60 protein-coding genes, 2 pseudogenes and 1 other annotated feature are annotated in these 55,645 nt (G+C 37.9%); of the genes and pseudogenes, 45 read left to right on the top strand and 17 right to left on the bottom strand.

Annotated features, from left to right (window positions below):
* Nucleotides 1–103: 103 nt before the first annotated feature.
* Nucleotides 104–676 (bottom strand): tRNA 5-(aminomethyl)-2-thiouridylate-methyltransferase MnmM, encoded by a 573-nt coding sequence (mnmM, locus tag AB3X49_RS00915; RefSeq protein ID WP_044443962.1) that lies wholly within the window; start codon nucleotides 674–676, stop codon nucleotides 104–106.
* Nucleotides 673–1,632 carry a tRNA modification radical SAM protein MnmL/YtqA gene (gene mnmL / locus AB3X49_RS00910; RefSeq protein ID WP_367960159.1) on the bottom strand — a complete coding sequence of 320 codons (960 nt, stop codon included), beginning with the start codon at nucleotides 1,630–1,632 and terminating at the stop codon, nucleotides 673–675. Before mnmL ends, mnmM begins: the two co-directional genes overlap by 4 nt.
* Before the next feature lie 111 nt (nucleotides 1,633–1,743).
* Between mnmL and AB3X49_RS00905 the strand changes: the two genes are divergently transcribed.
* From AB3X49_RS00905 to leuS, 10 genes are all read left to right on the top strand, one after another.
* Complete coding sequence (locus AB3X49_RS00905; protein WP_002089099.1) at nucleotides 1,744–2,007, top strand: YtzC family protein; 264 nt, start codon at nucleotides 1,744–1,746, stop codon at nucleotides 2,005–2,007.
* Nucleotides 2,008–2,022: 15 nt separating this feature from the next.
* The gene (locus AB3X49_RS00900) at nucleotides 2,023–2,172 is read left to right on the top strand and encodes a hypothetical protein (RefSeq protein ID WP_001129345.1); all 150 of its coding nucleotides are present in this window, start codon (nucleotides 2,023–2,025) and stop codon (nucleotides 2,170–2,172) included.
* A 136-nt stretch (nucleotides 2,173–2,308) separates the two neighbouring features.
* Nucleotides 2,309–3,331: a DUF418 domain-containing protein gene (locus tag AB3X49_RS00895; protein WP_367960158.1), complete on the top strand. Its 1,023-nt coding sequence runs from the start codon at nucleotides 2,309–2,311 to the stop codon at nucleotides 3,329–3,331.
* A 276-nt stretch (nucleotides 3,332–3,607) separates the two neighbouring features.
* A complete protein-coding gene (locus AB3X49_RS00890; RefSeq protein ID WP_002129519.1) occupies nucleotides 3,608–4,369 on the top strand; it encodes an ABC transporter ATP-binding protein in 762 nt (253 codons plus the stop codon).
* 17 nt (nucleotides 4,370–4,386) lie between these two features.
* Nucleotides 4,387–6,246 carry an FtsX-like permease family protein gene (locus AB3X49_RS00885; protein ID WP_367960157.1) on the top strand — a complete coding sequence of 620 codons (1,860 nt, stop codon included), beginning with the start codon at nucleotides 4,387–4,389 and terminating at the stop codon, nucleotides 6,244–6,246.
* A 345-nt stretch (nucleotides 6,247–6,591) separates the two neighbouring features.
* Nucleotides 6,592–7,158 (top strand): tyrosine-type recombinase/integrase, encoded by a 567-nt coding sequence (locus tag AB3X49_RS00880; protein ID WP_002143468.1) that lies wholly within the window; start codon nucleotides 6,592–6,594, stop codon nucleotides 7,156–7,158.
* A gap of 34 nt (nucleotides 7,159–7,192) precedes the next feature.
* Nucleotides 7,193–7,690 carry a cation:proton antiporter regulatory subunit gene (locus AB3X49_RS00875; protein WP_367960156.1) on the top strand — a complete coding sequence of 166 codons (498 nt, stop codon included), beginning with the start codon at nucleotides 7,193–7,195 and terminating at the stop codon, nucleotides 7,688–7,690.
* A gap of 3 nt (nucleotides 7,691–7,693) precedes the next feature.
* Nucleotides 7,694–8,917 carry a cation:proton antiporter gene (locus tag AB3X49_RS00870; RefSeq protein ID WP_367960154.1) on the top strand — a complete coding sequence of 408 codons (1,224 nt, stop codon included), beginning with the start codon at nucleotides 7,694–7,696 and terminating at the stop codon, nucleotides 8,915–8,917.
* 190 nt (nucleotides 8,918–9,107) lie between these two features.
* Nucleotides 9,108–10,301: an MDR family MFS transporter gene (locus AB3X49_RS00865; protein WP_002089089.1), complete on the top strand. Its 1,194-nt coding sequence runs from the start codon at nucleotides 9,108–9,110 to the stop codon at nucleotides 10,299–10,301.
* Nucleotides 10,302–10,499: 198 nt separating this feature from the next.
* Nucleotides 10,500–10,718 (top strand) — a binding site (T-box leader).
* Nucleotides 10,719–10,783: 65 nt separating this feature from the next.
* Complete coding sequence (gene leuS, locus AB3X49_RS00860) at nucleotides 10,784–13,192, top strand: leucine--tRNA ligase (protein WP_367960153.1); 2,409 nt, start codon at nucleotides 10,784–10,786, stop codon at nucleotides 13,190–13,192.
* Between the two features lie 27 nt (nucleotides 13,193–13,219).
* On the opposite strand, the gene AB3X49_RS00855 is transcribed toward leuS, so the two are convergent.
* Nucleotides 13,220–13,645, bottom strand: a complete 426-nt coding sequence (locus tag AB3X49_RS00855) for a GNAT family N-acetyltransferase (RefSeq protein WP_088293058.1) — start codon at nucleotides 13,643–13,645, stop codon at nucleotides 13,220–13,222.
* A gap of 162 nt (nucleotides 13,646–13,807) precedes the next feature.
* Between AB3X49_RS00855 and AB3X49_RS00850 the strand changes: the two genes are divergently transcribed.
* Entirely contained in the window at nucleotides 13,808–14,902 is a 1,095-nt protein-coding gene (locus AB3X49_RS00850; RefSeq protein ID WP_367960152.1) for a VrrB protein, read from the top strand.
* A gap of 44 nt (nucleotides 14,903–14,946) precedes the next feature.
* Here AB3X49_RS00850 and AB3X49_RS00845 read toward each other — a convergent pair whose 3' ends face one another.
* From AB3X49_RS00845 to AB3X49_RS00825, 5 genes are all read right to left on the bottom strand, one after another.
* The gene (locus AB3X49_RS00845) at nucleotides 14,947–15,369 is read right to left on the bottom strand and encodes a pyrophosphohydrolase domain-containing protein (protein ID WP_002034433.1); all 423 of its coding nucleotides are present in this window, start codon (nucleotides 15,367–15,369) and stop codon (nucleotides 14,947–14,949) included.
* Between the two features lie 97 nt (nucleotides 15,370–15,466).
* Nucleotides 15,467–15,652, bottom strand: a complete 186-nt coding sequence (locus AB3X49_RS00840; RefSeq protein WP_000038778.1) for a hypothetical protein — start codon at nucleotides 15,650–15,652, stop codon at nucleotides 15,467–15,469.
* A gap of 93 nt (nucleotides 15,653–15,745) precedes the next feature.
* On the bottom strand, nucleotides 15,746–16,825 hold the full coding sequence (locus tag AB3X49_RS00835) for a Ger(x)C family spore germination protein (protein ID WP_367960151.1): 1,080 nt from the start codon (nucleotides 16,823–16,825) through the stop codon (nucleotides 15,746–15,748).
* Complete coding sequence (locus AB3X49_RS00830) at nucleotides 16,801–17,895, bottom strand: spore germination protein (protein ID WP_367960150.1); 1,095 nt, start codon at nucleotides 17,893–17,895, stop codon at nucleotides 16,801–16,803. Before AB3X49_RS00830 ends, AB3X49_RS00835 begins: the two co-directional genes overlap by 25 nt.
* 16 nt (nucleotides 17,896–17,911) lie before the next feature.
* Nucleotides 17,912–20,155, bottom strand: a complete 2,244-nt coding sequence (locus AB3X49_RS00825) for a spore germination protein (protein WP_367960148.1) — start codon at nucleotides 20,153–20,155, stop codon at nucleotides 17,912–17,914.
* Nucleotides 20,156–20,307: 152 nt separating this feature from the next.
* Between AB3X49_RS00825 and AB3X49_RS00820 the strand changes: the two genes are divergently transcribed.
* Nucleotides 20,308–21,432 (top strand): alpha/beta fold hydrolase, encoded by a 1,125-nt coding sequence (locus tag AB3X49_RS00820; RefSeq protein ID WP_107887346.1) that lies wholly within the window; start codon nucleotides 20,308–20,310, stop codon nucleotides 21,430–21,432.
* A 48-nt stretch (nucleotides 21,433–21,480) separates the two neighbouring features.
* On the opposite strand, the gene AB3X49_RS00815 is transcribed toward AB3X49_RS00820, so the two are convergent.
* Complete coding sequence (locus AB3X49_RS00815) at nucleotides 21,481–21,663, bottom strand: hypothetical protein (protein WP_002015640.1); 183 nt, start codon at nucleotides 21,661–21,663, stop codon at nucleotides 21,481–21,483.
* 199 nt (nucleotides 21,664–21,862) lie between these two features.
* On the opposite strand from AB3X49_RS00815, the gene AB3X49_RS00810 reads away from it, so the two are divergent.
* The 6 genes from AB3X49_RS00810 (at nucleotide 21,863) to AB3X49_RS00785 (ending at nucleotide 27,716) form a co-directional block, all read left to right on the top strand.
* The gene (locus AB3X49_RS00810) at nucleotides 21,863–22,168 is read left to right on the top strand and encodes a rhodanese-like domain-containing protein (RefSeq protein WP_000141214.1); all 306 of its coding nucleotides are present in this window, start codon (nucleotides 21,863–21,865) and stop codon (nucleotides 22,166–22,168) included.
* A gap of 77 nt (nucleotides 22,169–22,245) precedes the next feature.
* Nucleotides 22,246–22,470, top strand: coding sequence for a spore germination protein (locus AB3X49_RS00805; RefSeq protein ID WP_000512595.1), 225 nt, complete (start codon nucleotides 22,246–22,248; stop codon nucleotides 22,468–22,470).
* A gap of 20 nt (nucleotides 22,471–22,490) precedes the next feature.
* Nucleotides 22,491–22,814: a hypothetical protein gene (locus AB3X49_RS00800; RefSeq protein WP_367960147.1), complete on the top strand. Its 324-nt coding sequence runs from the start codon at nucleotides 22,491–22,493 to the stop codon at nucleotides 22,812–22,814.
* 121 nt (nucleotides 22,815–22,935) lie between these two features.
* Nucleotides 22,936–25,497, top strand: a complete 2,562-nt coding sequence (locus tag AB3X49_RS00795; protein ID WP_367960146.1) for a BclA-related collagen-like exosporium protein — start codon at nucleotides 22,936–22,938, stop codon at nucleotides 25,495–25,497.
* 175 nt (nucleotides 25,498–25,672) lie between these two features.
* A complete protein-coding gene (gene moaA, locus AB3X49_RS00790) occupies nucleotides 25,673–26,686 on the top strand; it encodes a GTP 3',8-cyclase MoaA (protein ID WP_088032237.1) in 1,014 nt (337 codons plus the stop codon).
* A 16-nt stretch (nucleotides 26,687–26,702) separates the two neighbouring features.
* Nucleotides 26,703–27,716, top strand: a complete 1,014-nt coding sequence (locus AB3X49_RS00785) for a molybdopterin-synthase adenylyltransferase MoeB (RefSeq protein ID WP_002067678.1) — start codon at nucleotides 26,703–26,705, stop codon at nucleotides 27,714–27,716.
* 42 nt (nucleotides 27,717–27,758) lie between these two features.
* On the opposite strand, the gene moaC is transcribed toward AB3X49_RS00785, so the two are convergent.
* The gene (moaC, locus tag AB3X49_RS00780; protein ID WP_002129484.1) at nucleotides 27,759–28,244 is read right to left on the bottom strand and encodes a cyclic pyranopterin monophosphate synthase MoaC; all 486 of its coding nucleotides are present in this window, start codon (nucleotides 28,242–28,244) and stop codon (nucleotides 27,759–27,761) included.
* Nucleotides 28,245–28,327: 83 nt separating this feature from the next.
* Here moaC and AB3X49_RS00775 point away from each other — a divergent pair, with 83 nt between their 5' ends.
* The 7 genes from AB3X49_RS00775 (at nucleotide 28,328) to AB3X49_RS00745 (ending at nucleotide 33,010) form a co-directional block, all read left to right on the top strand.
* The gene (locus tag AB3X49_RS00775) at nucleotides 28,328–29,617 is read left to right on the top strand and encodes a molybdopterin molybdotransferase MoeA (protein WP_367960144.1); all 1,290 of its coding nucleotides are present in this window, start codon (nucleotides 28,328–28,330) and stop codon (nucleotides 29,615–29,617) included.
* Nucleotides 29,581–30,102: a molybdopterin-guanine dinucleotide biosynthesis protein B gene (mobB, locus tag AB3X49_RS00770; protein ID WP_002143449.1), complete on the top strand. Its 522-nt coding sequence runs from the start codon at nucleotides 29,581–29,583 to the stop codon at nucleotides 30,100–30,102. Before AB3X49_RS00775 ends, mobB begins: the two co-directional genes overlap by 37 nt.
* Nucleotides 30,099–30,563 (top strand): molybdopterin synthase catalytic subunit MoaE, encoded by a 465-nt coding sequence (gene moaE, locus AB3X49_RS00765; RefSeq protein WP_002129479.1) that lies wholly within the window; start codon nucleotides 30,099–30,101, stop codon nucleotides 30,561–30,563. Before mobB ends, moaE begins: the two co-directional genes overlap by 4 nt.
* A 2-nt stretch (nucleotides 30,564–30,565) precedes the next feature.
* Complete coding sequence (gene moaD / locus AB3X49_RS00760) at nucleotides 30,566–30,799, top strand: molybdopterin converting factor subunit 1 (RefSeq protein ID WP_002089064.1); 234 nt, start codon at nucleotides 30,566–30,568, stop codon at nucleotides 30,797–30,799.
* 99 nt (nucleotides 30,800–30,898) lie between these two features.
* Nucleotides 30,899–31,321: a DUF3888 domain-containing protein gene (locus tag AB3X49_RS00755; protein ID WP_367960143.1), complete on the top strand. Its 423-nt coding sequence runs from the start codon at nucleotides 30,899–30,901 to the stop codon at nucleotides 31,319–31,321.
* A gap of 33 nt (nucleotides 31,322–31,354) precedes the next feature.
* The gene (gene glcU / locus AB3X49_RS00750; protein ID WP_367960142.1) at nucleotides 31,355–32,212 is read left to right on the top strand and encodes a glucose uptake protein GlcU; all 858 of its coding nucleotides are present in this window, start codon (nucleotides 31,355–31,357) and stop codon (nucleotides 32,210–32,212) included.
* A 12-nt stretch (nucleotides 32,213–32,224) separates the two neighbouring features.
* Complete coding sequence (locus tag AB3X49_RS00745; RefSeq protein WP_002015659.1) at nucleotides 32,225–33,010, top strand: glucose 1-dehydrogenase; 786 nt, start codon at nucleotides 32,225–32,227, stop codon at nucleotides 33,008–33,010.
* A 74-nt stretch (nucleotides 33,011–33,084) separates the two neighbouring features.
* Here the strand turns inward: AB3X49_RS00745 and AB3X49_RS00740 are convergent, their stop codons facing one another.
* Nucleotides 33,085–33,564 (bottom strand): CarD family transcriptional regulator, encoded by a 480-nt coding sequence (locus AB3X49_RS00740; RefSeq protein WP_002138692.1) that lies wholly within the window; start codon nucleotides 33,562–33,564, stop codon nucleotides 33,085–33,087.
* Between the two features lie 280 nt (nucleotides 33,565–33,844).
* On the opposite strand from AB3X49_RS00740, the gene AB3X49_RS00735 reads away from it, so the two are divergent.
* Nucleotides 33,845–34,081, top strand: coding sequence for a DUF2553 family protein (locus tag AB3X49_RS00735; RefSeq protein WP_002089059.1), 237 nt, complete (start codon nucleotides 33,845–33,847; stop codon nucleotides 34,079–34,081).
* Between the two features lies 1 nt (nucleotide 34,082).
* Complete coding sequence (locus AB3X49_RS00730; protein WP_098542874.1) at nucleotides 34,083–34,265, top strand: sporulation protein Cse60; 183 nt, start codon at nucleotides 34,083–34,085, stop codon at nucleotides 34,263–34,265.
* 33 nt (nucleotides 34,266–34,298) lie between these two features.
* Here the strand turns inward: AB3X49_RS00730 and AB3X49_RS00725 are convergent, their stop codons facing one another.
* The gene (locus AB3X49_RS00725) at nucleotides 34,299–34,526 is read right to left on the bottom strand and encodes a DUF3973 domain-containing protein (protein WP_088032246.1); all 228 of its coding nucleotides are present in this window, start codon (nucleotides 34,524–34,526) and stop codon (nucleotides 34,299–34,301) included.
* Nucleotides 34,527–34,949: 423 nt separating this feature from the next.
* On the opposite strand from AB3X49_RS00725, the gene AB3X49_RS00720 reads away from it, so the two are divergent.
* Both AB3X49_RS00720 and AB3X49_RS00715 read left to right on the top strand, forming a co-directional pair.
* Nucleotides 34,950–35,381: an SRPBCC family protein gene (locus AB3X49_RS00720; protein ID WP_367960139.1), complete on the top strand. Its 432-nt coding sequence runs from the start codon at nucleotides 34,950–34,952 to the stop codon at nucleotides 35,379–35,381.
* Nucleotides 35,382–35,705 (top strand): ArsR/SmtB family transcription factor, encoded by a 324-nt coding sequence (locus AB3X49_RS00715; protein WP_002015665.1) that lies wholly within the window; start codon nucleotides 35,382–35,384, stop codon nucleotides 35,703–35,705.
* A gap of 39 nt (nucleotides 35,706–35,744) precedes the next feature.
* On the opposite strand, the gene AB3X49_RS00710 is transcribed toward AB3X49_RS00715, so the two are convergent.
* The gene (locus AB3X49_RS00710; RefSeq protein WP_002112346.1) at nucleotides 35,745–37,187 is read right to left on the bottom strand and encodes an MDR family MFS transporter; all 1,443 of its coding nucleotides are present in this window, start codon (nucleotides 37,185–37,187) and stop codon (nucleotides 35,745–35,747) included.
* A gap of 213 nt (nucleotides 37,188–37,400) precedes the next feature.
* Nucleotides 37,401–38,672: a BaiN/RdsA family NAD(P)/FAD-dependent oxidoreductase gene (locus tag AB3X49_RS00705; RefSeq protein ID WP_002034390.1), complete on the bottom strand. Its 1,272-nt coding sequence runs from the start codon at nucleotides 38,670–38,672 to the stop codon at nucleotides 37,401–37,403.
* A gap of 402 nt (nucleotides 38,673–39,074) precedes the next feature.
* Between AB3X49_RS00705 and AB3X49_RS00700 the strand changes: the two genes are divergently transcribed.
* Both AB3X49_RS00700 and AB3X49_RS00695 read left to right on the top strand, forming a co-directional pair.
* The gene (locus AB3X49_RS00700; protein ID WP_044444004.1) at nucleotides 39,075–40,727 is read left to right on the top strand and encodes a putative polysaccharide biosynthesis protein; all 1,653 of its coding nucleotides are present in this window, start codon (nucleotides 39,075–39,077) and stop codon (nucleotides 40,725–40,727) included.
* Between the two features lie 41 nt (nucleotides 40,728–40,768).
* Nucleotides 40,769–41,497, top strand: a complete 729-nt coding sequence (locus AB3X49_RS00695) for a pseudouridine synthase (RefSeq protein WP_002034388.1) — start codon at nucleotides 40,769–40,771, stop codon at nucleotides 41,495–41,497.
* Between the two features lie 82 nt (nucleotides 41,498–41,579).
* Here the strand turns inward: AB3X49_RS00695 and AB3X49_RS00690 are convergent, their stop codons facing one another.
* The gene (locus AB3X49_RS00690; protein ID WP_000805512.1) at nucleotides 41,580–41,801 is read right to left on the bottom strand and encodes a DeoR family transcriptional regulator; all 222 of its coding nucleotides are present in this window, start codon (nucleotides 41,799–41,801) and stop codon (nucleotides 41,580–41,582) included.
* 357 nt (nucleotides 41,802–42,158) lie between these two features.
* Between AB3X49_RS00690 and pepV the strand changes: the two genes are divergently transcribed.
* From pepV to AB3X49_RS00670, 4 genes are all read left to right on the top strand, one after another.
* Complete coding sequence (pepV, locus tag AB3X49_RS00685; protein WP_367960138.1) at nucleotides 42,159–43,565, top strand: dipeptidase PepV; 1,407 nt, start codon at nucleotides 42,159–42,161, stop codon at nucleotides 43,563–43,565.
* 103 nt (nucleotides 43,566–43,668) lie between these two features.
* Nucleotides 43,669–44,214 carry an RNA 2',3'-cyclic phosphodiesterase gene (thpR, locus tag AB3X49_RS00680; RefSeq protein WP_002067707.1) on the top strand — a complete coding sequence of 182 codons (546 nt, stop codon included), beginning with the start codon at nucleotides 43,669–43,671 and terminating at the stop codon, nucleotides 44,212–44,214.
* A 137-nt stretch (nucleotides 44,215–44,351) separates the two neighbouring features.
* Nucleotides 44,352–46,493 (top strand): type I pullulanase, encoded by a 2,142-nt coding sequence (pulA, locus tag AB3X49_RS00675; RefSeq protein WP_367960137.1) that lies wholly within the window; start codon nucleotides 44,352–44,354, stop codon nucleotides 46,491–46,493.
* A 245-nt stretch (nucleotides 46,494–46,738) separates the two neighbouring features.
* Nucleotides 46,739–47,536, top strand: coding sequence for a phosphotransferase (locus AB3X49_RS00670; RefSeq protein ID WP_367960136.1), 798 nt, complete (start codon nucleotides 46,739–46,741; stop codon nucleotides 47,534–47,536).
* A gap of 3 nt (nucleotides 47,537–47,539) precedes the next feature.
* On the opposite strand, the gene AB3X49_RS00665 is transcribed toward AB3X49_RS00670, so the two are convergent.
* Nucleotides 47,540–47,818: a YtzH-like family protein gene (locus tag AB3X49_RS00665; RefSeq protein WP_002015625.1), complete on the bottom strand. Its 279-nt coding sequence runs from the start codon at nucleotides 47,816–47,818 to the stop codon at nucleotides 47,540–47,542.
* A 232-nt stretch (nucleotides 47,819–48,050) separates the two neighbouring features.
* Here AB3X49_RS00665 and trmB point away from each other — a divergent pair, with 232 nt between their 5' ends.
* Both trmB and AB3X49_RS00655 read left to right on the top strand, forming a co-directional pair.
* Nucleotides 48,051–48,704 carry a tRNA (guanosine(46)-N7)-methyltransferase TrmB gene (gene trmB, locus AB3X49_RS00660; protein WP_002138679.1) on the top strand — a complete coding sequence of 218 codons (654 nt, stop codon included), beginning with the start codon at nucleotides 48,051–48,053 and terminating at the stop codon, nucleotides 48,702–48,704.
* Between the two features lie 70 nt (nucleotides 48,705–48,774).
* Nucleotides 48,775–49,629 (top strand): YtnP family quorum-quenching lactonase, encoded by an 855-nt coding sequence (locus tag AB3X49_RS00655; RefSeq protein WP_483298762.1) that lies wholly within the window; start codon nucleotides 48,775–48,777, stop codon nucleotides 49,627–49,629.
* Between the two features lie 128 nt (nucleotides 49,630–49,757).
* Here AB3X49_RS00655 and AB3X49_RS00650 read toward each other — a convergent pair whose 3' ends face one another.
* Nucleotides 49,758–50,069, bottom strand: coding sequence for a PepSY domain-containing protein (locus AB3X49_RS00650; protein WP_002015622.1), 312 nt, complete (start codon nucleotides 50,067–50,069; stop codon nucleotides 49,758–49,760).
* A gap of 148 nt (nucleotides 50,070–50,217) precedes the next feature.
* Between AB3X49_RS00650 and AB3X49_RS00645 the strand changes: the two genes are divergently transcribed.
* The 8 genes and pseudogenes from AB3X49_RS00645 to AB3X49_RS00610 form a co-directional block, all read left to right on the top strand.
* On the top strand, nucleotides 50,218–51,291 hold the full coding sequence (locus AB3X49_RS00645; protein WP_367960135.1) for a M42 family metallopeptidase: 1,074 nt from the start codon (nucleotides 50,218–50,220) through the stop codon (nucleotides 51,289–51,291).
* 328 nt (nucleotides 51,292–51,619) lie between these two features.
* Nucleotides 51,620–52,129 (top strand): DUF84 family protein, encoded by a 510-nt coding sequence (locus AB3X49_RS00640; protein WP_002089045.1) that lies wholly within the window; start codon nucleotides 51,620–51,622, stop codon nucleotides 52,127–52,129.
* 83 nt (nucleotides 52,130–52,212) lie between these two features.
* Nucleotides 52,213–52,527: a thioredoxin family protein gene (locus tag AB3X49_RS00635; RefSeq protein WP_002015619.1), complete on the top strand. Its 315-nt coding sequence runs from the start codon at nucleotides 52,213–52,215 to the stop codon at nucleotides 52,525–52,527.
* 79 nt (nucleotides 52,528–52,606) lie between these two features.
* Nucleotides 52,607–53,419, top strand: a complete 813-nt coding sequence (locus tag AB3X49_RS00630) for a DUF1444 domain-containing protein (protein WP_002129459.1) — start codon at nucleotides 52,607–52,609, stop codon at nucleotides 53,417–53,419.
* Entirely contained in the window at nucleotides 53,416–54,030 is a 615-nt protein-coding gene (gene ytpR, locus AB3X49_RS00625; RefSeq protein WP_367960133.1) for a YtpR family tRNA-binding protein, read from the top strand. Before AB3X49_RS00630 ends, ytpR begins: the two co-directional genes overlap by 4 nt.
* Before the next feature lie 143 nt (nucleotides 54,031–54,173).
* Nucleotides 54,174–54,518, top strand: coding sequence for a hypothetical protein (locus tag AB3X49_RS00620; protein WP_002015616.1), 345 nt, complete (start codon nucleotides 54,174–54,176; stop codon nucleotides 54,516–54,518).
* A 40-nt stretch (nucleotides 54,519–54,558) separates the two neighbouring features.
* A pseudogene (locus AB3X49_RS00615) lies at nucleotides 54,559–55,398 on the top strand (N-acetylmuramoyl-L-alanine amidase); the annotation flags it as partial.
* Nucleotides 55,399–55,444: 46 nt separating this feature from the next.
* Nucleotides 55,445–55,591 (top strand): annotated as a pseudogene (locus tag AB3X49_RS00610) (IS5/IS1182 family transposase); the annotation flags it as partial.
* Nucleotides 55,592–55,645 lie beyond the last annotated feature (54 nt).

Raw genomic sequence — 55,645 nt, 5'->3', positions numbered from 1 at the left:
TCCATTATATAGGAGAATAAGAAAAAGACGTGCAATGAGTGCACGTCTTTTTTTGTTATGTTTTGTCGATAAGTCGATATATCGACAAAATCGTTGATATATTTTATCGCTTCTCAATCGCCACAATAAATGGTGGGTTATTTTGCTGGTTAATGAAGCCGTATCGTAGTACGTGAGCTTGTTTTTGGTCGAGTTCTTCTGCAAATTTGAGAACAGCGTCGCGTTCTACTTGTCCTTCTGGATGTCCGTGGTAAATGACAAGGACGATGATACCTTCAGGTGCCATTACTTCTAATAATTGCTCGATCGCCGAGATTGTTGAGTTCGGTTTTGTAACGATATGCTTGTCACCACCAGGAAGGTAACCTAAGTTGAAAATAGCGCCTGTTACTTTTCCTTTTGCGTCTTCTGGTAATACGGATAAGAGTGTGTCGTGACTGTCGTGAACTAAAACAGTACGTTCGAAAAGTTCCTTTTCTTTTAGGTGGATAGTAGAGCTTTCAATTGCCTCTTTTTGAATATCAAATCCAAATACTTTTCCACTATCTCCAACGATTTCAGCTAGGAAGCAAGTATCATGTCCATTGCCGAGCGTTGCATCTACAGCGTAATCGCCTTCTTTTACTGCTGTTTGCAGCAGCGAGCGAGCAAACGGTAATACACGTTCTAATTTCATTTTTGTTTCTCCTCATTTGCATATTTTCCTTGCCAGCTTCCGCGGCGTACAAATTCTGCATCGATGGAATTTAATACTTCCCATTTATTTAAGCTCCACATTGGGCCAATCATTAAATCAGGCGGACCGTCACCTGTGATGCGGTGCACAATTACATCTTCTGGAATAATTTCAAGTTGGTCAACAACGAGACTTACGTAATCTTCAAGAGAAAGGAACTCGAGTTGTCCTTTTTCATATTGCTTCACCATTGGCGTTCCTTTTAATAAATGAAGTAAATGAATTTTAATTCCTTGTACGTCAAGCTTCGCTACTTCACGAGTTGTTTCCATCATCATGTCGTAATCTTCAAGTGGAAGACCGTTAATAATATGAGAGCAAACTCTAATGCCATGTTTGCGTAATTTATTTACGCCTTCCACATAAGATGGATAATCGTGAGCACGGTTAATAAGATTTGCAGTGCGTTCATGAACAGTTTGTAGTCCGAGTTCAACCCAAAGGTACGTACGTTTATTTAAGTCCGCTAAATATTCAACGACATCGTCTGGTAAACAATCTGGACGAGTTGCGATAGAAAGACCGACAACGTCTTTTTCTGCTAGAAGCGGTTCGAATTTTTCTTTTAACACTTCAAGTGGTGCATGTGTATTTGTGTAAGCCTGAAAATAAGCGATACATTTTCCGTCTTTCCACTTTGAGTGCATTTTTTCTTTCATTTCATGATATTGCGTTATAACATCATCGCGGCGATCGCCAGCGAAGTCACCAGATCCAGCAGCACTACAAAACGTGCAGCCGCCGTAAGCGACTGTACCGTCACGGTTCGGGCAATCGAAGCCAGCATCTAATGAAACCTTAAAGATTTTTTTACCAAATTCATTTCGTAAGTGGTAATTCCATGTATGATAACGTTTATTGTCATTTGTATATGGAAAAGGGTTTTGAACCTTCATTATTTTCCCTCCTAAGACGAGTCAAAATGAAACAAAATCCATTATAACATACTCATAAGGTTCATATGGAAGGGACACACTAAAGGGGAATTGAAGCAAGGAGGGACAATTATGGCAGAGCGTCAATCACTTGAAGAGTATATTACACAGGCAGAACAAGCGGTGGAATATGCGAAAGAACAATTAGACCAAGGCATGAGACAGGAGCATTACAATACGATGGAGTATTCGGATGCTCAGTTGCAATTAGAACAAGCATATAATGATTTACAAACGATGCAACAACATGCGAATGATGAGCAACGTGAGCAATTAAATAGAGCACGTATGGCAATTCGCCAATTGCAACATCAAATGATTATTACACCGCACTAATAAGGAGTGAATGTAATGGCGAAACGTTCAGATCAAAATAATCCAGAGCAAAAAACGCAAAATGGACATAACGCTGAGTTTTCAAATGAACTTGATCCAGTTGTTCAAGTAAAACAGCGTAATAGTAAAAAGGGACAACCTCAAAGATCGAAGCAATCAGAGTAAACCAGGTCGCAATATGACCTGGTTTTATTTTGTTATATGACAATAATGTAAGATTTCTGTAAGGTTTGTCGATAGTTGTAAGCTTACTTTTCCAGTAGAGTAAGGGAGGATTTAATTTAGGACAAGGAGTTGCATTATGGGGAACAATATTACCAACAAACGAATTGATGAGCTAGATTACATTCGTGGCTTCGCATTACTGGGGATTATTTTAGTAAATATTCTTGCACTACTGAATATTAAAGTTCCAGATCCTAGTACAGTGGATGCAAGTTATCAAAGGTTTCTATACTTATTTGTAGAAGGTCGTTTCTTCTCAATCTTTTCATTCTTATTTGGAGTAGGATTCTATATCTTCATTACAAGAGCAATTGCGAAAGGGAAGAATGGATATGTTCTATTTCTACGCCGCTTAGTTGCATTATTTATTTTTGGTTTGATTCATCAAATGTTTCAGCCTGGGGAAGCACTAGCGTTATACGCAATTTGTGGATTAGTCACTTTACCATTTTATAAAGTGAAGAAGCAAATAAATTTAGTAATCGGTCTTATTCTTACGATAGTTTTTAGTATTATGGCAGCTAAGGAATTATTACCATTAGGTTTAATTTTATTAGGTCTTGCTGCAGGACAGTACAAAGTATTTGAAAATCTTTCAGCGAAAATAAAGCAAGTCGCTATTTTTACAGGAGCTATGTTTGTTTTAAGTGTGATAGCTTTATGGTATCAATATGGGCACGTTCCTGCTAATCCATTTGTAAATATGATACTTATGACTGAGGATGGAACAATGGATGCTGCAGGTCAGTTTTTAAAAATTGGTGTTACAGTTGGACCAATTATTTCAGCTTTCTATGTCGGAGCATTAATTTTGCTACTTCAATTAAAACCAGTTCAAACTTTGTTAGCGCCACTGAAATATTATGGTCGTATGGCTTTAACAAATTATATTGGACAAACTGCAATGATTTTAATTGCAGGCAGTGTATTTAATTTTGCAGGAAACTTAACGTACATGCAGACGCTATATGTGTGTATCGCAATTTATGCAATTCAAATTATTTTCAGTGTGATTTGGATGAAAACCTTTAAAATGGGTCCATTAGAATGGATTTGGCGTGTTATTACGTATTGGACGGTAACGCCTTTAAAGAAATAAGAGTAGGAAATAGGCTGTTCCACATGCGAAACAGCCTATTTTTATCGTCATCTTTTGTCGGTAAATCGATATTCCTTGTCGAATCGCCGATATATTTGAAAAATCACCTATAAAATTTCAATTACCAACGAAGTTGATCAAAAAGAAAAAGCTTACCTTACAAGCGCACCTTTTTTATATTACAAAAGTGTAAGGTAATTGTAATGTTAATAAATAGCAGTTCACCTCCAAAAGGCGCAAAATAGGTAATGGGAAAACAAGCGTAGGAGGATATATATGACGAAACCAGTTGTAGACGTGAAAAACGTTCAAAAAGTGTACGGTAAAAAAGGTGAGAACCAATCACATGCGTTAAAGGGTGTTTCATTCTCAATTCAAGAGGGTGAATTTGTTGGTATTATGGGACCATCTGGTTCTGGTAAAACGACATTATTAAATGTAATTTCGACGCTTGATAAAGCAACGGGTGGCGTTGTTGAAATTGCGGGTACGGACATTACGAAAATGAAGCAAGGTGAGCTCTCTGATTTCCGTTCGCAAAAGTTAGGATTCATTTTCCAAGACTTCAACTTATTAGAGAACTTATCTATTTATGAGAACATTGCACTTCCACTTTCACTTCAAGGTGTTTCATCACGTAATATTGGACCGAAAGTAGAGAAAGTAGCGGATATGTTAGGGATTACAGAAATTCTTCAAAAGTATCCAACTGAAGTATCCGGTGGACAGAAACAACGTTCAGCAGCAGCGCGTGCACTAGTGCATGAGCCGGCAATTATTTTAGGAGACGAGCCAACAGGAGCTCTTGATTCGAAAAATGCAGCAAGTTTACTTGATGCGATGACAAACTTAAATGAAGAACAAGGCGTATCTATTATGATGGTTACGCATGATCCATATAGTGCAAGTTACTGTCAGCGTATTTTATTCATTCAAGATGGTGAGCTATATAAAGAAATTCACCGCGGTGGTACGCGTGAAGAATTTTATAAAGAAATTTTAGATGTGCTTGCGGACTTAGGCACACAAAAAGCGTAAGAAGGGAGGTCTAGGGCATGTTATTTAAACTTTCCATGTCAGGGCTAAAGAGTAAGCTGAAAGATTATATTGTCTTACTTGTTGGTCTTGTCATGTCGATTTCAATTTTTTATATGTTCCAAACGTTAGCGCTGAATAAAGCGTTTATCGAATCCAATTCTGTTATTAAGTCTATTGGTTTCGTATTCCAAGCAGGTTCATTTTTATTAGCAATTATAACGTTCTTCTACATTTTATATGCAAACTCGTTCTTATTATCTCTTCGTCAAAAAGAGTTTGGTATGTACATGATGTTAGGTGCAAAAAAGCATAAAGTTACATTACTTATGTTTATTGAAACGATTGTATTAGGTGCTGCGTCTCTTGCGATTGGACTTACAGTTGGTGTAGGACTTGCAGAAGGTATCGGACAGTTATTAATGAAACAATTAGAATTTGCTGGTGAAGGCTATAAGGCATTTTATCTACCATCTATGACTGTTACTTGCATTTTCTTCTTTGCATTATTTGTATTATCAGCAATTATGAACAGTATTAAGTTATCACGTATTTCAGTACTGCAACTTGTACATGCAGATGCACAAACAGAACGTGTTGCAGTAAAAGGAAAAATGACAGGTGTAGTTGCATTTCTTGCCGTTATTTTATTAGGTATTGGCTATGCATCTATGATTTATATGGACAAGTTAAGAGAAATGGGAATCCTTATTGCATTAATTACAACAACAGCTGGTACTTACATGCTATTTGGATCACTTCTCCCAGTTATTATTAAAAAGTTAAAGAGCAATAAAAAACGTAGTGAAAAAGGACTTAACGCTTTTACATTTGCACAATTAAACTTCCGTATTAATAGTTTAACGAAAGTGCTTGCAACAGTAGCGATGTTAGTTGCTCTTGGAGCGGGTGCAATTTCAGGTGGTATGGCGTTTAAAAATAACGTTATAAAAATGGTTGATGGTTTAGTAATATATGATTCAGTTATTCATAACCCAACAGCTGAAGAAAAGAAAATTTTAGATGGTATTACATTTAAAGAGAAAAATGAATATCGTTACAAAGTTGATAATAAATACGTTTATTATGTAAAAGAAGATTTAGAGAAAAACCCTCCTTTCGTACAAGATACAAAACAGATGGAAAGTATGAAGGATTTAGGAAAAACAAAGAAAGTTTCAGAGGAACTACCAGTAGGTGCAGTTTCTAGAGAAATGAATGAAAAAGATGCGAGTGCTAAAGAACTTCCAGAAGAATGGAACGAGGCTTTCAGAACAATTCAGCCATTTTATCTATATGAAGATCATGCAATTAAAATTGTAGATCAGAAAATGTACGATACTGTAAATGGTAAAGAAGGAATCGTAGTTACTGGAAAAACAGACGATTTTGTAGCATACACAAAAGAATGGAAAAAACTTGACGAGTTGCAGCTAGTTAAATATAAAAATGTAAAAGCTGAAAGATTAGATAGTAAATATCAATCTTACAATGGATTCTACGGCATTGCGAGTGGAACAGTATTTATGGGATTCTTCCTTGGAATTGCGTTCTTAGCAATGATGGCAAGTTGTTTAATGTTTAAAATTCTTTCTGGTGCATCAAAAGATATTACGCGTTATCAAATGCTTCGCAAAATCGGTGTGCGTCGTGAGTTATTAGCGAAATCGATTTATAAAGAATTATTCTTAGTATTCTTATTCCCAGCAATTGTGGGGATCGCTCACGTATTAGTTGGTATGAATATTTTCGGATTTATTTTAATGGATCCTTACTTCCGTATTTGGGTACCAATCGTAATTTTCGTAGTTATTTATGCGATTTATTACTTCATTACAGTTCAATTGTATAAAGGAATTGTTCTTCCAAAAGAAGATTAATAGGTAAAAAGCCGAGTGAAAGTGCTCGGCTTTTTATATTTTCAGAAAAAACACTTTAATGTTACTGAAATATATAATATAATGTAAATAAGTAACATAATGTGAAAGTATCAGCAACCGAAAAATGAAAGGAGGAATCCGATCTGTAGAAAGAAGCTGAACTTGTACTCCCCCTATTTTTTCTACCCACACCGTATTTGTACAATCATAAATTTCCAAATGAAAAATTGTCGTAAGAGTATATTGTGAAAATAATGGATAATACATGGAAATCTCATAGCATGATAAGGTAAAATGGACAGGATAATGAGAAAATTACCGTTCATAAGATGAGGAGATACATGTATGGAAGTTGTAGAGGCATTAAAAGATATAAGCCAAATTGAGGCTATGAAAAAGTATTTAAAAGAGCACTCGCAGCGAGATTATCTTTTATTTGTTATTGGAATTAACACTGGATTAAAGATCACTGAGCTACTTAGTATGAAATTTGAAGAGGTATTAAATGAAGATAAGACTGTTAAAGAGTTTTATTCTCTTCCTGTGAAAGATGAAAAATTTAAACAAGATATTTATTTAAATACAAAAGTAAAAGAAGCCCTTTTAGATTACGTACAATCTATTGATGCTCAAAGAGAAAACTACGTATTTCAATCTAATAAAACGACAAATTCAATCTCGCGCCAACAAGCGTATCGTGTTATCCATAGCGCAGCTGAAGCGGTTGGGATTGTTGGAAAGATTGGAACGAATTCAATGCGAAAAACATTTGGATTTCATGCGTACAAAAGAGGAATAGCGATTGCGCTATTGCAAAAACATTTTCATCACGCGACTCCGTCAGAAACGTTAAAGTATTTAGGAATCTCAAAAGATGAGAAGTTTAAAACAGAGATTGATGTAGATTTGTAAAAGCCGTAACTAAAAACTTTAGGAGGCGGAAAATATGAATATTAGAGAGAGTGAACTACCGGGCATTGGATGTAAATTCGAAGTGATAACAAAAGGTAATGAAAAAATGGTTATCGTTATTCATGATGATGGCCGAAGAGAAATGTATCATTTTGATGCGGATCACGATGAGAGTATTTCAAGCATTTCTCTTCGTGATTCTGAAGCGAGACAAATTGCGGCTATATTAGGCGGGATGGTATATAGGCCACAAGCTTTAGACACGATTGAGATGGCTTTTGAAGGATTATCAATTGAATGGTTTAAAGTAGAAAATAACGCATCAGTGGTACAAAAAACAATTGGTAGCTTACACGTTAGAAAAACATATAACGTAACAATCATTGCTATTTTGAAAAAGAATATGAAGAAGTTCTTTAATCCAGGCCCAGATTCTATTATTGAAGCTGGCGATATGCTCGTATTGTCGGGTGAAAGACATGAAGTGAAAAGAATTATTAATGAATTGCTTTCAGCAGGAGGTGATTCCTAATCGATGGATACTTTAATCTTTGAAGTTGGAACTGCGTTAGTATTAGTAGCTTTTGCAGCTATCCTCGCTGCGAAGTTAAAGTTCTCGATTATTCCGTTTCTCATTATACTCGGTATGTTAGTGGGGCCTCATGCCCCAGATTTAGGACTTATCGATTTAAGGTTTATTGAAAGCGGAGAAATTATTTCCTTCCTCGGCCGTGTTGGCGTTATATTCCTCTTATTCTATTTAGGTTTAGAATTCTCAATAAAAAAATTAATTAAATCAGGAAAGTCGATTGCTTTTGGGGGTAGTGTTCATATATCGCTTAATTTCATATTAGGTTTACTTTATGGATATGTTATGGGCTTCCCCTTATTAGAGACGTTAATTATTGCTGGAATCATTACAATTTCATCGAGTGCAATTGTTGCAAAAGTAATTGTTGATTTAAGAAGATCTGGTAATAAAGAGACTGAATTAATATTAGGAATCATTATGTTTGATGATATCTTTTTAGCTGTATATTTATCAGTCGTTTCAGGGTTAGTACTCGGTGGTGCAACATCATTTGTAGGTGCTCTTACATCGGTGTTAATCGCGGTAGGGTATATGCTACTATTCTTTGTAATCGCTAGAAAAGCTACGCCGTTTCTAAATAAAGTATTAGATATTTCGTCAAACGAAATTTTTATTATCGTAATATTCGCTATTTTATTCTTTGTAGCAGGATTTTCAGAAACAATTCATGTTGCGGAAGCGATTGGGGCTTTATTGTTAGGACTCGTCTTTTCAGAAACAGAGCATAGTGACCGGATCGAGCATCTCGTCGTCCCGTTTCGTGATTTCTTTGGAGCTATATTTTTCTTCAGCTTCGGTTTAAGAATAGATCCGTTTTCGCTTGGAGGAGCAGTATGGTTGGCATTAGGAGCAGTTTTCATTACTCTCATCGGTAATTTTACAGCTGGAATGATTGCAGGGCGTAAAGCCGGGTTATCGCATAAGGCTTCTACGAATATCGGTTTAACACTTATATCACGTGGGGAATTCTCCATTATTGTCGCGAATCTCGGAATAGCGGGTGGCTTAATGGCAACGATTAAACCATTCTCAGCTTTATATGTTTTAATATTGGCGTCGCTAGGGCCATTATTAACGAAGGAGTCTGGGAGAATATACTCTCTACTAGACAAAATATTTAAATGGAGTGCTAAAGAAAGTGCAAAACGTAAAAAGGAAGTTGGATAACCTTTCGCGAGGGAACGATTCCATTATTTATAGATTAATATTTTACAAAGACGATTAGAATACATTCTAATCGTCTTTGTGCTATTATCTGAATTTCATCAACTATTAATCAGTTGCCTTCCTATTTAAAAACGACTACAATTTTACTGTTATATATATGAACGAAAAAAAGAGAATAGGAGGGGAGACTATGCCAAGGAAAGTATGGCTATTAGTAGCTGGGATGATTATTAATGTCACGGGTGCTTCTTTTTTATGGCCTTTTAATACAATTTACTTACATGATAGTTTAGGGAAATCTTTATCAGTAGCCGGAATGGTATTAATGATCAACTCGCTTACTGGTGTAATCGGAAACTTGCTCGGCGGTGTTTTATTTGATAAATGGGGCGGTTATAAATCAATTTTAGTAGGGATTGTCATTACACTTGTATCGATTTTAGGTCTTGTATTTTTCCATGGTTGGCCATTATATGTTGTGTGGCTAGCATTAATCGGATTCGGTTCTGGAATGGTGTTTCCATCGATGTATGCGATGGTCGGTACGGTTTGGCCAGAAGGCGGGAGACGAGCGTTCAATGCAATGTATGTTGGACAAAACGTTGGGATTGCGATTGGAACAGCGTGTGGTGGATTAGTTGCGTCTTATCGTTTTGATTATATTTTCTTAGCGAACTTTATTTTATATTTTATTTTCTTCTTAATTGCGTTTATTGGATTTCGTGGTATGGAAGCAAAAAAAGAGCAAGAGGTACAAAAAGAAGCCGAAACGAAAAAAGGTTGGTCACTTACACCTGGCTTCAAAGCGCTTCTAATCGTATGTGTAGCATATGCTTTATGCTGGGTTACATACGTACAGTGGCAAGGGGCAATTGCGACTCATATGCGAGAATTAGATATTAGCCTCCGCCATTATAGTTTATTATGGACGATAAACGGGGCGATGATTGTTTGTGCGCAGCCACTTGTTAGTATGTTAATTCGCTGGATGAAGCGTTCTTTAAAACAACAAATTATGATTGGAATCGTCATTTTTGCGGCGTCGTTTATTGTTTTAAGCCAAGCGCAGCAATTTACGATGTTTCTCGTTGCGATGGTGACATTAACAATTGGTGAATTATTCGTATGGCCGGCAGTTCCGACCATCGCAAATATACTTGCACCGAAAGATAAGCTAGGATTTTATCAAGGTGTTGTAAATAGCGCAGCGACTGTAGGGAAAATGTTCGGACCGGTCGTTGGCGGAGCGATTGTTGACTTATACAATATGGAAGTATTGTTTATTGCGATCATGGTAATGCTTGTAGTAGCGCTTATAGCAACGAGTATTTATGATAGACGAGTAAAAGTAGAAGAAACAGTTGAAGAAAAAATTGCAGTTTAGTTTGACGGAACATGCAACATGTTTTAGAATATATTTAAATAAATAGTAATAAAATATCCTTTGGAACAAGGGAGTTAGCTCGGCTGTCCTAAGACGAATTCGTTAGTTAGCAAGAGTAACGATTAACCGAGAAGCCCTCGCTTCAAGTAGGCTCTTAAGAGATACTAAGTGGTGGGTAGTTCACATTAACTCATATTTGTAATAACAGTGAGAAGGAGTAGTAGTAATAGAAGCTGGTTTAGAGAGTTGACGGTCGGTGCAAGTCAATCCACGTTTCGTTATGAACTCGCCTTTGAGTTGCAGTTGTGAAATCATTAGTAGCAATTGCCGTTAATCCACGTTACGGATCTAAGCGAATGTATTTATTACATTAATTTAGGGTGGTACCGCGGGAATCTATAACCTCTCGTCCCTTTCTAGGGATGAGAGGTTTTTTGTATTTTGGGCGGTGAAAATAAATAGAATTTCAAGGAGGGTATCTCATGAGCTTTAATCATCAAGAAATTGAGAAGAAGTGGCAAGGGCATTGGGAAGAGAATAAAACATTCCGTACGCCAGATGAAACAGAAAAACCAAAATTTTATGCACTAGATATGTTCCCATATCCATCAGGTGCAGGCTTACACGTAGGTCATCCAGAAGGTTATACAGCGACAGATATTTTATCTCGTATGAAGCGTATGCAAGGATATAACGTTCTTCATCCAATGGGATGGGATGCATTCGGTCTTCCAGCAGAGCAATATGCACTTGATACTGGGAACAGCCCGGCTGAATTTACAGAGCTTAATATTAATACGTTCCGTAATCAAATTAAAGCATTAGGCTTCTCTTACGATTGGGATCGTGAAGTAAATACAACAGATCCAACCTACTACAAGTGGACACAATGGATCTTCCTAAAACTATTTGAAAAAGGTTTAGCTTACGTTGATGAAGTACCTGTAAACTGGTGCCCAGCACTTGGTACAGTACTTGCAAACGAAGAAATCATTGACGGTAAGAGTGAGCGCGGTGGACATCCAGTTGAGCGTCGTCCGATGAGACAGTGGATGTTAAAAATTACAGCTTACGGAGATCGTCTATTAGAAGATCTAGATGAGCTTAATTGGCCAGAAAGCTTAAAAGACATGCAACGTAACTGGATCGGCCGTTCTGAAGGTGCAGAAGTACACTTCAACATCGACGGTACAGATGAGAAGTTCACAGTTTTCACAACGCGTCCTGATACACTATTTGGAGCAAGCTACTGTGTACTGGCTCCAGAGCATGCACTTGTTGCTAATATTACAACACCAGAACAAAAAGAAGCTGTAGAAGCTTACATTAATTCTGTAAAAATGAAGAGTGACCTAGAGCGTACAGAACTTGCGAAAGAGAAAACTGGTGTATTCACTGGTGCTTACGCAGTTAACCCAGTAAATGGTAAGAAATTACCAATCTGGATCGCTGATTATGTTCTTGCAACTTACGGAACAGGTGCTGTAATGGCAGTTCCAGCTCACGATGAGCGTGACTATGAATTTGCATCAACGTTCAATCTTCCAATGAAGGAAGTTGTAAAAGGCGGAGACATTTCGAAAGAAGCATATACAGGTGATGGTGCGCACGTAAACTCAGCATTCCTTGATGGTTTAAATAAAGAAGAAGCAATTGTAAAAATGATTGAGTGGCTTGAAGTAACAAGCGCAGGAAATCAAAAAGTAACGTACCGTCTACGTGACTGGTTATTTAGTCGCCAACGTTACTGGGGTGAGCCAATTCCAGTAATCCATTGGGAAGATGGTACAATGACAGCTGTGAAAGAAGAAGAATTACCATTAGTTCTTCCGAAAACAGAGAATATTCGTCCTTCAGGTACAGGTGAATCACCACTTGCAAACATTGAAGAGTGGGTAAATGTTGTTGATCCTGAAACTGGTAAAAAAGGTCGTCGTGAAACAAATACAATGCCACAATGGGCTGGTAGCTGCTGGTACTATCTACGCTACATCGATCCAAACAACAGCGAAGCACTTGTAGACCCTGAAAAAGTAAAACAATGGCTTCCAGTTGATATTTATATCGGTGGAGCAGAGCACGCTGTACTTCACTTACTATATGCTCGTTTCTGGCATAAAGTATTATATGATATCGGTGTAGTTCCAACGAAAGAACCGTTCCAACAATTATTCAACCAAGGTATGATCTTAGGTGAAAACAACGAGAAAATGAGTAAATCAAAAGGTAACGTTGTAAATCCTGATGATATCGTAGCAAGCCACGGTGCAGATACACTTCGTCTATACGAAATGTTCATGGGACCATTAGATGCTTCAATCGCTTGGTCTGAAAATGGTCTTGACGGAGCTCGTCGCTTCCTAGACCGCGTATGGCGCCTATTCATTCAAGAGAATGGTGAATTAAGTGAGAAAATTACTGATGCACCAAACAAAGATCTTGAAAAAGCTTACCACCAAACAGTGAAGAAAGTAACAGAAGACTATGCAGAGCTTCGCTTCAACACAGCGATTTCTCAAATGATGGTATTCATCAACGATGCATACAAAGCTGAAACACTTCCGAAAGAATATGTAGAAGGTTTCGTAAAAATGATTGCACCAGTTGCACCTCACATCGGGGAAGAACTATGGAGCAAACTTGGATACAGTGAAACAATCACATATGCAAGCTGGCCAACATTTGATGAGTCTAAACTTGTAGAAGATGAAGTTGAAATCGTTGTTCAAATTATGGGCAAAGTTCGCACAAAACTAACAATGAGTAAAGACGCATCAAAAGAAGAAATGGAACAACTTGCACTTGAGGCAATCAAAGAACAAATTGAAGGAAAAACAGTTCGTAAAGTAATTGTTGTTCCTGGAAAACTTGTTAACGTTGTTGCAAACTAATTAATTATTAATAAAAGCTCAGAGCGTTTATGCTCTGAGCTTTTTTGCGTGAAAAATAAGCTCAGGATCACCTTCATCTAAGTTTTCGATCATTCCACTACGCATAAATCCATTTGCTTTAAAAACTTTTTGCATATTTGTATTCGATTTGTTCGTTGAAGAAAATATTTTTTGAGTAGGAGAATGTCTTAACATATATGAGATTAATGAGCTTGCATGACCTTGTCTTCTTTTCGTTGGCGAAACAATGATTAATGAGAGGAAAGTATAACCAAAGAAATTTGTATCGTATGTTAGAAAACCAGAAATGGAATTGTCCTCTTTTGCAATGATGCAGGTTCCTTCGTCAATAGCACGTTTAATATAATTTCGTCTATTATCATTTCCAATCACGTCGATATCTATATCTCCGATTGAATCTAAATCAGTTATTTCAGCATTTGTTATGATCATCAATACAACGCCCTCCTTTTAGAATGAATAATCAGTTAATTGTTTTTAACACGAATGGAGAACAAATAAAAAAGCGCGGAATTCCCATATAGACAAACACCTATTCTTCTATAGAAAATATGATAAAAAAGGTAGGCTAAATGAGAAGAAGAGGTGAAAGTAATGAAAGGAATGGATAATAATGCACCGCATGGCTTTATGGTAGGTGAGGAAGACGGTTATGCACAGATGATGTTAATGGGGGGCGCTGGACAGCAAGGATATGGAGAAATCCCAATGTGGATGGGAGGAGCAGGAGGAGGCTTTCCAGGGGGAATGGGAGGATTTCCAACATCAGTAGCTGGAGCACAAACAGGCTTTCCAGGGGGAATGGGAGGGTTTCCAACATCAGTAGCTGGAGCACAAACAGGCTTTCCGGGGGGAATGGGAGGATTTCCAACGTCGGTAGCCGGAGCACAAACAGGCTTCCCAACATTTGTAGGGGGAGCACAGGGTGGAGTTCCTGTAGGTATGCCAACTACATTCCCATCTTTCGTTGGAGGCGTACAAACAGGATTTCCTGTACCTGGCGTTGGTGTTGTAGCTGGTGGAATCGGCGGCTTCCCTCAAGGTGTTCATGGTCATCATGTGCACCACGGTCATCATCAACATCATGGCCATCAACAGCATCACGGCCATCAACAGCATCACGGTCATCAACAGCATCATGGCCATCAACAGCATCACGGCCATCATCAACATCATGGCCATCAACAGCATCACGGTCATCATCAACAACAAGTACAGCACCAAGGCCATCACCAAATTCATCCGCAGGCTGTTCTTTATCAAACTCATCAAGGTCAGCAGCATGATCACCAAGGCCACCATCAGCAACAAGTACATCACCAAGGTCATCACCAAGGTCATCACCAAGCTCATCCGCAGGCTGTCCTTTATCAAACTCATCAAGGTCAGCAGCATGGTCACCACGGTCAACATCACCACCATGGTCAACATCACCACCATGGTCAACATCACCACCAAGGTCAACAGCATCACCAAGGTCAACATCAACATCATGGTCAACAGCATCAGCATGGTCAGCAGCAACACCAAGGTCAACAGCATCAGCATGGTCAGCAGCAACACCAAGGTCAACAGCAATATCAGCAGCAACAACAGCCTTGGGCAGGTGGAATTGGAGCAGGGACTGCAGCAGGAGCAGCAGCTGGTACTGCAGGAGCAGCAGGACACGCGGGACACGTGGGTCATTAATGAATTGCAGGAAAAAAGACATAATAAAAAACTGCTAGGAGATCCTAGCAGTTTTTTTCAGCTTCTTGGCGCTGACGTTCGATTTCCGCACGAAGTTGTGGTTCCGGTGCTTGCCATCCTTCTGGCTTCATAATTTTGCCATCGCCCTCGCGGAATCGAGGCTTTCCATCAGGGAATAGTTTTGCCATGTTAGCATTGTTTACAATTTCAAATCCTTTATCTGGACGTACGCCCATTTCTGCAAACGTTCCGAATGCAAAGTAAATAAGGTCAATAAGTGCATCATATTGATCTTCAACAGTTGTTGCTTCTAGAAATTCTTCTAACTCTTCTTGCATAAAGCTAGCACGAATTTTTGCACGCTCTTCTGTTAGTTTTGTTGGAGTACTTGTCACAGGATGTCCGAACTCTTCATGCATTTTTGCAACAAGTTCGTATCCTTTATCTAAACCTTTTTCGTTTGTCATGTTGTTTCATCCTTTCTTACGTTATGCCGAAGTTTATTGTAACATAAGGTAGTTATTTAATAAAAAAACATCTTATGAGAAATAAGATGTTCGCTCGTTATTCTTCTTTCTTAATTAAAATGGATAAAATAAGATCGATGCCAAACATTCCGATGAGTAGCATTGGTATAACGACAAGTAAATAACGTGTGAAAGAAACATTTTTTAAGTATGTATGAGCAAATAAAAAGACGCCGAGAAATAAAATACCATTTAAAATAGGTTTTACTAATTTTTTAGACATAAGCTCCCCCGTAAATATCTTTTCTCTCTATATTTGGTAATGAAAAACTCCTCTCTCCGTTGTATCATGCCGGAGGGAGGAGTTCAATCATTATCATTCAATTACGCCAGAATTTGTAATGTTAACTGTGTATTTTATTGTAATGGGAACATCTTTGTACATTTTTCTCCACTCTTCTAATTTAAATGGACGATAATGTTCTTTATACCTTGCACCAAGGCCGAGTGGATCCACATTTAACGATTTAAACTGTTTAATTAGTTTGTTAGCTGTTGCATCTAATTGTTTTTCAACTGATTTTTCTATTTTTTTTGTGTTCTTTTTATTATCTAAGTTGAACTGTTTAGAGATTTCTTGAATACGTGCTTCTAGTTTGACGTGTATAAAAAATGATGGTTTTCCGTCTTTAATATTTACTTGGTAAGTAGGGACGGAGCGAATATTATTAATGATTGTGTATCCGGAGTTTGCTTTAAATTCATGTGAATCTAAGCGGTGTTTTTCCAATAAGCCTTTAAAGGCGAACATATCGTGATAGTTAATTTTACCAACATATTTATCTCTTTTTAAAAGTCCGATACCAGTAATTTTTATTTTATCTTTATCTTTTTTGAGGATTGGTAAATAGGAATCTTGGCCTTCACGATAATATCGATAGGCTCCTAGATGTAGATTGTCAGTAGGTAAAGGGCCTGTTTGCATATTATGGTCTAACATTTTCTTTATATAAATGGCAACGTTAGATGATGTTGTATATTTACCTTTTAGTAAGTCCATCCCAGTTCCTTCTAATAGACCGACATACATTGAGTTCCCGATGTTCACATCTCGAATTAATGTGTCAAAGGAAGTAGATAATCCTTTTTTAGCAATTCTTGTAGTAAATAGAGCAACACGCATTTGTCCGCTGGCAAATGGTTGAGAAGACTCTAAAGATGTGTCTGCTTTTACTTGTTTTACTGCGTTTCCTACTCCTTCAAAGACTTGAACTTTATTACCTTTTTTCTGTATAGGACAAACGAATGTGACTTTTACTTTATTATCTTTTGCTGTATCAAAAACAGTCCCTTGAATTAGGTTGACATCATCGATAATATTTTTTTGTAAGCAACCAGTTAGACTGAAGATGCTAATACAAGAAAGAAGAATTAATTTTCTTTTGATTTTTTCCATTTTCTTTTCACCCACACAATAATAAATAGAATTGGGATGTATACATAAATAAGCCAAAAACTAACTTTTGATGCATTACTAATAAAATTATTAATATCGTGTCTGTTCGTTAAAAGCTCTGAAACAATGAGGGTAATGAGCAAAAAAGTAATTAAAACACCTCTTTGTTTTACACGAAATACTTCGTGTGTTCCTCTTGTCGCAGCCCATAAAGGAAGAATGAAGCTTGTAACAATAACGAGAGCGTAAGCTGAGATTGCAATGTACTCTAGCCTTTCTATGAAAGGAAGTTGGATTACTTGGGTCATGGAAAGTTGTGACCATATTGTTTTTGATAATTGTTTTTCACTAAAAAACGAAAAGGCTAAAAGTGTACTAAATAAATATAGAAGGTTTGAAAATAGTGCTCCGTATTGAGCGGACTTATGAGATTGCTTAGGATTTTTCACAAATGGATAAATCATAAGATAAATCTCAAACCCTGTCATACTGTAGATTGACAGCTGGGCGGCTTTTAAAATATCTGAAAAAGAATGTGTGAAAATAGGTAGTAAATTAGGCCAATGTGAGTATTTCAAAACGAATAGGCTAAGAAATAAATATCCCAATGTACCACCAGCAGAGATGACGCAAATACCAGTAATTACACGAAATCCAGAAGAAATAATGTAATAGCTAACTAAGCATAAAAAGAGTGTTAACATCCAAGTTGAAGCGGTAGGAAACATCCACACTTGAATAATTTCAACGTATGTTCGAATGACAGAAATGCTGACGGTTAAAAAATAGGCTATAAAGATGAGATTAATGCCGTTTCCTAGCCATTTTCCAAACGTTTGTCGCTGTAAATCAATTAAATTTCCGTTTGTTTCTTTTAACAAGAAATACATCATCCATAGGAGAATATGAATGATGATTCCTGTGATGAGAACTCCTATCCAACCGTCATATCCAGCAGCCTTAGCAATAATACGGGCAAACCCAAGGACGCCGGCACCGAATTGTGCACCGTGAATTAAAAAGAAAACGAAGACGGGTGATATTTGGTGTTCTGCTTTAATTTTACTCATCGATGCACCTCATTTCTTAATCATCAAAATCTGACGTATGTTTCGTAGAAATTCCATTAGTTGCTTTCTTTACGTGTTGCGGTCTTGCTTGAACATCTCGTGTATCAATCATTGTTAATGGAAAACGAATCCAAGAATCTTTAAAGGATTGTTGTCTCGTTGGATAAAAGAGAGCGTACGGCTTACGTAAAGAAGTAAGTCTAAACAAATGGGTAAATAAAAAGATAAACCCAAGAGAGATACCAAATAGACCACCTATTTCTGCAAATGCGAGAAATGGGAAACGTAGTAAACGAACGGCGTTGCCCATTTTATAAATGGGCGTAATAAAGGAAGCTAACGCTGATAAGGCAACGATAATTAATAAAATATTACTCGTTAAACCAGCTTGCACGGACGCTTGCCCGATTACGATACCGCCTACAATACCGAGCGTTTGTCCGACCTTCATAGGTAATCGAGCGCCAGCTTCTCTTAATAAATCAATCGCAAGTTCCAAGAAAAGTGCTTCTATTAAAGGGGGAAATGGTACTTGAGCCCTTGATAAAATCAATGTTTCAAGTAAGTCACTCGGAACTAATTCATAATGATAATTCAAAACTGCAACGTATAATGGAGTTGCACAAATTGAGAATAGAACAGCGATCAATCTTAAAATCCTTGAGAATGTAGCGTACAGCCAAGAAACGTTATAGTCTTCTGGCGAAATGAAAAAATCGAAATATGATACAGGTGTTAATAGGACGCTCGGAGAACCATCAACAAAAATAGCTATTTTCCCATCAATAAGTGCTTTTGTGACTCTATCAGTGCGTTCTGTATTTATATAGAGAGGGAAAATTGACTTTTCACCCATTAATTCTTGTATATAAGCACTATCATTAATTTGATCATATTCAAGAGCGCGTAATGATTCCTCTAGAAAATCTACATTATCTTTTTCAGCTAGGTTGTCTAAATACATCATGACAACTTTTGTTTTTGAAAACTCACCGATAATCATTTCTTTTGTGTGTAAATCTAAAACAGGAAGGCGTTTTCGTACTAAATTAATATTCGTATCAATATCTTCTACGAATCCTTCTTGTGGCCCGATAACGGTTGATTCGTTTAATGGAGGAGTTGGTGCACGATAATTATCAATTGCAATGTTTGCAAGCATACATTTTTGATCTTGCTGATTTAATTGAATAATTGCATGTCCCTTTAAAACCATGTCCTCAATTTTTTGTAAGTCGTTCGTAATCGTTATACCACTCATTGGAATATGTTCTTTTAATTCTTCTAATGGAGCGCAAGGACGTTCCAAAAGAGTAGGCATTAAATACTTTTGCAATTTCTCACCATCAAGTGAAGGACGATAGTAAGAAATCCAATAAGGCATCGTTTCATCGTCAGATGTATGGTAATTAACAAAGTCACTAGACTGTTTCATCTTCTCTATTAAATCTTGTAGAGAATGAATATGGTCACTTTCTGGTTTGCTAAAGTCATAAATGCTGTTACTTCCTGAGCTTTGCTGTTTGTTTTGAGAATTATCATCTTGCTTAGAATTTTGCTGTTTGCTTTGAGAATTATCCTCTTGTTTAGAATTTTGCTGTTTGTCTTGAGAAGAATCATCTTGTTTAGAATTTTGCTGTTTGTCTTGAGAAGAATCATCTTGCTTAGAGTTTTGCTGCTTGTTTTGAGAATTATCATCTTGTTTAGAATTTTGCTGTTTATTTTGAGAATTATCATCTTGCTTAGAATTTTGCTGTTTGTTTTGAGAAGAGTCCTCTTGTTTAGAATCTTGCTGCTTGTTTTGAGAATTATCCTCTTGCTTAGAACTTTGCTGTTTGTCTTGAGAAGAATCCTCTTGCTTAGAATTTTGCTGTTTGTTTTGAGAAGAATCCTCTTGTTTAGAATTTTGCTGTTTGTCTTGAGAAGAATCCTCTTGTTTAGAATTTTGCTGTTTGTCTTGAGAAGAATCCTCTTGTTTAGAACCTTGCTGTTTGTTTTGAGAAGAATCATCTTGCTTAGAACTTTGTTGTTTGTCTTGAGAAGAATCACCTTGTTTAGAACTTTGTTGTTTGTCTTGAGAATTATCCTCTTGTTTAGAACTTTGCTGCTTGTTTTGAGAAGAATCCTCAGTTTGTTCCGTACTTTTTGGCTCGCCATTCTTATCTTTGTTATGTTCCTTTTGATCATCTGGCTGTTGTTTCGAATCATCTGTCTCTTTTGTATTTGAGTTTTTTTTCTTACGTAACCAATTCCAAATCATATGTATGCCCTCTTTGATCTTGTAATATAGTGCTATTTTGTGGCTAATTTTGTATATTATTCATTTATTTATGAAAAGAAGGAGGAGATTGGTTTGTATAGAAAAAATCCTTTAGTAAGCAGTTCATAATATGATGGGAAGAAGGTGAGTCTATGCAAATTGTAAAAAAGGAGAAATTTGTTTTAAAAGAGTTTGTGTTTGAAAATGGTAGGGAAATTCCTGTTCAAATGGGGTATGAGACGTATGGTGCTTTAAATAGAGAAAGATCAAATGCGATTTTGGTTTGTCACTATTTTAGTGCAACAAGTCATGCGGCAGGAAAATATACAGAGCATGATGAGGAAGCTGGTTGGTGGGATGGATTAATTGGACCTGGGAAAGCAATTGATACAAATAAATATTTCGTTATATGTACTGATAACCTTTGTAATGTACAGGTGAAGAACCCCTACGTAATTACAACGGGACCAAAATCGATAAATCCGGTGACTGGCTTTGAGTATGCGATGGATTTTCCAGTCTTCACATTTTTAGATGTAGCACGCATGCAATATGAGTTAATAACAGATATGGGGATTTCTAGGTTACATGCTGTAATGGGACCGTCGGCAGGTGGGATGATTGCGCAGCAATGGGCTGTTCACTATCCTCATATGGTAGAGCGAGTGATTGGAGTTATTACGAATCCACAAAATCCAATTATAACGTCGGGAAATGTAGCGCAAAATGCGATTGAAGCAATTCAGCTTGATCCAAACTGGAAAGGTGGAAAGTATGGAGAAGAGCAGCCAACGAAGGGTCTTCATTTAGCAAATCGAATGATGTTTATGAATGCGTTTGATGAACATTTTTATGAAATGGCATTCCCGCGGAACAGTATAGAAATGGCACCTTATCAGGAATTTTCTGCATTAACATCATTTGAGAAAGAGATTAATAAAGTGACGTGCAAAAGTATAGATTTAGTAGATGCAAATTCGTGGATGTACACTGCGAAAGCAGTCTTATTACATGATATTGCGCATGGATTTTCTTCTTTAGAAGAGGCTCTTTCTAATATAGAAGCGAATGTACTCATGATTCCGTGCAAACAAGATTTACTTCAGCCACCTCGTTATAATTATAAAATGGTAGACATTTTGCAAAAACAGGGGAAATATGCAGAAGTGTATGAGATAGAAAGTATAAATGGGCATATGGCTGGGGCATTAGATGTTCATTTGTTTGAAAAGAAAGTTTACGAGTTTTTAAATCGGAAAGTATCTAGTTTTGTGTAGGAAATAATTAATGTGGAAAGGTGCATGATTTATAGTAGGCACCTTTTTTTACATGATTTGCAGACGGAAAATATATGAAGCGACTGATAAACCGAAGAAAGCTATACTAAGTAATAGAAATAAGAATGACATTTCTTGAGGGGATTTTATCTTTTTATTATTTTTCATACTAAGAGCAATAACTGCAAAAACTAAGAAAATGATGCCCATAATGAAAAGAAAAAGTGTCATTTTAACTGGCTCCTTTCATCAAACAAGTATATTGAGGATACAATGCGCCAGTTATGTTTGTAAAGAATAAGTTTTGCCGGGAAATTGAGAAATAAATGTTCCATTCTTTGCGTTCCTTCCTTCGCATGCTAAAATTGATGAGAAATGATTGTTTAAAGAAGAAACTGAAGGTTTTATTGTATATAAGGAGGAACTACATATGACAGAAGTAAAAACAATTACTACAGAAGAAGTGCAAGAGCGTTTAGAAAATGGAGAAACATTATTTTTAGTAGATGTAAGGGAAGATGAAGAAGTTGCGGCAGGGAAAATTCCGGAAGCTGTACATATTAAAATGGGCGATATTCCAAATAAAGTAGATTTCTTTGAGAAAGAGAATGAATATATCTTTATTTGCCGTTCGGGAATGCGTAGTGAAAATGTATGCCATTATTTAAATGAGCAAGGATTTAAAACGGTGAATATGGTTGGCGGTATGCTTCAATATGAAGGTGAAACGAAATAGTTAATTGTTAAAAACTTGAAACGAGTCTGTTTCAAGTTTTTTTCTTTTGCATACAGTATACAAAAGGGGGAGGCGAAATGGGAATTAACATGCGTAAAGTAAAAATTATAAATAATACAGGAGCTGTTAATGTTGGCGACTGTTATGATATCTCACCTTTAGCTGTGGCAAAAATATATGCTGGTGCTGGAGGATCGAGTGCGGCTGTTTTTTTAAATGGGAAACGACAGCCAGAAGCTGTGATTAGAACATCAGTGTTTCTTCCGCCATTAGCGACGAGTACACGTACATTAGGTGCATAAAGGAAAGGTAGAGTGTAAGTATGCCTGCACGTATTAAAGAATTTATTATCGTTAATAATACTGGGAATATATTTACAGGGGATAATTTGAGTGATACTTCATTTACTGCTTCGAAATCGTATAGTGGTTCAATGGGGTGCACTTGGATTGACGTTGTTACAGTAATAGGGACGGAGACGAAGCTTTGTTTACAACCGGGAGATTCGGTGACGACAACCTATACACGAGGTACCCCTGCTGGTACTGTAACGGGAACAAATATGGGGCAAGGTACAAATGTGTCGAGTATATCGCAAGCTGTCCCTAATACAGATAATATGGATTCAGTTGCTGGACTCCCTTAAGGAATTAAGGGAGTTTTTATTATTTAAAATAAAAATAGTCTTTGAGATTGTTTTTGTAAATACATATTAAGAAGAAGAGGTTTGTTTAAAGTAAAAAAGATGGTGTGTAGGTGGTGAAAGTGTGAAAGAGCGCGATAGACAAAATTCATTAAACTCTAATTTCAGAATTTCACCGAATCTTATTGGACCTACTTTTCCCCCCGTTCCAACGGGATTTACTGGCATTGGGATTACTGGTCCAACCGGTCCACAAGGCCCGACTGGCCCACAAGGACCAAGGGGATTTCAAGGTCCGATGGGGGCGATGGGCCCGACAGGACCTCAAGGAGTGCAAGGTATTCAAGGACCAGCTGGACAAATGGGTGCAACAGGACCAGAAGGACAGCAGGGACCACAAGGATTAAGGGGACCACAGGGAGAAACTGGAGCGACAGGACCTCAAGGAGTGCAAGGGTTACAAGGTCCAATTGGTCCAACCGGAGCGACTGGGGCACAAGGTATACAAGGTATACAGGGGATACAGGGATTACAGGGGCCGATTGGAGCTACCGGGCCAGAGGGACCTCAAGGAATTCAAGGAGTGCAAGGGGTACCGGGTGCAACAGGTTCACAAGGAATACAAGGAGCTCAAGGGATACAAGGCCCACAAGGACCGAGTGGAAATACGGGAGCAACCGGAGCGACTGGTCAGGGGATTAGTGGTCCGACTGGAATAACAGGTCCAATAGGGATAACCGGCCCATCTGGAGGACCTCCAGGTCCGACTGGGGCAACTGGTGCGACAGGGCCAGGAGGTGGACCGAGTGGAAGTACAGGAGAAACAGGAGCACAGGGCCTGCAAGGAATCCAAGGGGTTCAAGGGCCAATTGGACCAACGGGTCCAGAAGGTCCGCAAGGTATTCAAGGTATTCCTGGTCCGACAGGAGTAACTGGTGAACAAGGAATCCAAGGGGTTCAGGGAATTCAAGGGATAACGGGTGCAACAGGAGATCAAGGTCCGCAAGGTATACAAGGGGCCATAGGACCTCAAGGTATAACCGGAGCAACAGGAGATCAAGGCCCACAAGGAATTCAAGGGGTACCTGGTCCAACCGGGGACACAGGCTCACAAGGATTCCAAGGAATTCAAGGGCCAATGGGTGATAGAGGACCAACAGGCCCAGAAGGACTTCAGGGTCCGCAAGGAATACAAGGAGTGCCAGGACCAGCTGGAGCAACAGGTCCAGAGGGCCCACAAGGAATCCAAGGAATTCAAGGACCAATAGGAGTAACAGGTCCAGAAGGTCCACAAGGCATTCAGGGAATACAAGGGATTCAAGGTATAACAGGAGCAACCGGAGCACAAGGAGCAACTGGAGTTCAAGGTGTTCAGGGGAATATAGGAGCAACAGGTCCAGAGGGCCCGCAAGGAGTGCAAGGTACTCAAGGGGATATAGGTCCAACAGGTCCAATGGGTCCACAGGGAGTTCAAGGACCGACGGGTGCGCAAGGGGTGCAAGGCCCACAAGGAATTCAAGGAATCCAAGGAATCCAAGGAATCCAAGGGCCGACAGGAGTAACTGGAGATACGGGTACAACAGGGGCGACAGGGGAAGGGACTACAGGAGCAACTGGAGTAACGGGGCCATCAGGTGTAACGGGTCCATCAGGAGGCCCAGCCGGACCGACTGGCCCAACAGGTCCATCAGGTCCGACGGGAGTGACAGGTCCATCCGGTGGACTACCTGGTCCGACAGGAGCGACAGGTGTAACGGGAGGAGTAGGAGATACGGGAGCAACTGGAGTAACTGGTGCAACCGGAGCAACGGGGCTGCAGGGTCCACAAGGAATACAAGGAGTACAAGGAGACATAGGCCCAACCGGTTCGCAAGGTGTTCAAGGTCCACAAGGGATCCAAGGTATAACGGGAGCCACGGGAGATCAAGGTCCGCAAGGAATTCAAGGCCCGCAAGGAATCCAAGGTCCAACAGGTCCTCAAGGAATCCAAGGAGGTCAAGGACCACAAGGGATACAAGGGGCAACAGGTGCAACCGGAGCACAAGGCCCACAGGGAATTCAAGGGATACAAGGGGTGCAAGGTCCGACTGGTCCACAAGGCCCAACCGGAATACAAGGTGTGCAAGGAGAAATAGGTCCAACCGGTCCGCAAGGTGTGCAAGGTTTACAAGGTCCACAAGGCCCAACCGGGGACACGGGTCCAACAGGCCCACAAGGCCCACAAGGAATTCAAGGTCCAACGGGAGCGACAGGAGCGACCGGGGTGACTGGAGTTAGTACAACTGCAACGTATGCATTTGCGAATAATACATCAGGAACCGCTATTTCCGTTTTATTAGGTGGTACGAATATCCCATTACCGAACAATCAAAATATTGGACCAGGAATAACTGTTAGTGGTGGAAATACTGTATTTACAGTTGCGAATGCAGGGAATTATTATATAGCCTATACAATTAATTTAACGGCAGGATTACTTGTAAGTTCTCGTATAACTGTAAATGGCAGTCCGCTTGCGGGAACGATAAACTCCCCGGCAGTGGCTACTGGTTCATTTAGTGCACCAATAATTGCTAACTTGCCTGCTGGAGCTGCTATTAGTCTGCAGTTATTTGGATTAGTTGCAATAGCTACATTATCTACAACAACGCCAGGAGCTACTCTAACTATTATTAGATTAAGTTAATAAGCAAAAAAACCTTGGAACTTTTATGTTTCAAGGTTTTTTTATCTCGTTACTTGTAGATAGTCTAATTGGTTAGTAAAGTTTCACTTTATTCACCTTAGCAAAAACATCGCAGTTCGAAAATATATTATAATAGAATGAAAAGAGAGAAATTTGGCAGAAAGGGAGGGTGGCGATGCAGGAGAAGGTTAAAGACTTTTTTGGACGCCCACTTCAAGATTTACGCATATCTGTCATTGATCGTTGCAATTTTAGATGTACATATTGTATGCCAGCGGAAGTATTTGGGCCTGATTATGCTTTTTTGAAAGATGAGTTTTTACTAACGTTTGATGAAATTGAGCGTTTGGCAAAAGTGTTTGTTAGCATCGGTGTACGAAAAATTAGAATTACTGGTGGCGAACCACTGCTTCGTAAAGATTTAACAAAACTTATTGCACGTCTCGTGAAAATTGATGGATTAGTAGATATAGGATTAACGACAAATGCTATTCATTTAACGAAACAAGCAAAGGCATTAAAAGAAGCTGGATTACATAGAGTAAATGTTAGTTTAGATGCAATAGATGACGATATATTTAGGAACATTAATGGTCGAAATATTAATACGAAACCTGTGATTAAGGGAATTAAAGCAGCGAAAGAGGCGGGGCTGGAAGTAAAGGTAAATATGGTTGTGAAAAAAGGGATGAACGATCATCAAGTACTTCCAATGGCTGCGTATTTTAAAGAGCAAGGAATCACGCTTAGGTTTATTGAGTTTATGGATGTTGGTAGTACGAATGGATGGAATTTCGATCAAGTGGTTACAAAGCGAGAATTGATCGAGATGATTCATAGAGTGTATCCGCTTGAGCCAGCTGAAGCGCATTATTTCGGTGAAGTTGCGAAGCGATATCAGTACGTTGGAACAAATGTTGAAGTCGGTTTTATTACTTCTGTTTCTGAGTCATTTTGTTCCTCTTGTACGAGAGCGAGAATTTCAGCAGATGGAAAGTTTTATACTTGCTTATTTGCGACAGAAGGATTAGATGTAAGGAAACTTCTTAGAGGAAATCTTTCGGATGATGAGTTATTAAGCGTTATACAAGATGTGTGGGTGAATAGAAAAGATAGGTATTCGGATGAACGGACAGAAGAAAGTGCGAAAAATCGTCCGAAAATTGAAATGTCTTATATAGGAGGATAAGAAAGGGGGATGTCGTATGCAAGAGCGATATTCAAGACAAATGTTATTTTCTGGTGTTGGGGAAGAAGGGCAACGGAAAATAAGAGGGAAGCATGTGCTCGTTATCGGTGCTGGTGCACTCGGAGCAGCGAATGCAGAAGCAATTGTTAGAGCAGGTGTTGGAAAAATAACAATTGCGGATCGTGATTATGTAGAATGGAGTAATTTACAAAGGCAACAATTATATACAGAAGAAGATGCAAAGCATTATAAACCGAAAGCAATAGCGGCAGCAGAACATTTAAAGGCAATTAATTCCGAAGTAGAAATTGTACCGGTTGTGACTGATGTAACGGTGCAAGAAATGGAAGAATTAATTAAAGGTGTAGATTTAATATTAGATGCGACAGATAATTTTGAAACGCGCCTTCTTATTAATGATATATCGCAGATGTATAACGTTCCATGGATATACGGAGGATGCGTTGGAAGCTACGGAGTAACTTATACAATCTTGCCAGGAAAAACGCCGTGTTTTCGATGTTTAATGGAGCATCCAGCGAGCGGAGCGACATGTGATACGGCCGGTATTATACAGCCAGCAGTGCAATTAGTAGTTGCACATCAAATAACGGAAGCCTTGAAAATATTAGTAGAAGATTTTGAGGCACTTCGTGAAACGATGCTATCATTTGATCTTTGGAATAATCAGCAGATGGCATTTAAAGTGAATAGACAGAAAAAGGATACATGTTTATCTTGTGGAAAGTTACGTACATATCCGAGTTTAACATTTGAAGCACAAACGAAAACAGAAGTATTATGTGGGCGAAATACAGTTCAAATCCGTCCAGGTGTGCGTCAGGGTTTTAATTTAGAAGAAATTAAAAAGCGCTTACAAAAAAGTGTGGATGTAAAAGCAACGCCGTATTTATTATCATTTCCAGTGGAAGAATATCGTTTTGTTTTATTTACAGATGGCAGGGCGTTTATTCATGGTACGAATGATATGAATGTTGCGAAACGACTATATGCAAGATATATAGGTTGAACCTAAAGGGGAATCCTTTAGGTTCAAATGGAAAAGGTAGGATTAAGAATTTCTAATATAATCTCCATTTTTTCCGCCCGTTTTTTCAAGTAAGTACGTTTCGCCAATAATCATACCCTTATCAACGGCTTTACACATGTCATATACAGTAAGAGCGGTAGCGGAAGCAGCTGTTAAAGCTTCCATCTCAACGCCGGTACTACCTTCTGTTTTAACTTTTACTTCAATAAGTAGCCGATATTGTTCTTCTGACTGTTTCCAATCGAAAGAGACATCAACACCTTTTAATAATAAAGGATGGCACATTGGGATAATATCAGAAGTACGTTTTGCAGCCATAATACCTGCGATTTGTGCGACGGCTAATACGTCACCTTTACCAATTTCGTTGCGTGAGATTTTATCAAAAATTTCTTTTGTAACGAGAATGCTAGAGCATGCTATTGCTGTTCGAACGGTTATTTTTTTGTCACTTATATCAACCATTTTAGCGCGCCCTTGGTCGTTGAAATGTGTGAATGAAGACATGGAATTCCTCCTTGAAGTAATTGCGATTTAATATATAAAGTGTAATCGAGATTAGATATTTTGCAAATATGAGGTGAGAAACAATGGTAGAAAAACGAATCCCGATTCAAGTTGCTGAGGCTGTAGAGCGGGTTATGAAATATGCTAAGCATGGTGAAGTAGAAGAAGTTTCTATTACAGAAAGTTATGGGAGGATTCTTGGAGAGGATGTTGTCTCAGATCACGATGTTCCTCACTTTGATCGTTCTCCTTACGATGGTTTCGCAATTCGAGCAGAAGACACGAAGGAAGCGAGTCAAGAGCAGCCGATTGAATTTGAAGTAATAGGAGAGATCGGAGCAGGATCTGTTTTTACAGAAGAAGTAGGGGCTTTTCAGGCGGTTCGTATTATGACAGGAGCAGCTATTCCAGAAGATTGCAATGCAGTCGTAATGCTAGAACTGACGGAAGGATTCGAGAGGAACGAAAGTACATATATGAAGTTAAAACGTCCTTTCCAAAACGGTGACAATGTGTCATTTAAAGGAGAAGATATAAAACAAAATCAAGTTCTCGTTAAGAAAGGTGTTGTAATCAATCCAGGTGTTGCCGCATTATTAGCGACGTTTGGATATAGCACTGTGAAAGTTGTAAAACAGCCTGTTGTCGGTATTGTAACGACAGGAAGTGAATTACTAGAAGTGCATGAGGCGTTAGAGCCAGGAAAAATTAGAAATAGTAACTCTTACATGATTGCTGCTCAAATTATGAAAGCTGGCGGGAAAGTGCGTTACTGTGGGCAACTTGCCGATGAGTTAGATGCATGTTTTACAGCTGTTAAATCAGCGATGGATGAGGTTGATATTTTAATTACAACGGGCGGTGTTTCAGTAGGGGATTACGACTATTTGCCAGCTATTTATGAAAGGTTACAGGCGAATGTACTCTTTAATAAAATAGCGATGAGACCGGGGAGTGTAACGACAGTAGCTGAAGTTGATGGAAAGCTACTCTTTGGTTTATCAGGTAATCCATCAGCTTGTTATGTAGGTTTCGAATTATTTGTGCATCCAATTATGAAAACGTATTTGCATGTGAAGGAGCCTCACGTATATAGAACTGATGCTATTTTACAAAAAGATTTCCCGAAACCAAATCCGTTTACTCGTTTTGTAAGAGCAAAAGCGAGTATTGTTAATGGGGCACTACAAGCGATGCCAGTCGGTTTAGATAAATCGAGTGCAGTCTCTTCACTTGCGGATGCAAATGCTTTTATCGTGCTGCCTGGAGGGACGAGAGGATTTGAAGTAGGAATGAAAGTATCTGTATTATTGTTAGAATGCTCTGAGGGAAGTGATTGGCCGTGGGCAAAGCCTCTTCAATCTTACAAATAGTAGGGTATCAAAATAGCGGGAAAACAACACTTGTAGAGAAGATGGTACATGCATTAGCTGAAAGAGAAATGAAGGTTGCTACAATTAAACATCATGGTCACGGGGGCTTTCCTGAAGTAGCGCAAAAAGATAGTGAAAGACACCGAAAAGCTGGTGCTGTAGTAAGTAGTGTAGAAGGTGCTGGATTACTATCTTTGTCCTCTTTGCGAGATGAATGGTCCTTGCAAGAAATTATCCGCTTGTACGAATTTTTTGAAGTAGATACGATTTTAATAGAGGGCTATAAAGCTGAGAACTATCCGAAAGTAGTGTTACTTCGTTCTGCGGAAGACGCTGAACTTTTACATAAAGTAGAAAATATAGCGGCAGTTATTACGTGGTATGATGCTTCGTCAAATGTACGAGAAGAATATAAAGTATTTCATATAACAGAAGAAAAATTGTATATAGACTGGTTTTTACAAACGGCTAGGGGTGCAAAATGATAAATACGTATTATGAAGTAATTGATACAGAAATCTCGATTGAAGAGGTGACAAAGAAAGTAGTTCGCCGTGAATGTGGTGCTGTTACAACATTTATCGGGACAGTTAGGGAGTTTACGAAAGGGCGTCGTACACTATACTTAGAGTATGTAGCTTATAAGACGATGGCAGAAAAGATGCTACAGAAAATTGGGTCAGAAGTGAAGGAGAAGTGGCCCGGTACACATGTTGCGATTACGCATCGCATCGGCACGCTGCAAATTTCTGATATAGCGGTTGTTGTTGCTGTATCAACGCCTCATCGCAAAGAGGCTTATGAAGCGAATGAATATATTATGGAGCGTATTAAGCAAATTGTTCCAATCTGGAAAAAGGAGTTTTGGGAAGATGGTGACTCATGGATTGGTGACCAATTAGAAAAAACACCATATCCAGCAGGAGAGCCTGGGAAGGAGTTATAAATATGATTCGAGTATTGTTATTTGCGAACTTGCAAGAAGAAGCAGGAACGAGTGAATTACAAATAGAGAAAGAAAATATTACTGTTGCAGAGTTAAAAGATATTGTTGCGAAAGAATATAATGTACCAGTGTCAGCGCCAATTATGGTTGCTATTAATGAAGAGTACGCAAATGAAGATGACACGATACACACTGGTGATGTAGTTGCACTAATACCACCAGTGAGTGGTGGTTAATATTGGATTTATGCTATGAAAAACGACTTTCCTAAATAGGGAAAGTCGTTTTTTTATGGCATTTTGGAGAACACTATCTTATAGGAAAAGGAGGAAGTTATGAAAAAGATATTTGTAATGATTGCAATGATATGTTCTGTTTTTTTCTTTTCTCCAAGCAATTCTTTGGCAAAAGAATCGACGGAACAGCTTTTAGAAAGTGCGTTACTGAATCGATATTACTCGGTTATAAGGCAAGTGACAGAAGATCAATATGAATGTGACTCAGTTACAAATATAAAGCGTCTAGGCAAGAAAGATGAGTTTGTTCCTAGGTTTGAAGTTACGATACAATTTCTTACATTTCAAGGGGCACATAATCCGCCGAATGATAAAGTTAAACTTACTTTGGAAGACAATTTAGATCACATAAAGATAAAGAAAGTGGAGCGAGAAAAGAATGTTTCTGGTGCTATTGTAGAAAAGATTTGTGCACGAAAAAACGAAAAAATAAAAGCTCACTCTAATGATTTAGAGCGATAACCTATGACATTTTGTAGAGAAAGGTAATGAGCGATGGATATACTTTTAGCGATTTTACCAGCTATATTTTGGGGGAGTATTGTGCTATTTAACGTGAAACTGGGCGGGGGACCGTATAGTCAAACGCTCGGTACAACGTTCGGTGCACTTATCTTCTCAATTGTCGTTTATATTTTTATGAAGCCGGTATTAACTCCGACCGTTATTGGAGTTGGAATTGTATCTGGCTTATTTTGGGCACTTGGTCAAGCGAATCAATTAAAAAGTATTGATTTAATGGGTGTTTCTAGAACGATGCCGATTTCAACAGGGCTGCAATTAGTCGCGACAACATTATTTGGGGTTATCGTGTTTCATGAATGGTCAACGACGATATCGATCGTTCTTGGAGTTTTGGCGCTCGTTTGTATTATTATCGGGGTTATTTTAACATCGCTTCAAAGTAAAGAAGAAAAGAATGCAGAGCAAGCAGGAAATCTTAAAAAAGGAATTATTATTTTATTAATTTCAACAGTCGGTTATTTAGTTTACGTAGTAGTTATCCGGTTATTTAACGTGAACGGTTGGTCGGCTTTATTACCACAAGCGGTCGGTATGGTATTAGGCGGGATTTTACTCACATTTAAACATCATCCATTCAATAAATATGCGATTCGAAATATTCTTCCAGGATTGATTTGGGCAGCTGGAAATATGTTTTTATTCATTTCGCAGCCAAGAGTTGGGGTCGCAACAAGTTTTTCCCTTTCACAAATGGGAATTATTATTTCGACGCTTGGCGGGATCTTTATATTAGGTGAAAGGAAAACGAAGCGTCAATTAATTGGGATTGTTATTGGTATCGTTTTTATCATTGCAGCTGGAATTATGCTGGGGATTGCGAAAAGTTAAGGAGGTATTAAAATGTATAGTGATTTAGAAGGGAAAGTCGTCGTTATTACAGGATCAGCAACTGGTCTTGGAAGAGCCATGGGAGTAAGATTTGCTAAAGAGAAGGCGAAAGTTGTTATTAACTATCGCTCAAGAGAGTCAGAAGCGAACGATGTATTAGAAGAAATAAAAAAGGTAGGTGGAGAAGCGATTGCTGTAAAAGGTGATGTGACGGTCGAGGCAGATGTTGTGAATCTCATTCAATCTGCTGTGAAAGAGTTTGGTACGCTCGACGTTATGATTAATAATGCAGGGATAGAAAACGCGGTACCGTCGCATGAAATGCCGTTAGAGGATTGGAATAAAGTAATTCATACAAATTTAACAGGTGCTTTTTTAGGAAGTCGTGAAGCGATTAAATATTTTGTGGAACACGATATTAAAGGTTCGGTTATTAATATGTCTAGTGTTCATGAGAAAATCCCGTGGCCATTATTTGTGCATTATGCGGCTAGTAAGGGAGGGATTAAGCTTATGACAGAAACGTTAGCGTTAGAATATGCACCAAAAGGTATTCGGGTAAATAATATTGGTCCTGGTGCAATTAATACGCCAATTAATGCTGAAAAATTTGCTGACCCGAAAAAACGTGACGACGTAGAAAGTATGATTCCAATGGGGTACATTGGAAAACCTGAAGAAATCGCAGCAGTAGCAACGTGGCTTGCTTCAGCAGAGGCAAGTTACGTAACTGGAATTACGTTATTTGCAGATGGTGGAATGACTCTATACCCATCGTTTCAAGCGGGGCGTGGGTAATATGAAAGGCCAAAGAGATTTAACTCTTTGGCCTTTTTTACGCAAAAAAAAATAGCGGTCGGCTATTTTTAAAATTAATGATTGATTGTCTCTTGAAGAAATTCTGTTGCTTGATGTTCTGAAACATTCTGTACGAGCGCAACTTCACTAATAACCATTTTACGCGCATTATCTAGCATTTGTTTTTCGCTCGCATTTAATGCTCTTTCTTTATTGCGACGAAGTAAATCACGAACAACTTCTGCACTATCTTGAAGATTGCCGTTCTTCATTTTTTCCATATTCATTGTATATCTTTGTTTCCAAGAGAGTGAGGGGTCTGATTCCCCATGATGAAATTCAAGAAGTATACCATCTAACGTACCTTTATCGACGATATAACGTATACCTGATTTTTGTAATTGATTCATCGGAAGCATTACTTGCATATCTTTACTAATGATGCGTATAACACAATATTGACGCGTAGTGCCTAATATTTCTTTCTCTTCAATTGCTTCGATGATTCCTGCACCGTGCATTGGATAAACGATTTTATCACCAATTTGAAACAAATCATCCACCTCCGTATGTGGTAACTACTTTTAATGATAACATACTAGGATAAAAATGTAAAATTTTATATAATATCACATCTGATATGCTGTAGTCAATATATAAAAGTCGTTTTTTTGTTTGTTTTTTTGCTCTTATAAGTTGAATAAATAGGGGGGATTTTTTTAGAAAAATAGTACAGGCGCAGAAAGAGGGCATATCCACTTATTTTTAAGCATAAAATATAAAATCGCTAATACAATATACCTAAATCCGTTCTTTGCAAGGGAGGGAGAGAAGGTGGGGCGCACAATTAGAATTGATATTACAAATAAAGTTGTAGCCAAATTTAGGCAAGATTATTTGGAATTATATACGAGTAAGTTTATGATAGGTAAGTTTTATGTCTATACTGAAGATAAACAATATGTGTTAGAAGACGGATATATATATGAAGATGGAAAGTTTTATCGCATCATAGATACGCACCGTGGCAATAAACAAGCGGCGGAGGGCTGCGATCTAGGATGGTGTTAACATGATTCGTGTGAAAGTGTTTGATGAAAGTCATGAAAAAGACTTAGAAGACGCTGTAAATGTATTTTTGAAAAAAATTGATGATGGAAATTTTGTAGATATAAAGTATCAAGTTGGTGTTTCAATTAACGATGATGAAAATCAAATTTATTGTTTTTCAGCGATGATTGTTTATAAAACATAAAAAAGAGCTGGGGAGCCAGCTCTTTTTTATGCTTTACGTTGGGACAACATGTGTCGGTAAAATACTCATAATAGATTGTGTTGCGCCGATTTTCTTTTCCGTTAAAAGAACTTTTCCTGCTTCGTGCTCCTGAGCATCAGTGCACATACCGAGGTGATAACGATCACCTAAAAATGGATCAATATAAAAACCGTTTTTGAAAACTTTATCATTCGGGTGTTTTTCATGGTGAATTTCAGAACAGTTAATGCAATAGAACATAGCTTTCATCTCCTTTTTATTTTGTTTAAAAAAGTGGGGAGGTAGTCATTTCGCTCCTAAGGAAATGTTGAGGAGAAGAGAAATAACTACCTACCCAAATGGCGGGCATACTCCTTCTGATTTTTACATATCTCGCGTATTGTCCCCGAGGGGAGGAGGAGAGGCGAAGTACAGATGAGATAAGTTAGGCGCTTCTCTCAATAGGAGTGATAGAGTTTCATATTGAGGGAATTTTCTATTTTTCATTGCCTTTGTGAGTATATTATGAAGGAATGGTGAGAGGGTGTTTGTCCTGTTGAAAAAATGTTGAGAATTTCTCAACAGTGAAAAAGAGTCTTTCTTGACATGAAACCAAAAGGTGTTATATTGTTAATGTGAAACTAAAAGGTGTTATATTTTAATGCCGAATAAAGGAGAAATAAAATGGAACAACAAAATACATTAAATGATATTAAACAAACAATCGTTTTTAACGCGCCTATTCAAAAAGTATGGAATGTAGTATCGACTGCAGAAGGAATTGCGTCATGGTTTATGCCAAATGATTTCGACTTGGCGGTAGGACATGAGTTTCATGTGCAATCACCTTTCGGACCATCACCATGTAAAGTGTTAGAGATTGATGAGCCGAATTATTTATCTTTCTCATGGGACACAGATGGCTGGGTTGTTTCATTTAATTTGAAAGACCTAGGAGATAATAAAACAGAATTTACGTTAATTCACGGCGGCTGGAAACATCCTGATGAAATCCTTCCGAAAGCGAATGCGAAGAGCTCTATTATTCGCGATAGAATGAATGGTGGCTGGATAGCGATTGTAAATGAAAAACTGAAAAAGGTTGTCGAAGGTTAAGTGTCCTCGTCAGCAGCGAAATATGATGTATTTCAAGCAATTGCTGATCCAACCCGCCGAGAAGTGTTACGGTTATTAAGTGATAAAGAGTTACCAATTTCAAAAATAACGGATCATTTTCCGATGAGCCGTACTGCAGTTGTAAAGCACCTTCATATTCTTTCAGAAGCGAATTTAGTGAGTGGAAGAAAGAGTGGAAGAGAGAAGATATATCGTTTGCACCCAGAACCATTAGAGGAATTACAGCAGTGGCTCTCGTACTATGAACGATTTTGGGATAATAAATTGTCCGTGCTTAAACATATTGTGGAGAATGAAGAGTAGATTTTATGCAAAAAGGATGACCAAAATGGTCATCCTTTTTTATTGTTCACTTGTTTGTTTAGCTGGCTTTAATAGGATCCAAGCGATAATTAATGTGAATACCGCTAATACGAAAGTGCTCATATAAATGACGTGTACACTTGATGCTAATGCGGATTGTGACTCGGTTGCTACGTTTGCTGTAGCCCCTCCATGTCCGCCAGAAGAAACAAGATCAAGGTTTTTAATGCCACGTGCATGAATCATCGTATTGAAGATCGTTCCGAAGATTGCAGCACCTAGTGTTTGACTAAATGTATTAATAAATGTATTTAAACCAACTGCCGTTCCGCGCGTATGGGCCGGTACAGCTGCTTGAATTGTTACCATGTAAATTGGTGTAACAAGCCCCATTCCTAAGCCGAATAATCCGACTGCAACATAAATAAGGAATGATGGTGAATCTGTTGATAATGTAAATAATAAGAAAGTAGCAACTGATAAAATGCTAGCTCCAAGTAAAATAATTTGTTTCGTTTGTAACTTGCCAACTAAGTTACCGGAGAACATCGCACCGAATGTCCACATAACAGGAATCGGCATTAAAATGAGTCCAGCCTCTGTCGCATTTTTTCCTAAAACACCTTGGCTCCAAATTGGAAGATACACTGTAATACTAATAATCATTGCGCCAGCAATAAGTGTTAGTATGTTTATTGTAGATAATGTACGGTTAGAGAAAAGTGCTAGCGGAATTAATGGTTCCGGAGACTTTTTCTCGATGTATAAGAAAATAATGAATGAAACAGCGGCAAAGATTAATAGGCCGATAATTGAAATGTCTCCCCAGTTTTGCTTACTGCTACCTGTTAATAATGCGTATAGTAAAGCAATTGTACTTAATGAGAAAACTGTCGCACCAAGATAGTCGATATGTTGCTTAGCGGCGGACTTAACAGATTCCTTATAAGAAGTGGCAAACATTAAGCAAGCGATAATTCCAAAAGGAACGTTTAAGAAGAAAATATAGCGCCAAGAAAGAGAATCAACTAAAAATCCACCTACTAACGGCCCAATAACACCAGATACACCCCAAACTGCACTCATCCAGCCTTGTGCTTTCGCGCGGTCTTTCGCTTCGCTATATAGGTCTCCAATAATCGTCATTGTGATCGGCATAACAGCACCAGCCCCTATACCTTGAAGAGCACGGAAGAAGATTAATTGTTCCATTGATGTAACGACTCCGCAAAGTGCAGAACCGATTAAGAAGATTGTTGCTCCGATGAGCAGAACTTTTTTACGGCCGAATAAATCAGCTAGCTTTCCGTATATTGGAGTCGAAACAGCTGTTGCAAGCATATAGATTGCATATACCCAACTAACAAGTTCGACACCTGACAAATCACTCGTTATACGAGGGATCGCTGTACTAACAATCGTTCCTTCTACAGCAGAAAGAAACGTCATTAGCATTAAAGACATCATGACTTTTTTTCTCATTTGTTTTCCCCTTACCCTTTTTCGAATATTCAACAATATAAAATATAAAGGTACTAAGGTATATAAAGCAACAAAAAAGCAATGGGAAGTTAGGAGGAAGGGATATTTTTGAAGAAACGGTCGATATATTTAAAGTATCGCCAATATAATTTCGTGTACTGCTTTGCTATTTCAACATACTAAAAAAAGAAACAGGAGTCCCTGTTTCTTTTTTTAGTATTGCATTTTCGCATTTTGTCCTGCTGTTGTTCCGGCAATTCGGCCAGTAACAAGGGCAGATGTAATGTTATAGCCGCCAGTATAACCGTGAATATCAAGAACTTCTCCGCAGAAGTATAAACCATTCGTGAATTTCGAAGCCATTTCTTTCGGGTTAATTTCTTTAACGGATACCCCTCCGCCAGTAACGAATGCTTTTTCAATTGACTGCGTACCATTTACATGGACGGTAAATTCTTTAAAGTCTTTCACAAGTGCGCGAATCTTCTCATGAGAAACTTGTCCAGCTTGTTCGCTACCGTCAATTTCATTTTTTTCTAATAAGAATAGGAAGTAACGTTCAGGAACATAGCCTTTTAAAACGTTTTTAATTCCTTTTTTCGGATCTTCTTTCATTTGTTTCAGCATGCGCTGGAACAGTTGCTCACTATTTTCTTCTGGCAATGCATCGATACTCATGTGCACTGTGTTCGTTTTAAACTTTTTCATCGCTTTCACAACGAATTGGCTACAGCGAAGAGCAGCAGGACCAGATAGGCCGAAGTGAGTGAAAAGCATGTCCATTTTATGAGAAATGATAACTTTTCCTTTTGGGTTTAATACACTTAAGTTTACATCTCGTAAAGCAAGACCTTGTAATGTGCGGTCACGAATAAACGGTTCGTTTGAAAGAATTGGTACTTCTGTTGGGAAAAGTTCTGTAATTGTATGCCCAGCTTTTTCAGCCCAAGCGTATCCGTCTCCAGTAGAACCAGTTTGAGGAACAGATTTTCCGCCAACAGCGATAACGACGTGATTCGTTTCTAACACTTCACCTGTTTGCAGAATAACAGCCTTCGTTTGACCGTTTTCATACTCAATCGTTTCGACAGGCGTATTCGTACGTATTTTCACACCTAAGTCTTTTAATCGTGTTAACAGTGCATCTACAACAGATTGCGCTTTATTTGATACTGGGAACATGCGGCCATGATCCTCTTCTTTCAGTTGTACACCGAGATTTTCGAAGAATGTAATAATATCTTCATTACTGAAAATAGAAAAAGCACTGTATAAGAAGCGACCATTTCCAGGTATATGTTTAACGATTTCATCAAGTGGTAGACGGTTTGTTACGTTACAACGACCACCACCAGAAATCGCAAGTTTACGTCCTAGTTTATTTCCTTTATCAAGAAGTAAGACGCTTGCGCCTTCTTCAGCAGCACCGATTGCAGCCATTAGCCCTGAAGGACCGCCGCCGATGACAATAACATCATAATGCATAATATATCGACCTCATTTTCTACATTTCCTGCCTAAAAGAATAGCATGTTTTCCCTTAAAAGAAAAATAGAGTGAAGTACTGCTTAAGAGGAGAATTGTGGTACAATACAAAAGTTAGAGTTCAGCATTATCCTGCTATTTATGGGCAATAAGACTACTATCTTAAGATTTATGAGAAGTAAAGAGGGAGTTAAAAAGGTCCGTAAATGCTCGAATGATTAGTAGGAGGGGGGTCTCCCACTAATTATAGTTTCACTTTATCCCGCATTAACGGGCAGTAAAACTCCCACCTCAAAATTCGGCTAGAGCAAAGAAGTTAGGTGGGAGATAAACTGCCCGTAAAAGCCCGATTAGTTCAACTAATTATAGTTTCACTTTATGTAGATGTAGGAGGATTTTTGTATGTCCGATTCAAAATTTCTGCGCGGAACGCTTATTGTTACGTTAGGGACATTTTTAGTAAAGTTCTTAGGCATGATTTACGTTTTTCCGTTTCATGCATTAGTAGGCACAGAAGGCGGAACGCTCTATACATATGGATACATTCCATATACGATATTTTTAAGTATCGCAACGGCAGGAGTGCCGCTTGCTGTTTCTAAGTTTGTTTCCAAATATAATGCCCTTGGAGATTATAAAACGAGCCGGAGAATGTTCCGCTCGGGAATGGTTATGATGATAGTAACAGGAGTTCTTTCCTTCTTAGTACTGTACATGACCGCACCATTATTTGCAGAAGCAATGCTTGGTAAACAAAGTTTACAAAATAAGATAGAAGAAGTTACGACGATTATTCGCCTCGTAAGTTTTGCGCTTATTGTTGTGCCGGCAGCAAGTTTGATTCGTGGTTATTTCCAAGGCCACCAATCGATGGGACCGACTACGGTTTCACAAATTATTGAGCAAATTATTCGTATCGTCTTTTTATTAGCGGGTAGTTTCATCGTTATTAAAGTACTTGGTGGTACAGTAGCAACGGCAGTTGGGGTTGCGACATTCGCTGCGTTCGTTTCAGCAGTTGGAGCACTTGGCGTATTAATTTGGTACTGGTTAAAACGTAAAAAATATTTGGATCAATATTTAATTGAGCAAACTGTACCAGAATCGACGGTAAGTACCGCTCAATTGTTTAAAGAGTTGTTTGCATATGCAATCCCTTACGTTGTAATTGGATTAACAATTCCATTATATCAACAAATTGATACATTGACATTTAACTCTATTATGCAGGCGATTGGTCAAGGAGATATCGCAGAGCGAGCACTCGGTATTTTCACGATGTGGACGCATAAATTAATTATGATTCCAGTATCACTTGCAACAGCGTTTAGTTTAACGCTCGTGCCAGCGATTACAAAGTCGTTTACTGAAAAGCAATACCGTTATTTGAAATTACAAATTACACAAACATTCCAGGCGAATATGTTTTTAACATTGCCAGCAGTTGTCGGTATTTCTACACTTGCATATCCGATTTACACTGCTTTCTACGATTCAGACCCACTAGGTGGACAAGTATTAATGTGGTATGCGCCAGTTGCATTGTTATTCGCTTTATTCACAGTAACAGCAGCAATTCTGCAAGGGATTAACCAGCAGAAACATGCGATTGTTGCGCTTGTGATGGGTGTTATTTTGAAATTTGCATGTAACGTAATCTTTATTCGTTATTTCGGTACAGTTGGGGCGATTTTGGCTACTGCAGTCGGCTTCTTAGCTTCCGTATGGTATACGAATAGACAAATTAAAAAACACGCACACTATTCATTTGGTGTTGTATATAAGAGAACATTCCAAATTGCAGTCTTAACACTTGTAATGGTTATTGCTGTAAAACTATCACAATGGCTTCTATCCTTCATGATTTCGCCTGATGGCCGTATTGGTGCTCTTATTACAGTTGCGATTTGTGCAGGTATTGGTGGTCTTGTTTACGGATTGGTGGCGATTCGCACAGGAGTACTAGAAAGAGTATTTGGCGGAGAAGCTTTAGAGAAAATCCAGCGTAAACTTGGTAGTAGATTCAAAATAAAGTTGAAATCAAAAGGGGCGTAAATACGTCCCCTTTTCTATGATAAATAAAGAAGGTGAAGAACATGAGATTAGATAAATTATTAGCGAATATGGGACACGGAAGTAGAAAAGAAGTAAAGAAATTACTGAAAGACGGCGTTGTGAAGATTGATGGAACGCCAGTGAAAGATGCGAAGTTTCATGTGAATGTAGAAGAGCAAGAGGTTATGATTCACGGTGAAGTTGTGGAATATAAAGAGTTTGTTTATTTAATGATGCATAAACCACAAGGTGTTATTTCAGCGACAGAAGATGATAACCACGAAACAGTAATAGATTTATTAGAATTAGAAGATGCGATTTTCGATCCATTCCCTGTTGGAAGGCTCGATATTGATACAGAAGGTTTCTTATTAATCACAAATGATGGGAAGTTAACGCATCAACTATTATCTCCGAAAAAGCATGTGCCGAAAAAATATTATGCACACATTTCAGGCGTTGTAACGGAAGAGGATGTAATAGAATTCGCTAAAGGTGTTATTTTAGAAGATGGCTATGAAACGAAGCCAGGCGAACTTACAATTTTAAAAAGTGATGATATTTCTGAGATTGAACTCGTTATTACAGAAGGAAAATTCCATCAAGTGAAGCGTATGTTTGAAGCGGTAGGGAAAAAAGTAGTTTATTTAAAGAGAACAGAGATGGGACCTTTAATGTTAGATGAAGAGTTAGAACTTGGGCAATATCGTGAATTAACAGATGAAGAAGTAGAAATGTTAAAGACGTATCAAGTAGATAACGAAAAGTAACGCCAATTTCAGAGCATAGAAAAGACCCCTTTCTAATGAGTTAGAAAGGGGTATGTATTTATTTACATACAATTATTTTTTATTATGAGGTCATTCTCACTTTCTTTCCTGTCGTTGTCCACTTGCCGCGGCAAGGGCTATACACGAGTTCATTAAACTGCAACACATTTAGATCACGTTGTATTGTTCGCGGTGTGATCCCGAACTCATCTACAAGGTCTTTCGTTGTTACCGTACCGTTTTCATTGATGTACATATAAATCGATTTAATGCGTGTTAGCATACGAGTAGTTGTAGGTTTCAAGAGAAAACCGCTCCTCTACTAGTTTTTTTGACCCCATTCAGGAAAGAAGGTCGTTACTACCATTGTACTCTACATGATAAAATTCATGCTTTAACTTACTTAAATTTTACAAAAGTTTAACAAATATTCATATAGAAAAATATTGGTAGTTGACATTGTATGTCTGGTCAGTCAACTAACTCATAAATTTCTACGTAAAACGCCAAATTCCTGCAAATTTTTTTTAAAAAATAAAAGAAAAACTAATAAGAAATATCTGAAATATTACAATTGTCCGTTATTAGGTTTTCATGTATGGCATAAGAGATTTTCGTTTGCTATGATGAAAGAGACAATATAGTGAAGGATGGATGCGTGATGTCGACGATTAATTGGACAGAAGAAGTTACAAAACGAAAAGATGATTTAATTCGTGATACACAAAAATTTTTACAAATTAAAAGTGTATGGGAAGAAGAATCTGCGAAAGAGGGCGCACCATTTGGTGAAGGTGTAGAAAAAGCCTTATCTTTCATGTTACATAAAGGAGAAGCAGAAGGTTTCTGTTCTAAAAATTTAGAAGGATATGCAGGTCATCTTGAAATGGGACAAGGAGAAGAATTAGTAGGTATTCTTTGTCACGTTGATGTTGTACCAGAAGGAGATGGCTGGACAACTCCTGCGTATAGTGCGGATATTCGCGACGGGAAGATTTTTGCACGCGGTGCAATTGATGATAAAGGGCCGACGATGGCAGCTTATTATGCGATGAAAATCGTTAAAGAATTGGGCTTACCTCTTTCAAAACGTGTTCGTATGATTTTAGGAACAGATGAGGAAAGTAATTGGAAGTGTGTAGATCATTATTTTAAAAATGAAGAAATGCCAACAATCGGTTTTGCGCCGGATGCAGATTTTCCGATTATTAATGCGGAAAAAGGAATTTCTGACATACAAGTTGTGCAAAGTGGTGGCGAAGAGAAAGAAGGCACATTTAAGCTTATTTCATTTGAGTCAGGTCGTCGTTTAAATATGGTTCCTGATTTTGCAGAAGCAGTTATTACAGGAGAAGATGTAAATACACTTACAGTAGCATATGAAGAGTATTTACAAACTGCTAAAAAAATAGGTAAAGCAATTGTAGAAGGAAAGACGGTGACGTTGCAAATCAAAGGGATTTCAGCTCACGGATCTACTCCGGAAAAGGGAGAAAATGCAGGTTTATTATTGGTAAACTTCTTAACGAAAGTTTCTCTTGATGGAAAAGGGGCTTCATTTGCCTCGTTTGTAACAGAAACATTTACAGGTGATATTATGGGAGAAAAAGCTGGTATTTCTTATAAAGACGATATTAGCGGGCCGTTAACAGTGAATGTTGGTCGCCTGTCTTACTCGCAAGAAAACGGTGGTAATTTAGGATTAAATGTACGCTATCCAGTTACAACTAACTTTGAAGAAACGATTGCAAAGTTAAAAGAATATGTTGGTACTCATGGATTTGAAGTAGCGGATTATTCTAACTCTCGCCCGCATCACGTTGACAAAGATCATATGTTAATTCGTACTTTACAACGTGTATATGAAGAACAAACTGGTGAAAAAGCTGAATTGTTAGCAATTGGCGGTGGTACTTATGCTCGTTCATTGAAAGCTGGCGTTGCATTTGGCCCGTTATTCCCAGGAAAAGAAGAACTTGCGCATCAAAAAGACGAGTACATTGAAATTGAAGATTTATTAAAAGCGACAGCGATTTACGCTCAAGCAATTCATGAATTAGCGAAATAAAAGATATTTAAATAATGACCGCTCTCTACTTTAGAGGGCGGATTCTTTTTAGCTGAATGAGATAAGGAAGAAAAGCAACAATAACATAAAGGAGACGATGTAGATGGTGCCGCATTATTTTGTCGCAGTAACTTTACCACGTCATATAAAAGAAATTCTTTCTAATTATAAAGAGGAAATGAAGGATGAATTACCATTTCGCTCGTGGGTACATGAAGAAGACTATCATATTACCCTTTCATTTTTAGGAAGTGCGACAGAGGAACAGTTAGAAGGAATAAAGAATGGATTACAAACACTTACAGAAAAAACGGAATTATCGTTCACGTTACAAGGACTTTCTACATTCGGACAGGTGGACCAGCCGCGTATATTTTGGGCGGGGATAAGTGATAATCAAGATTTGTTTACTTTACAAAAGCAAGTGCATACAATTTGTGAAGAAAATGGCTTCTCTCTAGATACACGTCCTTATCATCCACATATTACTGTTGCGCGTAAATGGGTAGGAGAAAAAGTGTTTGATCTGACAAATGTAAAAGAGTTACCTGTAACATCATTTCAAGCAGATACGATTACTTTGTATGAATCTCACGTTAAGGAAACACCGAAGTATAAATCGATTACTGAAATAAAACTACAAAAATAGAATGTATGAAAACGTTTTTTATACAGGTGAATATACTATAGGGAATAATGTGTTACTGTATAGAGCTTCGCTGATAAGAAAACCCTTATCATTTGCAGCTCGTTTCATTTTAACTTTAAGAATGATGGTGATTTTTTATGTTGAAAGTAAAACGTCCATTTGATGCCTATTTAGATGAAATGAATAAAATTACAATTTTGCTCCCGCATGCGTATGGAACAAGCCGGACATTTCGTTTACAAGAAGGAAGCAATGTGAAAGAGTTACCGATTGTTCATACTATTGCTCTTCCAGATGCAACGAAGTATGAATGTTTTATAGAAGAGCCGATAGATGTGGGGAAGTATTATACAGTACGGGATGAACGGAATGAAGAAACAGATTTACAAATAGGCGCTGTGATTCGAACAGTAGTTTTCGATGAAAAATATTATTACGAAGGTACCGACTTAGGTGCTGTGTATACAAAAGAAGAAACAATATTTAAAGTATGGGCTCCGACTGCAAGGCTTGCGAAAGTACGGATTTATAAAAGTGATAAAGAATATATTGATTATGAAATGTACAGAGAAGAAAACGGAGTGTGGATTCATACATTACAAGGTGATCATGATGGAGCACGATATACATTCCTTGTTTGTATTAATTTAATATGGAACGAAGCGGTTGACCCTTATGCAAAGTCTGCGACGATAAATGGAAAATACGGCGTCGTTATCGATTTGGAAAAAACGAATGTGACAAAACGAGTAGAATTATCACCATTACAGTCAATGACAGATGCCATATTGTATGAACTGCATATTCGTGACGCTACTATTCACCCAAACAGTGGGGTGAATAAGAAAGGAACATATAAAGGGCTAATGGAAGAGGAGACAGTAGGGCGAAATGGGACATTAACAGGATTGTCTCATATAAAAGATTTAGGCGTTACACATGTTGAACTATTACCTTTACATTGTTTTGGTGGTATAGATGAAGTGAATCCTGCTTCCGCATATAATTGGGGCTACAATCCGTTATATTACAATATACCAACAGGATTTTATGTTACAAACCTTTCTGATCCATATAACAGGATAGTAGAGTGTAAACAACTAATTGAAACGTTTCATGATCACGGTATTCGAGTGATTATAGATGTTGTATATAATCATGTTTATGAAAGAGAATTATCATCATTTGAGAAGCTTGTCCCGGGATATTATTTTCGTCATGGGGAAGACGGTATGCCTTCTAATGGGACGGGAGTTGGAAATGATATAGCATCTGAACGGAAAATGATGAGGAAATTTATTATAGAATCTGTTTTATATTGGCTTACTGAATACAATGTTGATGGATTCCGATTTGATTTAATGGGAATTTTAGATGTTGAAACGATGAATGAATTACAAAAAGAAGTACGAAAAATAAAGCAGGATGCGCTGTTATTAGGTGAAGGATGGGATTTGCAAACACCGCTTCCTCTTGAAGAGAAAGCGACGTTAAATAATGCGAATAAAATGCCATGTATCGCACAGTTTAATGATCAATTTCGTGATGGAATAAAAGGAAGTACTTTTAATATAAATAAACGTGGCTTTGCATTTGGTGGGCATGTAGACTGTAATCATTTGCAGTATATAGTAGCTGGTAGCCTTTTAAGTATGAAAGAAACAGGATTGTTCCTAGAGCCAGTACAAAGCATCAACTATGTAGAATGTCATGACAATATGACGATGTGGGATAAACTAGTGCAAAGTAATCCAGAATCAGAAGAAATTTTGAAAAGGCGTCATCGTTTAGCAACTGCAATGGTTATTCTTTCACAAGGGATTCCTTTCTTACATGCGGGGCAAGAGTTTTATCGTACGAAGCAAGGGAACGAAAATAGCTATAATGCAAATGATGAAATTAATCAATTAGATTGGGATCAAAAAGAGAAAGAGATGGAGACCGTTAACTATATAAAAGGGTTAATTGCGATTCGCAAAGGGCACGGGGCATTCCGATTACAAAATGTAGACCTTATAAAAAAGCATATGACTTTTTTGCAAACATCTACAGAAGTACTGGCATACCACCTAGAGCATGTAGAATTAATTGGACCGTGGAAAGAGATTGTAGTTTTATTTAATAGCGGTTTGGAAGCTAAAACGGTGCAGCTTCCAAAAGAAGAAACGTGGCATGTGTTAGTAAACGAAAAGCAAGCGAAAATAGAGCCAATTTCTTCATTTAGAGGAAAGGAACTTCAATTGGCTCCAATTAGCACGTATATATTGACGATAATGTGACAAATCGCTACTTGACGATGAGAATGTAATAAATGTAGAATTGACAAAGGTGACGATTTTCATAAGTTGTCATTCTATGATTGATTTTGTAAAATAAACTAGAAGAACAGGTGATTTATCCTGTTTTCGGCTTATGCCAAGTTTTTTCATTCAAATACAGTAAAATATATGAATCCACAACATGTGTAGAAATGTTGCGGTTTTTCTTTTCATAACTATAAAAGATAAGGATTTGTTAACGGGTAATGAATATGGAATGGTTGGAACAATTATTAGGAAAAGAGTGGAGTCTTATACCGGCTGGTGGAGTAACGGGCGATGCATATATTGCGCAAAACGGACAACAAAAGTTATTTTTAAAGCGGAATACATCGCCCTTTTTAGCGGTATTGTCAGCAGAAGGAATTGTTCCAAAATTACTTTGGACAAGAAGGGTAACGAACGGTGATGTAATTTCTGCTCAAAAATGGCTTCCGGGACAGCAGTTAGAGCCAGAGGATATGAAACTAGAACGTGTTGCGAAACTTTTGAAGAAAATACACTCCTCTAAAGCGCTTGTGCAGATGATTCAAAGGCTAGGAAAGCAGCCGCTTCATGCGCAAGAGTTATTACAACAATTACAGCTCGTTTTAAGAGGAGATATAAGAGTTGATAAAACAATTCAGCAAGGTCTTCAATATTTAACGGAGTCATTAAAAGATATTGAGTACAATGAATTCGTTGTATGCCATTGTGATGTAAACCATAACAATTGGATATTGTCGGACGAAGATGAATTGTTTTTAATTGATTGGGATGGGGCTGTTATTGCTGACCCAGCTTTAGATCTTGGTATGTTATTATATTGGTATGTTCCGCGCCATGAATGGAGTGAGTGGCTCGGATATTATGAGATTGAACTAGATGAACCATTGCTTAGGCGTATGAGATGGTATGTGATAGCACAAACGATTTTATCTATGCAATGGCACACAACAAAAAAGCAGCAAGCAGAAGCTAAATATTGGCATCAATATTTACAGCAACTACTTGCTTCAGAATAATACTTAAGAAAAATTGTCCATTCCAGCAATCCACTGAGTAAGTTGTTCTTGATTATTGGAAATATGGTTGTCCAAATTAGAGGAAGATTTACCCGATTGACTATAAGAATATACATCGTTTAGCATTACTTTAGTGTCACTACTTATACTATCGTTTGCGAGTAACGATTGAATGAGTCGCTCTAATTGCTCGCATTCAGAAACTGTCCCGCAGCAATCACTTTGATGGTTGATTAAAATATCTTTTAACACTTCTAATTGATGCTGTTGATTAATTGGCATGAACGGATCATCCTTTCGAGTGTTTTTCTCTCCCTAGAAATGTAAGAGAAAAAGCTGTTTCGTCATGGAATGTTTAATGCTTTATGTAGTTTTTATCAAAATGGTACATCTTATACTTGAAAGAAACGGACCGAGTGCTCGTACGTACTTGGTTTTTTGTTTGATAGATTGATTAAAACAGAAAGAAGGAATTTTTCCTTTAAAATAGTTTTGTAAAGAGAGGGAGACATCTATGCGTTTAAGACATAAGCCTTATGCAATGGATCGAATTAATGAGTATTCACATATCGTAATTGGAAACCCAGAGGAGAGCGCTGGTAACTGGAAAGAAATATTTGGAAATGAACAGCCAATTCATATTGAAGTAGGTACAGGACGTGGCCGCTTCATGTATGATATGGCAAAAGCAAATCCGCATATTAACTATATTGGAATTGAAAAATTCACAAGTGTTGTTGTAGATGCACTTGATAAATTAATTGAAGAAGAAGTACCGAACTTAAAGTTAATTAATAAAGATGCTGAAGATTTAACAGTTTTCTTTGCAAAAGGTGAAATTGACCGCGTTTATTTAAACTTCTCAGATCCATGGCCGAAGAATCGTCATACGAAGCGTCGTTTAACGTATAAAACATTTTTACGCAATTATGAGGAAGTGTTAGTAGATGGCGGAGAAATTCATTTCAAAACTGATAACCAAGGCCTATTTGAATACTCTCTTATGAGTATGGCTGAGTATGGTATGTTATTAACTTACCTTAGCCTAGATCTTCATAATAGTGATTATGAAGGAAACATTATGACAGAATACGAAGAGAAATTTTCTAGTAAAGGTCATCGTATTTATCGAGTTGAAGCAAAATATCGTACGGAGCCTATGCAGTAATGCATAGGTTTTTTATATGAAAAATAATCGGAATATTATGTTAAAATTAAATGAAAAAGGGGGATGGGATATGGAACAGTTACAAATTGGAAATATAAAAGTGACGTGGCTAAAAGGTGGGAATACACATTTAGATGGAGGCGCGATGTTTGGAGTTGTGCCAAAAGTACTTTGGTCACGAAAATATAAACATAATGATACAAATCATATTTATTTACGAACAGATCCGTTACTCTTACAAACGAAAGAAGGAAACATGCTTATTGATTCAGGGATAGGGAATGGTAAATTGAATGAGAAAATGAAGCGGAATCAAGGTGTAACAGAAGAATCATCAGTTAAGGAATCTTTAGAAAAATTGGGACTGCATAATGAAGATATTCATTACGTCTTAATGACGCATCTTCATTTTGACCATGCATCTGGTTTAACAAAATGGGAGGGAAATCGCCTTGTTCCGGCGTTTCCGAACGCAACGATTTATGTAAGTGAGACTGAATGGAATGAAATGAAAAATCCGAATGTTAGATCGCGTAATACATATTGGAAGGGAAATTGGGAGCCAATCGTTGATAAGATTGTTACGTTCAGGCAAGAAATAGAAATTACGGATGAAATAAAGATGGTGTATACGGGTGGTCATAGCGATGGACATGCTGTTGTCGTCCTTGAAAGTCAGGGTGAAACGATGCTTCATTTAGCGGACATTTTACCGACGCATGCACATCAAAATGTATTATGGGTAATGGCATACGATGACTATCCAATGACATCGATTGAACATAAACAAAAGTGGATGAAGTACGGCGCTGAAAACGATGCTTGGTTTACGTTTTATCATGACGCGTATTACCGTGCAGTAAAGTGGAATGAGGAAGGGCATATAGTGGAGAAGATAGAGAGAAAAACAAATATAGAAGCTTAATATTAATAAGAGGAAGGTGTCCAAAAATATTTATTGGAACAATCTCCACTTATTATGTATTGCTGTTATTATCAGCTTTTGTTGGTAATTCTAAAAAAAAAGAGGTTCACCTAATGGGAAACCTCTTTTTATGCTGCTATAACCTCTAAAACAGTACCTGTTTTAGCATCAACTAAAAATTCAAATCGTTCTTGTATTTCATCTAACATCGTTGTAAGACCGCCGCGATAAACTTCGTACGCGACATCATATTTTTCAAATGCCTCTGGAACCATATGTACCCAAGAGCCAGTAATTTCACCTTTATGACTTAATGCTTGTTTCACCATTTTCAATGCTTTTTCTGAAGAAATATGGGATTGTTCTTGTACTTTGTTTGCAACGAAATAACCAGCTGCGAACCCAACGCCAAGACCTGTGACTAAACCTTTCCAGCTCATATATTCACCTCAATTCTGTAAAATAAAAATAGTGTACCAATAATAATTATAATGCAAATGCAACTAAAAAAGAAGAAACTAGAAACATTTCGAAAATTTCGTTACAATAAAAGAGGTATTCTACTAAGGTTTGAAAGAAGGGGACTTCGTGAATAAAGAGACATTACAATTATTTCGTACGTTAACAGAATTACAAGGTGCATCAGGTTTTGAACATGATGTGCGCAGTTTTATGAAGCAAGAATTAAGCAAATATGCTGATGAGATTGTGCAAGACGGTTTAGGTAGCGTATTTGGCCTGAAAAAAGGGGACGAAACTGGCCCGCGCGTTCTTGTAGCAGGTCATATGGATGAAGTAGGTTTCATGGTTACGCAAATTACGAAAAATGGGATGCTTCGTTTTCAAACGTTAGGTGGCTGGTGGAGCCAAGTGCTATTAGCTCAGCGTGTACAAGTTATGACGAAGAATGGTCCTGTTATTGGGGTTGTTGGTTCCATTCCTCCTCATTTATTAAGTGATGCGCAACGTGCAAAACCGATGGATATAAAAAATATGTTAATTGATATAGGTGCAGATAGTTATGAAGATGCGATTGAAATTGGCATAAAGCCAGGGCAACAAATCGTTCCAATCTGCCCATTCACACCAATGGCAAATGAAAAGAAAATTATGGCGAAAGCTTGGGACAACCGCTATGGATGTGGCCTTGCTATCGAATTGCTAAAGGAATTAAAAGATGAAACATTACCAAACACATTATACTCTGGTGCGACTGTACAAGAAGAAGTAGGTCTTCGCGGAGCACAAACTGCTGCAAATAGGATTCAACCAGATATTTTCTATGCGCTTGATGCGAGTCCAGCAAATGATGCATCTGGTGATAAGACGCAGTTCGGTCAATTAGGAAAAGGCGCTCTTCTTCGTATTTATGACCGTACAATGGTAACACATAGAGGAATGCGCGAATTCATTTTAGATACAGCAGAAACACATAACATTCCGTACCAATACTTTATTTCACAAGGTGGTACAGATGCGGGCCGTGTGCATACAAGTAATTCTGGTATCCCATCAGCAGTAATTGGTGTTTGTGCACGCTACATTCATACACATGCTTCTATTTTACATGTTGATGATTATGCGGCAGCGAAGGAATTAATTACGAAGCTTGTGAGAGCGACGGACAAAACGACGTTAGAGACAATTAAGAATAACGCGTAAAGAGGAAGGGTGAAAAACCCTTCTTTTTTTAGGTTGAATAGATGACCCAGCGATGAATGGGAGTGGTCAGTGCTTAGTTGGTGTTCGAGCGATGTATTAAGACCGCGGGTAGGAAGAGAGAGGAAGGCTGTTTTTGGAAAACCTTTTCTTTTTTTAGGTGGAAGAGAGGGCCTAGCGATGAGTGGTAGAGGTTAGTGCTTAATCGGTGCTCACTCCGAATAGATAGTGAGAGTATGATCTATTTTAACGTTTGAGTCCCGAAGTTGTGAAAGTGAAAAGTTTGAATGTAGAAGGAATATGAGTATGAATTTATATAGAGGTGAATGAAATGAAGGTAGTAGTTGGATCGAAGAATAAGACGAAGGTTGGGGCTGTGGAGAAGGTTTGGGAAGATGCTGAAATTACATCTCTTTCTGTTCCATCAGGAGTAGCAAATCAGCCTTTTTCAGATGAAGAGACGATGCAAGGAGCAGTAAATAGAGCGAAGAGAGCATTGCAGGAAGGTGCAGCTCATATCGGCATTGGGCTAGAAGGCGGCGTTATGAAAACGGAGCATGGGTTATTTATGTGTAACTGGGGTGCTTTAGCGACGATTGAAGGTAAAACATTTGTTGCGGGCGGGGCGCGTATTAAGTTACCAGACGATTTTTTAGCACCGCTTGAAGAAGGAAAAGAGCTAAGTGAAGTGATGGAAGAGTTTGTAGAGCGAAAAGATATTCGTAGTCACGAAGGTGCTATCGGTATTTTTACAGATGATTATGTCGACCGAACGGAATTATTTGTACACGTTGTTAAGTTACTTGTTGGGCAATATAAGTATGATGAAAAGCAAGCATAAACCTTGCACCATGCGCGATGTATGGTAGTATAAAGAAAAGATTATAGTGTGAAAAAGTGCACTCGTTAGAGGAGGAAATATAGATGAAATCATTAGAAAGCATGGAACAATTCCAAGAATTAAAAAATGAAGAGAATGTAGTCTTCATGTTCTCAGCAGAATGGTGCCCAGATTGCCGTTTCGTTGATCCATTTATGCCAGAAGTAGAAGAGAAGTATAGTGATTTCTCATTTTACTATGTAGATCGTGATGAATTTATTGATTTATGCGTGAAAGTAGACGTATTTGGCATTCCAAGCTTTGTAGCGTACAATAAAGGTGAAGAAACTGGACGCTATGTAAATAAAGATCGTAAAACACAAGAGCAAATCGAAGAGTTTATTGAAGGTTTAAAATAAGACAATTAGCCAATTGAATTGTAAAAACAACCTCTACCTTCGCGGGGGAGGTTATTTTTTTGGAAGGGAGGAAAAAGAGATGAAAATGACAAGTAAAAAGATGAAAGACGAGTTAATGAAGAAATTATCTCGACCAGAATGGGACTTTCATTATGATAGCGAGAAAGAAGTTCTTCGTATTGAACAAACAGACTCGAAAAAAGGTATTAACGTATCACTTCCAGGAGTAGTTGCAAAATGGGAAGTGAACAAAGAAAAAGCAATTGAAGAGGTCGCTTATTACGTACAAGAAGCGCTAATTGCAATGCATAAAGAAGAAAATAGCACGGCGAAAATTTTACCTGTTATTCGCTCTACTTCTTTCCCGAAACAATCAGAAGAAGGAAATCCGTTTATTATGACGGACCATACGGCGGAAACACGTATTTACTATGCACTAGATTCTAATAAAACGTATCGATTAATTGATGAGCGCTTATTGCAAAAATTAGAGCTTACAGAGGAACAAGTACGTGAAATGGCATTATTTAATGCTCGCTCATTAGGCTATGAATTTAAGCAGGAGACAGTAGCAGGTAATACATTCTACTTTTTAAACACAAATGATGGATACGATGCGAGTCGTATTTTAAACGAATCGTTACTACACTCGATGCGTGAAAAGATCTCTGGTGATATGGTTGTTGCAGTTCCTCACCAAGATGTATTAATTATTGCTGATATCGTCAACGAAATCGGTTATGATATTATTGCACAAATGACAATGAAATTTTTTGCCGAAGGGCATGTTCCGATTACATCACTTTCATTCGTATATGAAGATGGAGACTTCGAACCAATCTTTATTTTAGCGAAGAATCGGAAGAAGACAGATGGAAAAGAGAAAGGATGAACGAAGTGAACGTTTTTTACAACCTTGAAGGAATTGATGACACTTTAATTGTTACCTTACAAGATATTACTTTAGAAAACCGTACATTTGACCGCAAAGGAGATGTTGCTCGCGTATACGATCGTGAAAGCAACGTAACAGCAGGATTCAACATCTTTAATGCATCTTCTTATGTAGAAGTAACAGACAACGGAAACGTTACATTAACGAAAGAGTTTGTTGAAAAAATTAACGGAATTTTAGCGAAGAATGGCTTTGAAGAAAAAGTAGAAGCTGATTTCACGCCGAAATTTGTTGTAGGCTATGTAGCTGAAAAAGAGAAGCATCCAAATGCTGATAAATTAAACATTTGTACAGTAGAAATCGGTACAGAAACATTACAAATCGTATGTGGTGCACCAAACGTTGATGCAGGACAAAAAGTTGTTGTTGCAAAAATCGGTGCTGTAATGCCAAGTGGTATGTTAATTAAACCAGCTGAACTTCGCGGTGTTCCTTCTTCTGGAATGATTTGCTCTGCACGTGAGTTAGAGCTTCCAGATGCTCCAGAAGAAAAAGGTATTCTTGTATTAGAAGATAGCTTTGAAGTTGGACAAGAATTTAAATTTTAATTGATGTTAGAAAAAGTAGTCTCGCATATGTGAGGCTATTTTTTTGTGCGAAATTCCTAGGATTGTAACGTTTCCTCTCAAAATCTATATTGTATTTCAAAAACGGATTAGGTAAAATTTAGAAAAAAGAAGGGGGTAGACGTATGAAGCAACAACCAAAAATTGCAGAACTTTTGAAACGAATTGAAACTTCAAAACAGCAAGATATCGAACTAGGTTCCTATGAAATATATGTGTTTAGCGAAAATGAATTAGAAAAAGGACAAATCGGTTATCGATATGATAAACATAAAAATTCATTAATAAGTGAAGAAAGTGGAAAATGGAAAGAGGAATGGATTGTTATCGGATATGAAACGGATATGGGGGATCCTGTTTTCGTAAATGTAGCTGATGATGCTTATCTAGTCTATACCGCAGAGCGTGGTACAGAAACGTGGCAACCCGTTCATATTGGAAATATGGATGAAATTATAAAACAATTATAAGAAAAACTTTGAGACCGGTGCAAAGTGATAGGAGAGAAAAATGAAGTATATAAAAATAATGAGCGCTATTGCAGTCATTGGAATATATATGGGAGGTTGTTCGCAAGAAGAGCCGAAAAAAGAAACAACCTCTTCTATACAAGAAAAAAACAAAGATAATAAGGAAGACGCACCGGTAGAAAAGCAGCAAGAAGAACAAGAAAAGAAAGAACAGCCGCAAGCAATTCAAACGAATGAGCAAGTGGAACATAAGCAGGAGGAAGTGCCGGCCGAGGAAAAGAAAGAGGAAACTACGCCGCTGCAGCCAACTGAGCAACCAGTACAAAATAATGAACAAAAAGTAGAGAGTAATGAAAAACAAGAAAAGTTTCTCGTCGTTATTGATCCAGGGCATCAACAAAAAGCGAATTTAAATTTAGAGGCAATTGGTCCAGGAGCAACTACGCAAAAATATAAAGTAACAGACGGAACAGCGGGAGTTGTAACGAAAAAGAGGGAATCAGTTCTTGTATTAGAGATGGCTTTTATATTGAAAGAAAAACTGGAAGCAAAAGGTATACAAGTATTGATGACGAGAACGTCACATGAGGTTGATATAAGTAATAAGGAACGAGCAACATTCGCGAATGATCATAAAGCGAATTTATTTTTGCGCCTTCACGCAGATGGTTCTGAAAATCCAAATCAAAGTGGATTTGCTGTATTGACACCGGCAGAAGGAAGTCCGTATACGAAAGAGATTTATGCTGAAAGTCTTCAAATCTCTCAAACGATAGTAAATAAAATGAGAGAGAATCATCAAGTGAAAGTAAATGGAATTAAATTTCGGGATGATCTTTCTGGATTTAATTGGTCAAAAGTTCCAGGAGTACTATTAGAACCTGTCTAAAATCTAGGGTATAATCTATGTAAAAAGGATGATTCCTATGATACACAATTATACAAGTAATATATCCCGTGAACAGTTTGAACTGATTCGAGAGGATTTAGAAAACGCACGGAAAAGGACGCGTCCCCGCAAAGTTGATTTGTACGAAGTATTCTGCGGCGTACTGTACCTGCTCACAACAGGCTGATATTACGTCAATAAAATAGACACAGAAAATTTAAATTATGCAGCCTCTGAT

It is taken from the genome of Bacillus sp. C30 (genome assembly GCF_040838255.1).
GTDB lineage: Bacteria > Bacillota > Bacilli > Bacillales > Bacillaceae_G > Bacillus_A > Bacillus_A mycoides.
The sequence above is the reverse complement of the archived record's forward strand: the minus strand, read 5'-3'. Positions and strand labels throughout refer to the sequence as shown.

What these genes read in the sequence shown, in the direction of transcription:
- AB3X49_RS00710 (WP_002112346.1), bottom strand. Translation starts at nt 37,187, where the DNA reads ATGAGAAAAAAAGTCATGATGTCTTTAATGCTAATGACGTTTCTTTCT.
- AB3X49_RS00840 (WP_000038778.1), bottom strand. Translation starts at nt 15,652, where the DNA reads ATGTCTAAAAAATTAGTAAAACCTATTTTAAATGGTATTTTATTTCTC.
- AB3X49_RS00665 (WP_002015625.1), bottom strand. Translation starts at nt 47,818, where the DNA reads ATGCCAATTAATCAACAGCATCAATTAGAAGTGTTAAAAGATATTTTA.
- AB3X49_RS00730 (WP_098542874.1), top strand. Translation starts at nt 34,083, where the DNA reads ATGATTCGTGTGAAAGTGTTTGATGAAAGTCATGAAAAAGACTTAGAA.
- AB3X49_RS00890 (WP_002129519.1), top strand. Translation starts at nt 3,608, where the DNA reads ATGACGAAACCAGTTGTAGACGTGAAAAACGTTCAAAAAGTGTACGGT.
- moaC (WP_002129484.1), bottom strand. Translation starts at nt 28,244, where the DNA reads ATGTCTTCATTCACACATTTCAACGACCAAGGGCGCGCTAAAATGGTT.
- pepV (WP_367960138.1), top strand. Translation starts at nt 42,159, where the DNA reads ATGTCGACGATTAATTGGACAGAAGAAGTTACAAAACGAAAAGATGAT.
- moaD (WP_002089064.1), top strand. Translation starts at nt 30,566, where the DNA reads ATGATTCGAGTATTGTTATTTGCGAACTTGCAAGAAGAAGCAGGAACG.
- AB3X49_RS00810 (WP_000141214.1), top strand. Translation starts at nt 21,863, where the DNA reads ATGACAGAAGTAAAAACAATTACTACAGAAGAAGTGCAAGAGCGTTTA.
- AB3X49_RS00705 (WP_002034390.1), bottom strand. Translation starts at nt 38,672, where the DNA reads ATGCATTATGATGTTATTGTCATCGGCGGCGGTCCTTCAGGGCTAATG.
- AB3X49_RS00880 (WP_002143468.1), top strand. Translation starts at nt 6,592, where the DNA reads ATGGAAGTTGTAGAGGCATTAAAAGATATAAGCCAAATTGAGGCTATG.
- AB3X49_RS00845 (WP_002034433.1), bottom strand. Translation starts at nt 15,369, where the DNA reads ATGACAAACGAAAAAGGTTTAGATAAAGGATACGAACTTGTTGCAAAA.
- mnmM (WP_044443962.1), bottom strand. Translation starts at nt 676, where the DNA reads ATGAAATTAGAACGTGTATTACCGTTTGCTCGCTCGCTGCTGCAAACA.
- AB3X49_RS00670 (WP_367960136.1), top strand. Translation starts at nt 46,739, where the DNA reads ATGAATATGGAATGGTTGGAACAATTATTAGGAAAAGAGTGGAGTCTT.
- AB3X49_RS00695 (WP_002034388.1), top strand. Translation starts at nt 40,769, where the DNA reads ATGAGATTAGATAAATTATTAGCGAATATGGGACACGGAAGTAGAAAA.
- AB3X49_RS00745 (WP_002015659.1), top strand. Translation starts at nt 32,225, where the DNA reads ATGTATAGTGATTTAGAAGGGAAAGTCGTCGTTATTACAGGATCAGCA.
- ytpR (WP_367960133.1), top strand. Translation starts at nt 53,416, where the DNA reads ATGAACGAAGTGAACGTTTTTTACAACCTTGAAGGAATTGATGACACT.
- AB3X49_RS00755 (WP_367960143.1), top strand. Translation starts at nt 30,899, where the DNA reads ATGAAAAAGATATTTGTAATGATTGCAATGATATGTTCTGTTTTTTTC.
- thpR (WP_002067707.1), top strand. Translation starts at nt 43,669, where the DNA reads ATGGTGCCGCATTATTTTGTCGCAGTAACTTTACCACGTCATATAAAA.
- AB3X49_RS00630 (WP_002129459.1), top strand. Translation starts at nt 52,607, where the DNA reads ATGAAAATGACAAGTAAAAAGATGAAAGACGAGTTAATGAAGAAATTA.
- AB3X49_RS00775 (WP_367960144.1), top strand. Translation starts at nt 28,328, where the DNA reads ATGGTAGAAAAACGAATCCCGATTCAAGTTGCTGAGGCTGTAGAGCGG.
- leuS (WP_367960153.1), top strand. Translation starts at nt 10,784, where the DNA reads ATGAGCTTTAATCATCAAGAAATTGAGAAGAAGTGGCAAGGGCATTGG.
- AB3X49_RS00640 (WP_002089045.1), top strand. Translation starts at nt 51,620, where the DNA reads ATGAAGGTAGTAGTTGGATCGAAGAATAAGACGAAGGTTGGGGCTGTG.
- AB3X49_RS00870 (WP_367960154.1), top strand. Translation starts at nt 7,694, where the DNA reads ATGGATACTTTAATCTTTGAAGTTGGAACTGCGTTAGTATTAGTAGCT.
- AB3X49_RS00725 (WP_088032246.1), bottom strand. Translation starts at nt 34,526, where the DNA reads ATGTTCTATTGCATTAACTGTTCTGAAATTCACCATGAAAAACACCCG.
- moaE (WP_002129479.1), top strand. Translation starts at nt 30,099, where the DNA reads ATGATAAATACGTATTATGAAGTAATTGATACAGAAATCTCGATTGAA.
- AB3X49_RS00620 (WP_002015616.1), top strand. Translation starts at nt 54,174, where the DNA reads ATGAAGCAACAACCAAAAATTGCAGAACTTTTGAAACGAATTGAAACT.
- trmB (WP_002138679.1), top strand. Translation starts at nt 48,051, where the DNA reads ATGCGTTTAAGACATAAGCCTTATGCAATGGATCGAATTAATGAGTAT.
- AB3X49_RS00850 (WP_367960152.1), top strand. Translation starts at nt 13,808, where the DNA reads ATGAAAGGAATGGATAATAATGCACCGCATGGCTTTATGGTAGGTGAG.
- AB3X49_RS00650 (WP_002015622.1), bottom strand. Translation starts at nt 50,069, where the DNA reads ATGAGCTGGAAAGGTTTAGTCACAGGTCTTGGCGTTGGGTTCGCAGCT.
- AB3X49_RS00805 (WP_000512595.1), top strand. Translation starts at nt 22,246, where the DNA reads ATGGGAATTAACATGCGTAAAGTAAAAATTATAAATAATACAGGAGCT.
- AB3X49_RS00825 (WP_367960148.1), bottom strand. Translation starts at nt 20,155, where the DNA reads ATGATTTGGAATTGGTTACGTAAGAAAAAAAACTCAAATACAAAAGAG.
- AB3X49_RS00720 (WP_367960139.1), top strand. Translation starts at nt 34,950, where the DNA reads ATGGAACAACAAAATACATTAAATGATATTAAACAAACAATCGTTTTT.
- AB3X49_RS00635 (WP_002015619.1), top strand. Translation starts at nt 52,213, where the DNA reads ATGAAATCATTAGAAAGCATGGAACAATTCCAAGAATTAAAAAATGAA.
- AB3X49_RS00855 (WP_088293058.1), bottom strand. Translation starts at nt 13,645, where the DNA reads ATGATCATAACAAATGCTGAAATAACTGATTTAGATTCAATCGGAGAT.
- AB3X49_RS00905 (WP_002089099.1), top strand. Translation starts at nt 1,744, where the DNA reads ATGGCAGAGCGTCAATCACTTGAAGAGTATATTACACAGGCAGAACAA.
- AB3X49_RS00875 (WP_367960156.1), top strand. Translation starts at nt 7,193, where the DNA reads ATGAATATTAGAGAGAGTGAACTACCGGGCATTGGATGTAAATTCGAA.
- AB3X49_RS00785 (WP_002067678.1), top strand. Translation starts at nt 26,703, where the DNA reads ATGCAAGAGCGATATTCAAGACAAATGTTATTTTCTGGTGTTGGGGAA.
- AB3X49_RS00815 (WP_002015640.1), bottom strand. Translation starts at nt 21,663, where the DNA reads ATGACACTTTTTCTTTTCATTATGGGCATCATTTTCTTAGTTTTTGCA.
- AB3X49_RS00800 (WP_367960147.1), top strand. Translation starts at nt 22,491, where the DNA reads ATGCCTGCACGTATTAAAGAATTTATTATCGTTAATAATACTGGGAAT.
- mnmL (WP_367960159.1), bottom strand. Translation starts at nt 1,632, where the DNA reads ATGAAGGTTCAAAACCCTTTTCCATATACAAATGACAATAAACGTTAT.
- AB3X49_RS00820 (WP_107887346.1), top strand. Translation starts at nt 20,308, where the DNA reads ATGCAAATTGTAAAAAAGGAGAAATTTGTTTTAAAAGAGTTTGTGTTT.
- AB3X49_RS00655 (WP_483298762.1), top strand. Translation starts at nt 48,775, where the DNA reads ATGGAACAGTTACAAATTGGAAATATAAAAGTGACGTGGCTAAAAGGT.
- AB3X49_RS00700 (WP_044444004.1), top strand. Translation starts at nt 39,075, where the DNA reads ATGTCCGATTCAAAATTTCTGCGCGGAACGCTTATTGTTACGTTAGGG.
- AB3X49_RS00835 (WP_367960151.1), bottom strand. Translation starts at nt 16,825, where the DNA reads ATGGAAAAAATCAAAAGAAAATTAATTCTTCTTTCTTGTATTAGCATC.
- AB3X49_RS00865 (WP_002089089.1), top strand. Translation starts at nt 9,108, where the DNA reads ATGCCAAGGAAAGTATGGCTATTAGTAGCTGGGATGATTATTAATGTC.
- moaA (WP_088032237.1), top strand. Translation starts at nt 25,673, where the DNA reads ATGCAGGAGAAGGTTAAAGACTTTTTTGGACGCCCACTTCAAGATTTA.
- AB3X49_RS00885 (WP_367960157.1), top strand. Translation starts at nt 4,387, where the DNA reads ATGTTATTTAAACTTTCCATGTCAGGGCTAAAGAGTAAGCTGAAAGAT.
- AB3X49_RS00895 (WP_367960158.1), top strand. Translation starts at nt 2,309, where the DNA reads ATGGGGAACAATATTACCAACAAACGAATTGATGAGCTAGATTACATT.
- AB3X49_RS00830 (WP_367960150.1), bottom strand. Translation starts at nt 17,895, where the DNA reads ATGAGTAAAATTAAAGCAGAACACCAAATATCACCCGTCTTCGTTTTC.
- pulA (WP_367960137.1), top strand. Translation starts at nt 44,352, where the DNA reads ATGTTGAAAGTAAAACGTCCATTTGATGCCTATTTAGATGAAATGAAT.
- AB3X49_RS00900 (WP_001129345.1), top strand. Translation starts at nt 2,023, where the DNA reads ATGGCGAAACGTTCAGATCAAAATAATCCAGAGCAAAAAACGCAAAAT.
- glcU (WP_367960142.1), top strand. Translation starts at nt 31,355, where the DNA reads ATGGATATACTTTTAGCGATTTTACCAGCTATATTTTGGGGGAGTATT.